The following is a 57,671-nucleotide window of genomic DNA, read 5'->3' on the forward strand; positions in this document are numbered from 1 at the left end:
GTTTCAATAACAAATAATGGTTCTGGTGTACCACCCACTGCCAAACCTTTACGTTGACCTTTTGTGAAATAATGAGCCCCTTGATGCTTACCGACAATCTTACCCTCAGCTACGCTATAGGTAAGTCTTTGCGCATTATAGGCGAGTTCGTCAATTTTATTATCGAATTCACGTGGCTCCTTTTTCTGTAGAACACTACTGGAGTCAATCTCTATAATTTGCCCTTCTTTAGGCTTTAGTTTTTGTTGTAAAAACTCAGGGAGTCTAACCTTACCAATAAAGCATAAACCTTGAGAATCTTTTTTATCGGCAGTAATTAATTCATTTTCTTGAGCGATTTTTCGAACCTCAGGTTTGATGAGTTCTCCAATAGGGAAAAGTGTTTTACTTAATTGCTCTTGGGATAGTTGACATAAGAAGTAAGATTGATCTTTGTTGGGATCTTTACCGGCCAATAGTCGGTGTACTTCTTTCCCTTCAACCGATATGGTTTCTTTTCTACAATAATGTCCTGTAGCCACATAATCAGCCCCCAAGCTCAATGCGATTTTAAGGAATACATCAAACTTGATCTCTCTGTTACAAAGAACATCTGGATTAGGCGTACGACCTCTTTCGTATTCGTTAAACATATAATCAACGATACGCTCTTTGTATTGTTCACTTAAATCCACTGTCTGAAAAGGAATTCCTAACTTTTCTGCTACCATCATGGCATCATTGCTGTCCTCCAGCCACGGACACTCATTTGAAATGGTCACAGAATCGTCATGCCAATTTTTCATAAATAGGCCTATAACTTCATACCCTTGTTGTTTTAAAAGGTATGCAGCAACACTAGAATCCACTCCTCCGGATAAACCGACGATCACTCTTTTCATCTTCCTTAGTTTATAAGATGCAAAATTACAAAATTCACCTGAAACTTATAGTCGAACTAGTGCATGATACCTTTCATTTGTTGGCGCTTCTAAATAGCAACTAGAGTTCTTTAAACCTGAAAAGACGGAAATTTTAGGATTCCCGTCTTTTCACTTCTATTTTAACTTTATGTTGATTGATCATGCCAAGAGGCATCATCAGTATGCTTATCGCTTTTTCTTCTGCTGTGTTTCGGCCTGCTCCATCATCTCACGCATTTTACGTTGGAAACGATTTTCTTTTTTAGGCTTCTTCTTATTGGCTTGAATCTTGTTGTGTATTTTATCCTCATCAATAATATAGTTCTTAATTACAAGCATAATAACAATTGTAATCAAGTTAGAAATGAAGTAATACAAACTCAGACCACTCGCATAATTATTAAAGAAGAATAACATCATTAGCGGAGAGATATAGATCATAATTTTCATGATGCTACCCATATCAGGCATTCCCTCTTGCGTTGGCTGTTGCATAGCCTGTTGCTGACCGGTGGTCATTTTCATGTAAAAGAAAATTGCAACTGATGCCAAAATTGGGAATAAACTCACATGGTCTCCATAGAATGGTATATAAAACCCATCAGGGAATTTGTAAACAATATCATAAGAAGAAAGGTCATCTGCCCATAGGAACGACTTATGCCTTAGCATAATCGCTGTAGGGAAGAACATGAATAATGCGTAGAAGACTGGTAGTTGTAGTAAGGCCGGCACACATCCACTCATTGGACTTACCCCCGCTTTACCATATAGCTTCATAGTTTCTTGCTGACGCTTCATTGCATTGTCCTTGTACTTATCATTGATTTCCTTAATCTCAGGACGTAGCACTTTCATTTTAGCTTGTGACACATATGATTTGTAAGTCACTGGTGAAAGTACAATTCTAACCAATATGGTCATTATAATAATGGCAATTCCATAAGGGAAAACATTACTTAGAAACCCGAATATTGGGGTAAAGATATACTTGTTAATGAAGCCAAATATTCCCCATCCGAAAGGAATGGAATCTGATAGCTGAAGATCTTTATAGTCGTTGAAAATTCTAGCATCTGTTGGACCGAAATACCACTTTAAATGTGAATTTAGCTCCCCTGCTTGTATTTCCAAAGGAAGGCTAGAGGTGTAAAGTTTCGTGAATTTCTCTTCCACAGATTCATCTTCGAATAATTGCTTAGAGGTCAAACTAACATCAGAGAATTCATTTGGATTAATCAATATCGAACTAAAAAAGTGTTGTCTATAGGAAATCCATTTTACTTTTGTGGCTGTATCATCATCATCCCCACCTTGAGATAGCTTGCTGCTACGACCATCTTCCAAAAAGGTCAAACGCGTGTAACGATTCTCGTACTGTATACTTTGACTATGGCGAATTGATTTTTGCTTCCAACTGAGCTGTACTGGCTGAGAACTGTTTAATACTCCAGATAAACCTTGAGAACGGATGCTGTAATCCATCAAATACTCTCCTGGCTTTAACTCGTATCTGTATTCCAAATATTGATTATTTGAAGCCTTAAGCTTCATAGAGAGCACTTGAGTGTCTCCATTTTTAGTCAAGCTTGGTTCGAAATATAAATCTTGAGTATTGAGTGTTCTATTCTCGGTGGTTGAAAACGTCAAATTAAAAGACGCATTTCCTTTTTCAACTAGATAAACCGGAACCGAATCGTAACGGTTAAAGTTTTTCAGAAGTACTTCAACAATTTGGCCTCCTTTATTGCTTACTTTAAAACGTACCTTATCATTTTCAAATGTGGTCACATTATCTGTAGCAGATGGTAAAGTTGCCGAGTAGGCAAAAGACCCCAAACTACCTTTATATGCAGCAAGAGCAGTAGAGTCTTGCAGATTCACTCCTTGGGTTTGCTCTATCAATACATTGTTTTTACTAGCCTCATCCTGCACCTGCACTTGTTCTTGCCTAGCTTTTTCTGCCTGAATCTCTTGATCTGTCGGAGTATTGTTATACAATATCCATATAAGTATTACACCTATAAGCACAAAACCAATAATAGAGTTTAGGTCAATCTTTTTTTCTTCCATGTAATCTAGTCATTAATTTTTTTCATTTGGTATACTCCGCCTCTAGTGTACGCAAAGATGTGTCCAAATGCTTGTTGTCTGTCAAAGTGACATTTATTTTTACTTACTATTTTTATAGTCCAAGGTCGCTTTTACAAAAGCTACGAATAATGGATGTGGGCTTGCAACCGTACTTTTATATTCCGGATGATATTGCACTCCAACAAACCAAGGATGTCCTGGGAGTTCAACTATCTCTACAAGACCCGTTTCTGGATTTACACCTGTAGCCTTTAAACCTGCAGCTTCAATTTGCTCTTTATAGGTGTCATTGAACTCATAGCGATGTCTATGCCTCTCTGAAATAAGTGTTGATCCATAAATTTGGTAAGCCAAAGATCCTTCTTCTATAGTACAATCCCAAGCACCAAGTCTCATTGTCCCTCCCATATGGGTAATGTCCTTTTGTTCTTCCATAAGGTCAATAACCGGATTAGAGGTATTCGGATTCATTTCCGTAGAATTAGCGTCTTTAAGCTGAAGTACATTTCTAGCAAATTCAATAACTGCCATTTGCATTCCCAAACAGATTCCTAGGAAAGGGATCTTATTGATTCGTGCATATTCTATAACTTCAATTTTACCTTCGATTCCTCTTTCGCCGAATCCTGGAGCCACAAGAACTCCATCTAGGTTGGCGATTTTGTTTTTAAGGATCTCTGGTGTTATGTGTTCTGAATGTATATATTCAACCTTAACTTTGACCTCGTTCTCTGCTCCTGCATGTATGAAAGACTCAAGAATAGATTTATAACTATCTTGTAGCTCTACATACTTTCCAACCAATCCAATATGTACTTCATGTTTAGGATTCTTATGACGGTCAAGGAACTGATTCCAACGTACTAAATCCGGGTGAGATTTTTCCTCAAGATTCAATTTTTTCAAAACTACAGTATCCAACCCTTCTTCCAACATAAAATTTGGAACATCATAAATCGTAGAGGCATCAATAGACTGAATAACAGCCTCTCGTTTTACATTACAAAACAAAGCTAATTTATCCCTCAAATCATTTGAAAGTTCGTGTTCCGTACGACAAACAAGAATATCTGCTTTAATTCCACTTTCCATAAGTGTCTTTACAGAATGCTGAGTAGGCTTAGTTTTTAATTCACCTGCAGCAGAAAGATAAGGAACTAGGGTAAGGTGGATGACTATACTGTTATTGTCTCCGAGCTCCCACATTAATTGTCTAACGGACTCTATGTAAGGTAAAGATTCAATATCACCTACCGTTCCTCCTATTTCAGTGATGACGATATCGTACTCACCACTATTTCCAAGAATCTGAATCCGTTCTTTAATTTCATTAGTAATATGAGGTACAACCTGAACTGTTTTTCCCAGAAACTCGCCTCTACGCTCCTTTTCTATAACACTTTGGTATACACGTCCGGTGGTAACATTATTGGCTTGAGAGGTGTTGACATTTAAAAAACGTTCGTAGTGTCCAAGATCCAAATCCGTTTCAGCTCCATCGTCAGTCACATAGCACTCCCCATGCTCATAGGGATTTAGGGTTCCTGGATCTACATTAATGTAAGGATCTAATTTTTGAATTGTCGCTTTATAGCCTCTTGCTTGTAATAATTTTGCCAAAGATGCTGCAATAATTCCTTTACCTAATGAAGAAGTAACTCCACCGGTCACAAAAATGTATTTGGTAGCTGCCATTATATCTACTTAATTGATTTTAAATGCTTTACTAAGGGTGACTGAAATAGTCGCGGCAAAAATACAAATAAGAATTAAATAAACTCTTTTAAAGGGATTTGATTTTGCCTAAAAGTCAGCGCATTTGATTTCTGATATTCCGAATCAGATTCTCAAGGCCATTGACTTTGATCTCGTACATAGCCTCTAACTGTTGTCCTAATTTCCCTTTTGGGAATCCTTTTTGCCTATACCACACATAATAAAATTCTGGAATATCCACCAAATAGTAATCCTTATACTTTCCATAAGGCATTTTAGCCTTGGCCAATTGTATCAGAAACGCTCTATTTTCAAAAGTACTCATCTTAGCTCATAGAGTTGAGAATGGCCAATATATCCTCCTTGGTGGTATCAGGATTTATAAAGCAGAATCTTGCTACAGTTTCAAAATCATCTCCTGTCCTCCACTTGGTGGGCGTAACAAGCGCAAATCCTTCCTTATGGTTTTTATAAGTCCAGTTACGATAATCATCAGGTGTCCATCCCTTTCTTCTAAAAAGCACACAAGATAAACTAGGTTCGCGAACCAATTCAACAGTTGGGTTTTCGGTGATCAACTTTCCTGCCAGCAGTGCCAGACTTATGCCCTGTTCCACTGAGGATTTATATTTATCGGTACCATGCATGGCCAAGGAGAACCAAAGCGGCAAACCTCGAACTCTACGCGTTAATTGTATTTGATAATCTGATGGATTAAAACCATGAGCTCCCGGATCTTTAAAGATTTCTAAATAAGAGCCTTCTTGAGAATGTGCTTCTTTGGCCAATTCAGGATTCTTATATAAAATGGCTCCACAATCGTAAGGTGAAAAGAGCCACTTGTGCGGATCTATCGTTATACTATCCGCTCTTTCAATTCCATGAAACAGATGTCGTACGGAATCTGCAGCTAAAGCACCTCCACCATATGCGGCATCCACATGAAACCATAAGTTCTCCTGCGCACAGATTGTAGCTATACCATCTAGGTCATCAATGATCCCAGCATTTGTTGTTCCACCCGTTGCCACAACAGCAAAAAGACGGTTTCTTTGCGCTTCCGTTAGGCTCTCTATAGTTTCTTTAAGCGCTCCACGGCTCATTCGATCTTCTGTTTCTACCAACAATACATCTGCATCGATAACTTTGGCCATTGATTTAATTGATGAATGGGCTCCAATGGAAGTAATCATCAAACCTTTTTGACCTATATGCTTAGGGTCTTTCCTCCAATTTTCACGAGCAGTTACCATTGCAGATAGATTGGCAGCGGTACCACCACTGGTAAACACACCAAAAGCGCCCTCTGGAAGACCCGCTATAGATACCAACCATTTCATGGCCTCCATCTCACAGAATATCCCCCCTGCTCCTTCCATCCAATAGGCTCCGTGGATACTAGAGGCAGAAGTTACCAAATCAAACATAATTGAAGCTCTCGTTGGTGATGCAGGAACGAATGCCAAATGCCTAGGATGATCTACAGGGACAGTCGCCTTAATCAATACATCTTTAAATAATTGAAAAGCCTTCTCCCCTCCTATTCCTTTTTCTGTAATAGTTTCACCAACTAAGGCCCTTAGCTCTTCTTCCGATTTAGGATGCCCCAACTCAGGAGATACTGAAGTAATTCTATTCAAAACGTATTTCATGACATCAAGTGTCATTTCTACGCTTTCCATGTCAATATCGTACATAAATCTTATTTTCCACAAAGGTATAATTTTGATCCGTTATTACGCCCAATAAATACAAAGCTTCCGTAAAATAGAGATTCTACTGATGGGATATCAAAGGTGAAATTTGGACCTCTAAAATGCGTACTCAAATGGAGTAACTATAGAACTATGAAATAAAATTAAGATGTATCAAATCCTTATCACTACAAACTCAGCATGTAAGGGATCCAGATCCTCTAATAAACGTTTGATAAATGAAGGCCCATAATGCAAATAAATGTTTGCAAAATTATCGCTTCGCTCTTGCAGAGATCCGTTTGGAAATAATTCATTTTGCAGTGCTACTAAGCGAGACACCTGATCTGAAAGTTTTTTCTTTTGCGCTTTTAATAGACGTTTTTCTAGATGGTCAAGTCCTTTTAGTTGCTTCACTTCCTGAGCTTTAACGGCTCCTAAAAAAGTTTTATCAGTCTGCTCAGCAATCTGATACATTGATTTGAATTGCTCTTCTAGATGCTTTTTTTGTGCACTAAAGTTGATATCGATATTACTGATCTCCCGAATCTTACTGTTTATAAAGGAATTCTTGTCTAAGAAAAGCTGCCTGTCACTAATGTTCAACTTCTCAAGTTTAGTGGATTGTTTTTCAGAAATAATTAAAGCAGAATTTCGGAGTAATAATATTGGAAATGGTACCTCTTGAAAGTTGAAAAACCGTTTAAGCTCCAACCAATACGCCAATTCTCCACCGCCACCAATATAACATAGGTTTGGTAAAATAACCTCTTGGTATAAAGGTCGCGTCATAACATTTGGAGAAAATCGATCAGGACAATTGTTAAGATGTTCCTCTAATTCTTGTTGACTCCAGCTGATTTCTGTATTGTTGACCTCATAACCCGAAGGAGTTTCTATGATGCGTTCGCGAATCCCTTTCTCCAGGTAAAATAAATTTATGGCTCTGGGATTCACCTGTATCTTATAGGAAGAATCGACCTGGTTTAATTCAGAAATGGTTTTTTCAACAGTGGTTTGAGAGGTGGGTTCAAAGAGCTCCCGTCTCATCTGTGGAATAAATAGCCGCTTTAATTCAATAGCAGCAGCATCTATAATAACCAATCCTTGGTCAGAGAATAATTCATTGGCCAAATAACGAGTAGCATCAGTTAAATTATCATGTTTGATATACGCCTTGCGGAATAATTCGGATAGTGCTTGCGCCTGAACCCCCTTTCCTAGTTCTGATTCAAAAAGTGCTAACACAGAATCCAAGCCTTGGGTTGGATATACACCTACAGCGCCCCCTTGTTCAGCAGTTCCAGGCCCCTGCCATTGAAATTTCTTACCGTTAAAGTTAAAGAAATTAATCTCTTCAAAATCATGATCCTCGGTAGCCATCCAATATACCGGAACAAAAGTATTGTCGGGGTATTCCTTGGCCAATTGTTTGCAAAGGTTTATGGTGGAAGTTATTTTGTATAAAAAATATAGTGGCCCAGTAAATAGGTTTAACTGATGACCGGTAACCACTGTAAATGTATTTGCGTCTTCCAGCGTTATAATATTATCAGCCGTTTTTTTTGATGTTTCAATGTCTTGGTACTGCGCTTGTAGTACATTCTTTAACACTGTTCTATTTTCTTGACTAAAAGAAGCTTTCTTCTCCTTGAGTTGTTCTCCAAAATTTTCAAGATGCGGAAACCGATTATAAAAGGGTCTTAACTCTTGTTTTTCATCAAGGTAGTCACATATTAGTTTTGAAAAATAATTGGTTTCTTTAAGAGATAAAAAGGATGTCGGCATAGTATGTTTTAAAATAGCTCCCTTTGCTGACGCGCAGAGTTTTTAATTTTATCGTTTTAAGTCGTTTACTCGGATGAGAACTTACCGTAAGTTTGGCATTATTTTACAGTCGCAACTTCTAAAGTTCAACAAACTTCTCAAAAGTAATCAAAATCCAATAGTAGCATATACTCGGAAAGCCTTAAAGATAAGTATCCGTAATTTCTTTTCCAGATATACTTCTCAAATTATAGGAAAAGTTTAACTTAGAATCCCTACAATAAATTAAACCAAAAACAAATGAAGGCCACAACCATAGGAATTTTCATTTCGCTACTTTCTTTTAACGGGATGGCACAAGAACTCCATTCCAAAAACACTCCACAAGGAGTCTTAATATCAGAAGGAGACCAAAAGGTGTTGTTTTATCAGAAAGAAACCAAAACCCTCGATGGTCACTACCCTCGTGCCAACTACATCCATCCACTATATGATCTAGAGGGAAATATCATTACGGAAGACTTCCCTGAGGACCACAAACACCATAGAGGCATATTTTGGGCCTGGCATCAAGTTCTCGTCTCAGGAAAGCCAATGGGTGATTCCTGGGAATGTAAAGATTTTACTTGGGATGTCCAAAAGCTTAGCTCCGTAAAACTCCAAGATAAATTACAACTTCATATCATGACACTTTGGAATTCCCCGGACTTTGTCATTGAAGGAAATCAAATCCCGTTTATTAAGGAAAACACGCAAATCACAGTGCATCCCGCTACAGACACCTATAGGATCATCGACTTTAAGATCGCTTTACAAGCCTTGGTTGATGGAGTGCAACTAGGAGGGTCAAATGACATCAAAGGCTACGGTGGGTTTTCTGCTCGATTTAAACTGCCTTCGGAGATCGAATTCATATCGGACAACAAAAACATAGAACCACAAAACCAAGCTATTCAAGCGGGTCGTGGAATGCAATTTAACAATCGCATAAGTCCTGCTCAAGAATTAGGAGTCCTCTTGGTAAGTAGTACATCAAATCCCAAACCAAACAACTCTTGGATATTGCGCTTAAAAAACAGTATGCAAAACGCAGTTTATCCCGGGGCGGAACCGGTTTCTATGTCCAAGGAATCACCAACAATACTACAGTACCGTTTAGTGATTTATAATACCAAACCTAGTGAAAAACAACTACTGTTATGGCAGGACTTCTAAATTATGGCCTCTGTATTATCTCCAATTGAATTGGATGTCCTTTTTTATTTCGGGATGTAAACTGTAATACACAGGACAGGTTAAGGCGGCGTTTTCTAGTATTTTTCTATGCTTTTTTTCTGCAACACTTGGGAAGTCGAAAATCACTTTAATTTCTGAGATTCTTCTTGGATTAGTATCCATAACTTTAGTTACTGTTGCTGTAGTATCTGTAAGTTCAACATCTAAATCTTTAGCTTTAATACCCATAATTGTCATCATACAACTAGCCAAAGCAGTGGCAACGGTATCTGTTGGAGAAAATGCTTCTCCTTTTCCGTTGTTATCAACTGGCGCATCTGTAATGAAGGAATTTCCGCTTTTAATGTGAACACATTTAGTTCTGAGTGCTCCCAAGTAAGTCACTATCGAGGTCGACATTTTTTTCTGCATCTTTAATTTCTAAATTCTCATATTTAACGATGTACACCGCTTGGTTATAATATCCGCCTTCTGGTGCATGAACATAGTCAAATTTATTTTCTAAGTATTCTGTTTCACTAACCTTTGAAGCTACAATACCGAGATCCTTATTATAGGAAAGTCTAAGGATGACATCCATGGTTAAATCAAAACCTCTTGTGGCATATCTATTAGGAGTGATCCCAAATTTCTTTTCATAAGCCAAACTAAACTCACCCTCAAAATTGGACATTTTATCCATAGATGGAAAATGAAAATGAAGGTTGGATAAGTGCATGTTTGATATATTACCACTGTCATAGGCACTACCTCTAAAAGTACTTAGCAACACGATATCGTGGTCCTGATTCTTTGCAGAATTCACAACGCCTGTAATATTAGTTAGTAATGGTATGCTATTGGTCTCAACAATCACCCAGTTTTGTTTATCTGAAGAAAGAAATGGGTTGATCTCATCCAAGCGAATAAATTTGTCTTTTATTGGATTTATAATTTTCGCACCCGGGAATATGGTTTTAAGCTTCGCTTTAATCCCAGCATTTTCGAGATCTGCGATAATAATTACATTTTTATTAATGCCATAATCTCTCAAATAGGCATACATACGCTCCCTTAACAAATGATCCGGAGGAAGTGTTTGGTATACATTTGGCCCCAAAGTAATGCCCTTGTTTGAAAAAGGGGAGAATATCGGAATTTGGGATGCTCCCAAATAGGTTGTCAACTTATTAAACCCTACAGGTAATATTGGACCTATAATAGCATCTGAACCCAATAAATCTCCGCTGGTTGCGATTTGATTAACGCGACTAACATCCGCCTTACTGTCAAATACATTCAAATTCACGCTAAGTCCTAATTGTTTCGCTGAGTCAATGGCCATCAAAGCTCCGGTATAGAAGTCAAGCGAAATACTCAATAATCGATCTCTGGTAATTTTATGTTTACTATTATTGAGATCTTCAAAATCAAGATCATCTAGCTTAAAGGGTAGAATCATAGATAGGTTTGTAGTTTGATTGTAATTCAAACTATCCAATAAAGAAAAACGTTCTACCAATTGACCATTATTAACAGCCATCTCACCCGTTTTCTCCTTAGGTAATTTTAATACCATTCCTACTTGAAGACCACCTTCTCTAACCTCAGGATTTAAACTTTCGATCTCCTCTTGTGTGACCCCAAGTTTGACCTTGAGTCTATAAAAGCCCTCTTTAGGTAATACTGTGTAATAGTTGTACTGCTCAATTTGAACCGGTGTTTTTTCGTTTCCAGCTACAAACGGCACCCAAAGTGTATCACCTGGGCTTAAGACCTCCTGCATTCCTGGATTCAATACCTTTAAAGAATCTACCGTAATCCCGTGTTCGTAGGCAATTCTCCAGGGGCCTTCTTTAGGAGAAACTATATAGGGAAGCAGGTCAGATCTATCCAATTCACCACTAACAACTCCTGTCGAGGCGTAAACTGGTATTCTAATCTTTTGATTGTTGTCTAATTGCTGACTGTATAATTCTTTATTGTAACGTTTAATATCCTCTACACTGACATTGTACTGTTTAGAGATTCCGTAAAGCGTTTCTTTACGTCTTACCTTATGGGTAATAAAGCGTGTCACCTCACCAGGTTGCACCTGTTCACCTGGTCCAGTAGTCGCTGCCTCTTGCTCTGCAAGTGGAACAATAAGAATAGTGTTCGCCTTTACCCCGTCTTTTACCTCTGGATTTAAACTTAAAATAGAATAGGGTGTTACTCTATAATGTTTGGCAATACTCTCCAGGGTTTCACCTTGTTTAACTGCATGTGTTTCATACTTTTGCGCATTTAGACTTACGCAACTAAAAAACAACAAGACAAAGACTATTTTATTGATATTCATAAAAATTGGTTTCAATTTTGTATTAACAACCGTGGTGTCACAGCATGGAAATCCAAAAGTACAAATGTTTTTGTTATTACTCCCACTCTATAGTTGCAGGTGGCTTGGAGCTAATATCGTATACTACTCTATTAACGCCTTTTACCTTATTTATTATATCATTTGATATCTTTTGTAAAAACTCATAAGGTAAATTCACCCAATCTGCAGTCATTCCATCAGTACTCTCTACCGCTCTTAAAGCTACACATTTTTCATAGGTGCGCTCATCTCCCATTACACCAACGGAATTCACAGGTAGTAATATGGCGCCTGCTTGCCAAACTTTATCATAAAGTCCAGCGTTTTTGAGTCCATTAATAAAAATGGCATCAACCTCTTGCAATATACGTACTTTTTCTGCGGTGATATCTCCTAGGATACGAATAGCGAGTCCTGGACCTGGGAATGGATGTCTACCTAATAATTCTGGATCAATCCCCATAGAGGCACCAACACGACGAACTTCATCTTTAAACAGCATTCTCAAAGGCTCGACGATCTGTAATTTCATGTAGTCCGGAAGACCTCCCACATTATGATGGCTTTTAATTGTTGCTGAAGGACCATTTACAGAAATAGACTCTATTACATCAGGATAAATAGTTCCTTGTCCTAGCCATTCAACATCGGTAATCTCATGGGCCTCATCATCAAAAACTTCAATAAACACCCTTCCGATGGCTTTACGCTTAAGTTCAGGATCTGATTCGCCTTCCAATGCTTTTAAAAATCGTTCAGAAGCATCAACACCTTTAACATTAAGCCCCATACCTTCGTACTGCTTCAAAACACTCTCGAATTCATTTTTGCGCAACAATCCATTATTCACAAAAATACAGTACAAGTTCTTGCCAATTGCTTTGTTTAGTAGCACGGCAGCAACAGTGGAATCTACGCCACCGGATAGTCCTAGAACTACCTTATCGTCTCCCACTTTTTCTTTCAACTCTGCCACAGTCATGTCAACAAAGTTATCAGGAGTCCAATTCTGAGCAACACCAGCGATCTTAACTAAGAAATTTTCTAAGAGTTGCTTACCATCTATAGTATGGTATACTTCAGGGTGGAATTGAATGGCATAGGTAGGCTCTCCTTCTATTTTATAGGCAGCAAACTGAACATCTTCAGTACTTGCCAATTTCACACCATTCTCAGGCAATTTTTTAATTGAATCACTATGACTCATCCAAACTTGGCTACCCGTATTTATATTTTTAAAGAAAACTTCATTTTCTGCAATAAAGGAAAGTTTTGCACGTCCGTACTCTCGAGTATCGGAAGGTGCTACTTCTCCCCCGCTAAAATGAGCGATATATTGTGCTCCATAACAAACGGCCAAGGTTGGTAATACTCCTCTAATTTGTGACAAATCAGGATGTGGCGCATCTTCTGAACGCACTGAAAATGGGCTGCCAGATAGAATCACTGCTTTGTATTGTGATATGTCTTTTGGAGGATTGTTGAATGGATAAATTTCGCAGAAGATATTAAGTTCTCTAACGCGTCTTGCGATGAGTTGCGTAAACTGCGAACCGAAGTCTAAAATGAGTACGTTGTTTTGCATGCGCAAAAATACTATTTAATAAGAAATTCGAAAGCCTTATCGCGAGTATTTTTTCAACATTAATACACTCGAAATGTTCACAAGTATAAAGGCTCGCTTATGCATTGAAATATATAGTGTGGATTCTCCAAAATACTCAGCTTAGTTCTACATACCGCAAATTAATTGTCCCACCATTACTTTTGTATCCGTCAATTTCCCTATTTTTGGAAATACTAACTATTATCCAATTTTCAACATGAAAAAAATAATTCTTAAAAATTTTGCGGCCATCACCATGGTGTTGGCCATTGCAACAGTTGCTTCCTGTAAGGAAAAAACAGAAAAAAAAACAGAAGAGGTTACCCCTGTTGCTGAGAAAGTAACAGAAACAACCCAAGAACAATTCGGAGGACTTGCACTCTACACCTTACGAGATGATATGGGCAAAGATGTAGCAGGCACCTTAGAGGAAGTAGCTAATGCTGGATATAAATATGTCGAAGCTGCAGGATATAATGACGGGAAGTTCTACAACATGTCTCCAGAAGATTTCAGAAAACTTGCTGAATCTAAAGGTTTGACACTGATAAGTTCTCACCAGGGAAGTGCAACCTTAGACAACGCTGACAAAGAAATTGCAGATGTTAAAGCGGCAGGCTTTAAGTATTTTGTAATTCCAGTCCCTCCAATGGGGCATTTCAAATACAATAACGAAACCCAAACTATGGGCATGGATCCAGATATGGACTTCATGGTTAATTTTTTAAACACAGTAGGTAAGAAATGTGCTGATGCCGGATTACAATTGCTATATCACAATCACGACTTCGAATTCAAAGAAAACGAAAATGGTGTTGTACCAATTAAATATTTCCTTGAAAACACAGATGCAAAATATGTCAATTTCCAAATGGATCTTTTTTGGGTAACCAAAGCAGGTGCTGATCCGGTAGCTTATTTTGAAGAGTACCCCGGTCGTTTTAAACTATGGCACGTGAAAGACATGGACAAAGAAGGAAAATTTGCTCCTGTCGGTGAAGGTACTATTGATTTTGGTAGAATTCTTGCCAAAAAAGAGCAGTCTGGCATGGAATACTATATGGTTGAACAAGACATGACCTTTAACCACACGCCTATTGAAGCTATTAACATCAGCCACAAAGGTCTAGATGAAATTGGTTTCAAATAAAAATTTTGATTTTCATTAATAACATTAAGGATGGCAGGAATTCGTTTCTACCATCCTTTTTTGTGGCCTTATGCGCTAGTTCGCTAATAAATCAAAGTAAAACTTGAATCTCATTCAATGCTATAGCTGTATTAATGTCTCAGCATCGATACGCTTCATATTGCTCCATAGAAGTGATACAAAAGAGATCAACATCAATTTCTAAATGCCTTTTAATTTTTGTTTAAATTTGCCCCCTATTGCAAAAACAATGAAGAATATATTTGTACTCAGCCTCTTTATACTCTTTGGCGCACAACTGTACGGTCAACAGATCGCTCTCTTAAAATACCAAGGAGGGGGTGATTGGTACGCAAACCCCACAGCTCTTCCAAATCTTATTGCCTTTTGTAATAAAGAGATAGGCAGTACTATAGACGCTAAACCCGCAACAGTAGAGCCTGGCAGCAGCGACATTTTCCAATACCCGTTTATCCATATGACGGGACACGGAAACGTATTCTTTAATCTACAACAGGCTAAGAATTTACAGCAATACTTATTATCTGGTGGCTTTTTACATGTAGATGATAACTATGGAATGTTTGACTATTTTAAAAAGGAACTTCCTAAAATATTTCCTGACAAAGAACTGGTAGAATTACCATCCTCACACCCTATATTTCATGGACCATTCGACTTTCCAGCTGGACTTCCAAAAATACATGAACACGATGGTAAAAGACCTCAAGCCTTTGGTGTTTTTGACAACAACCGTCTTATGCTGTTATTTACCTTTGAAGCTGATTTAGGTGACGGTTGGGAAAATGAAGAAGTGCATAACGACCCTGAAGAAGTTCGTCTTAAAGCTCTAAAAATGGGAGCTAACATCATTTCATACGTGTTCAAAAACTAAGCAATGGAACATCAACAGTTAGAACACCACAATACAGCATTTACACCGAAACAACACCCCATTGTCTTAGTTTGCGATCAACTCACCGGTGCCGCTAATATTGGCTCAGTTTTTCGATTAGCAGATGCCTTCGGCGTACAGAAAATCTATTTTTTGGGATCAGCATTTGAATTTAATCGAAGAATCGAAAAGACTTCAAGATCTACCCATAAGCGAGTGCAGTTTGAATTTATTGATAACAATGACGAGTTGCCATTTCTGAACACTCCATTGAAGTGTAACTGTATCGCTTTAGAAATCACAAATACGAGTATTCCCATCCAAGAGTTAGGTATACAAACTGATCTTCCAACCTATCTTATTTTAGGTAACGAAAATTTCGGTGTTAGTGAAGCGCTTTTAAATCTGGTAGACCAAAGCTATCACATCACAATGTTTGGAAAAAACAGCAGTATGAATATCGCCCAAGCTACCGCAATAGCACTCTATGAAATCACCAACCTATACCAAAAGATTTAGCTTGGTAATTTTCCATACTTTTACGGCTAGGTTCTGTTTTTACCTTAGTATAAGAACAGCGCTTTTGACAGCCTGACATATCCCAAATATTAAGAGCAATATTTGATCTTTTAAGGTCAAATTAGATTGATTTTTATCTAAATTAAGCGAAATAAATAATTTAAAAATATCTAGAGTATTACTTTGAATAAACACATATTAAACACTGGAATACAAGACTTTATAAATAAAAATTTGAGTACTGACATTTCGTCACTTTTGTTAAAACACCCTAAAATTGAGGGCGTGGAGACCAAAATTGTTGTGGAACAAATTCAGGCTAAATTAAAGTCCAAAAAAAAGCTCCCCACTTGGTTCAATACCCCAAACATTTACTACCCTAGTAAATTAAATATTGAGCAAACATCATCTGAAAAAACAGCCATTTACAAAAGCAATTTAGTTCAAGGAAACACTCTTTTAGATCTCACCGGAGGCTTTGGTGTGGACTCTTATTACTTTGCAAAAGTATTTAACAAGGTAATACATTGTGAAATCAATCCTGAACTATCACAAATTGCAGCTCACAATTTCCAAACCCTTAAACAGGACAACATCATATGTAAAGCTGTAGATGGAATGGAGTTTTTAGCCACCTCGGATAAGGTGGATTGCATCTATCTCGATCCCTCTAGACGGGATCAAACCAAAAAAAAGGTGTTCCTGCTACGAGACTGTACTCCGGATATCACTGAAATACACACTGATCTCCTAAGCAAAGCCTCCAAAGTGCTTGTTAAAGTATCTCCACTGGTAGACATTAGCAAGGCCATACAAGATGTAAATCAAATCAATGAAATTCACATTGTAGCTGTTAATAATCAGGTTAAAGAGATGCTACTGCTACTTACTAAGGATACGTCAAACACGCTGATTAAGGCCGTAAACATTAAAGAGGACACCACTGAGGAATTCTCGTTTGATTATTTCATGGAATCTGAATCGATATCAAACTACACACCACCACTAACCTATTTATACGAACCCAATGCCGCGATTTTAAAAAGTGGCGGGTTTGATACGGTATCACAATACTACAATATCAACAAACTACACTCAAGCACGCACTTGTACACTAGCGACCAGCTTATTGACTTCCCTGGAAGGCGTTTCTTGATTAAACAAATCATTCCTTACAACAAGCAAGGCATCAAAATACTAAAAGGCTATACAAAGGCCAATATCAGTATTAGAAACTTTCCACAAAGCGTTGATAAACTCCGATTACAGCTTAAAATCAAAGATGGAGGATCGGATTATATATTTTTCTGCACGGAGTCAAATAACGCTAAAATCGCCATTATCACTGTGAAAGTGTCGTAATGTTAAATTAGCGTGCACGCACCTTATTTTTAAAATTTAATTGTATATTTGGTTGACAATCAAAACCAAAACCTTGACAATTAAAGAAATAGCCAAACTAGCCAATGTATCCTTAGGTACTGTAGATCGGGTGATTCACAAAAGGGGAAAAGTTTCCAAAGAAACGGAAAAAAAGATCCTTGACATTATTAAAAAAGTGAATTACACACCTAATATCTATGCCCGTGGATTGGCTTTAAATAAGCAGTATCGTATCTACGCCTTAGTCCCGCAATTCAGCGAAGGACAGTATTGGGAAATGCCGGTTAAGGGCATGCAGAGTGCTGCGATAAATCTCAGTCAGTTCGGGATTCAGTTGGAGGTTTTATATTTTGACCAAAATTCTGCAACTTCATTTAATACCATAGCTGAACAACTCTTGAGCCAAGAACCGGATGGGGTGATATTAGCGCCTGTGATTAACTTCGAGGCTGTAAAACTGAGCAAGAAACTAAAGGAAGCTAAGGTGCCCTATGTACTTATAGATTCAAAGATTCAAAACAGTCAACCCCTAAGCTTTATTGGCCAGGATGCATTTCAAAGTGGTAGGTTAGCCGCCAGGTTATTGTGCGCTGAGATCAATTCAAAAGGCTCTATTTCAATCATTTCTATTAAAAATAATGAAAATTATAACAATACCCTTCAACAACGGATAGAAGGGTTTAAGGATTATATTGCCAATAGCGATTTTATAGATCAAATATCCTTGAATGAATCTCACATTCACGTTAGCACAGCTAATATTGAACAAGCTATTCTAAATGCTATCAATCCGGAAAACAATACCGCAGGAGTCTTTGTACCTAGTTCAATGATACACCGTGTAGCGGCTTGTGTTGATCAGAATAGTTCTGAATTTTCGCAGTTAAAAATGATTGGTAATGACCTTATCCATAACAATATAAAGTATTTAGAAAAAGGGACTATTAGCTACCTCATTGGACAAAGACCAGAGAATCAAGGCTACTATGCTTTATCAAGCTTTTATAAGCACTTGGTTTTAGGCCAAGAGGTGGCCGAGGATATGTACCTCCCTCTAGACATTATCACACAAGAGAATTTAAAATATTACAACAATAATTTTCAGTATAACTTTTAACCAAAAAATCAATCAAATGAACCTTAATAGACTAACCTAAACACCTTTGTTTTAATATTTTAACATCAATTACAATGTATTTAAAAAAGCAAAAGCTAGTTTTGGAAAACAGTTGAAGTATACATCGTTTAAAAGTGTAAATCTAAAATATTACAATACAATGTGTGCGCACACACTTTAACAACAATATTATCCTACTAATAATTTATAAAACGAAAACTACATGAAAAACTTAAAACTATTATCGCTCAGCATCTGCGCTATGAGCTTGTTTTGGTCCTGTGAAACCGCTACAGATACTACTCCATGGGTACCTTTATTCAACGGAAATGACCTCAATGGGTGGACGCAAATAGGTGGACAGGCTAAGTACAGAGTAGAAGACCAAACAGTCATTGGTTCAACAGTCCACAATACACCCAATTCTTTTATGACTACCGAAAAAATGTATGATGATTTTATTTTAGAATTGGAATACAAAGTGGATTCCACCATGAATTCCGGTATACAAATTCGAAGCAATAGCTCCCCTACCTATCAAAATGGTCGTGTTCATGGGTATCAAATAGAAATTGATCCTTCAGACAGAGCATGGAGCGCAGGGATTTACGATGAAGGGCGTCGTGGATGGCTTGTCCCACTAACGGATAACAAAGAAGCGCAACAGGCATTCAAACAAGGAGAATGGAATCATTATAGGATTGAAGCTGTTGGTGACACTATTAAAACATGGATCAATAACGTTCCTGCGTCCTTTCTTATCGATGACAAGACCCATTCTGGTTTTATTGCCTTACAGGTACACAGTATTGGTAAAGATGCCAAAGAGGGTACTGAAATTCACTGGAAGAACATCAATATTCTCACCGATAGTCTTCAAAAATATTCTAGAAAAAGCCCCTTATCACCAGTAACCACCAAAAATAAGCTAACTATTAGTGAGCAAAAAGATGGTTGGGAATTACTTTGGGATGGTACTTCATCAAATGGATGGAGAGGTGCGAAATTGGAAGGTTTCCCGGAAAAAGGATGGGTCATTGAAAACGGTATTCTCACTGTAATGGAAAGTAATGGTAAAGAATCCGCAGCCGGAGGTGATATTGTAACCGCTCAGGCTTATGGAAATTTTGAACTTAAAGTAGATTTTAAAATCACTGAAGGTGCAAATAGTGGTATTAAGTACTATGTGGATACCAACCTTAACAAAGGTTCTGGTTCAGCGATTGGATTAGAGTATCAGATTTTAGATGATGCTAGACATCCAGATGCCAAGTTGGGTAATCACGAAGGAAGCAGAACACTATCCTCATTATACGACCTCATCAAAGCAGATCCTAAAAAGCCGGCTAATCCTATCGGAAGTTGGAATACCGCATATATTGTTTCTAAAGACGGTAAGGTACAGCACTGGCTCAATGGCATGAAAGTACTAGAATTTGATCGCTTTAGTGATGACTTTAAAAAATTAGTTGAAGAAAGCAAGTATAAAGACTGGCCAAGTTTTGGTGTCTTAGAAACGGGGAACATCCTTCTTCAGGATCACGGCAATAGAGTGTCTTTCAGAAATATTAAAATCAAAACTTCAAAATAATAGCGTACCATGACAAACAGGAGAAAATTTATAAAAAACACCATTCTTGGCAGTACCGCAGTAGCACTTGGTGGATCAGCCATGGCAATGCCCGCAAGTAGCTACAGGAATATCATAGGAGCTAATGATCGCTTGAACGTGGCCATCGCAGGTCTAGGAAGACGTGTTGGGGCTTATTACGAGCCTATCGCTCGTAAACAAAGCAACGTTCGCCTCAGTTATTTATGTGATGTTATGGAGCATCAAAGAACTAGAGCTATGGCAAATGTCTCTAAACTTATCGACTACCAACCAGCCTTAGAAAACGATATCAGAAGAGTCATTGACGATAAGAAAGTTGATATCCTGATTAATGCTACACCTGACCACTGGCACACCCCTGGTTCAATTATGGCACTTAAGGGAGGAAAACATGTCTATGTTGAAAAACCTTCAAGCCACAACATGAATGAAAATGAGCTCTTGGTGGAAGCCGCAAAAAAATACGACAAGGTGGTTCAGATGGGAAATCAGCAGCGCTCTGCGCCACACACCATAGAAATTATCAACGAAATTCACAACGGTCTTATCGGCAAGACTTATAAGGCACTTGCGTTTTACTCGAATTCAAGAGGTGAAGTGCAAAAGCAACAAAAAGCAGCGATCCCTACTGGATTAGATTGGGAATTATGGCAAGGACCAGCGGTTCATCGCGAATACACCTCTGAAACCTGGGATTATAACTGGCATTGGTATGGGTGGAATTACGGGACTGCAGAGGCTGGAAATAATGCCACTCATGAATTAGACATCGCTCGCTGGGCATTGGATGTTCATTATCCGATACACGCCTCTGTAGAGGCTGAAAAACGCCACTTTACTGAAGATGGTTGGGAGATGTATGATTCCATGTTAGCAACTTTTAAATTCCCTGATAAGAAAGTTATTCAGTGGGACGGAAAAAGTAGAAACGGCTACCAAACCTACGGCGCTGGTCGAGGAACAATCATTTACGGTACCGAGGGAAGCGTATTTGTCGACCGTGGTAGGTATGTGGTTTATGACCGCAATGGGAAAAAAATTAAGGAATATAATTCTGCAACTTCAGAGGCTGGTACAGCACTAGGTGGCGGTGGTGATATTTCTACAGATCACATGGTTAACTTCTTTGAAACCATTCGAGGAAAAGAAAAATTAAAGGCACCCATCGATGATGCAAACATAAGTATGGCTTTGGTGCATTACACCAACATCGCCTACAGAATTGGTAAAGGATTTAATATTGACCAAAATACGGGTCGATTCCAAGATCCAGCAGCCATGAAACTTTGGGGAAGAACTTATGAAGAAGGCTGGGAACCAACCCTATAAAATCCATTAAAATGATTAACACAAGCGAAAGCTTTTTTATAGCAAAGAAAAATATATGGGAGCCGGTATCCCACGGTATAAGCAGGCAAATCACCGGATATAACGACAATATCATGATGGTCAAAGTTAAATTTGACAAAGGTGCTATTGGAGAACTACATCAGCATCCACATACACAAAGTTCTTATGTGATCTCTGGGGTTTTTGAAATTACAATAGACGGTCAAAAACAACGACTAGAGTCGGGTGATACCTTTTTGGTAAATCCCGACCTGATCCATGGAGCGCTTTGTTTGGAGGCTGGGATACTACTGGATGTTTTTAACCCTATAAGAGAAGATTTCTTAGAATAAACGAAATAGAAATGACAACATTAAAAGATAAGGTTGCAATTATAACTGGTGGAAATGGAGTTTTAGGAGGTGCTATTGCTATGGGTTTAGCCGCCCAAGGCGTAAAAATAGGGATTCTAGGTCGGACGGAAAAAACAGTAACAGCAGCGGTTGATAAAATTATACAAAACGGTGGCAAAGCCATAGGCTTGGTAGCTGATGTATTAGATCAGAACAGTTTAGAAGATGCCAGGGCTAGCATTTTAGAGAAGTGGGGTACAATAGATATTCTAGTTAATGGTGCCGGCGGTAATCTAAAAGGTGCTACGATTTCTCCTGAGGATACCTTTTTTGATTTATCCTTTGAAGATTTTGATAAAGTCACTCAGTTAAATTTAAAAGGCACCCTTCTACCCACCTTCATATTTGGACAATCCATGGCGAAACAAGGAAAAGGTAGTGTCTTAAATATATCCTCCATGTCCGCCCAACAGGCCATCACCCGAATCGTAGGATATTCTGCTAGCAAGGCTGGAGTAGATAACTTCACCAAATGGCTAGCCGTTGAAATGGCACTGAAGTATGGAGAAGGAATACGAGTGAATGCCATTGCCCCTGGTTTTTTTATTGGGGAGCAAAACAGAGCACTCCTACTCAACCCAGATGGCAGTCTAACCAAAAGAGGAAGTACCATTGTTGAACAAACACCTATGAAACGATTTGGAAAGCCTGAAGAGCTTCAAGGCGTGGTGAATTGGTTGGTAAGTGACCAAGCAAGCTTTGTCACAGGTGTCATTATTCCAATTGATGGTGGATTTAGTGCCTTTAGTGGTGTTTAAAAAAATAAAGATGAGTACACAAAAGATAGAATTTGAAAAAACCTGGCGCTGGTACGGCCCAAATGACCCAGTCTCCCTTGATGATATCAAACAGGCCGGTGCGACAGGTATAGTCACTGCCCTGCATCACATTCCTAATGGTGAAGTTTGGGAAATTGAGGAAATTGAAAAGAGAAAGCAACTCATTGAGCAAAAAGGCTTAAGTTGGTCAGTTGTAGAAAGCGTACCAGTTCATGAAGCTATAAAAACCCAAAGTGGAAATTATCTGGATTACATAGAGAATTATAAGCAAACAATACTAAACTTGGGGCATTGTGGGATCCCAATCCTATGTTATAATTTCATGCCTGTTTTGGATTGGACAAGAACTGATTTGGATTACAAGCTTGAAGATGGTTCTACTGCACTACGTTTTGACAAAACTGCCTTTGCAGCCTTTGAACTCTACCTTTTAAAAAGACCCGGAGCAGAAGAGTTGTATAGCGAGACAGAAAAAAAACAAGCTAGAGCATATCTGGACAGCCTTAGTGAACAAGAAATTCAGCAGCTCATAAATAATATTATAGCCGGACTACCTGGTGCTGAAGAAGGCTACACTCTTGATGCTTTTAATGGAATACTAGAAACTTATAAGGATGTAGATGCAAAAATATTAAAATCAAATTTATTCTTCTTCCTCCAACAATGTGTCCCTGCGGCCGAAAAGGCAGGTGTTCTAATGTGTATTCACCCAGATGATCCACCCTACCCTATTTTGGGATTGCCCAGGGTAGTGAGTACTTTGGAAGATGTCCTAGAAATCTTTCAAGCCGTAGAGAGTCCAAATAATGGACTAACTTTTTGTACAGGCTCCTTTGGGGTACGAGCCGATAATGATCTTGTCGAAATAGTCAAGAAACTTGGAAGTCGTATTCATTTCGCTCACTTAAGAAGTACCCAAAGGGATGCTTCAGGTAATTTCTATGAGGCCAACCACCTTGAGGGCAATGTGGATATGTACGGCGTAGTTTCTGCACTTATTGAAGAACAATTCAAAAGAAAGCAAAACGGTCGCAAAGATGTTAATATTCCTATCCGACCTGACCACGGCCATAAAATGCTAGATGACTTAAACAAGCAAACAAATCCGGGTTATTCGGCCATTGGAAGACTTAGGGGTTTGGCTGAACTAAGAGGCTTAGAATTTGGAATACTCCAAACCGTGAAAAGGGAAATAAATAACTAAAGTAGCTCTTTTTTATTAAAAAAAGTATGAATTACAAATTATATAAGAAGTTTTTTTTGATTATTACCAATATTTGAAAAATTAATTTATATTTGTGTAATCGATTACATAAAACAAATTATTATGATGAACATAGACTTTAGATACGCAAGTCATCCCGTGGATGCGAGAAGTTACGGAACAGATGAATTAAGATCACACTTTCTGCTTGACCCAATTTTCAGTGCTGATCAAATTAACCTCACCTACTCCATGTACGATCGCTACATTGTCGGAGGAATAATGCCCGTAAATAAAGCTCTTAAATTAGAAACCTTTGACCACTTAAAATCTCCCTATTTTTTAGCGAGACGAGAATTAGGCGTTATTAATGTCGGTGGACTTGGTCAGGTAACTGTGGATGGAGAAGTTTTTGAACTCAACAAAAAAGAAGCGCTCTATATTGCAAAAGAATCCAAGGAGGTTGTGTTTGAATCCAAGGGCAAGGAGCAAGCTTTATTTTATGTCAACTCTGCTCCGGCACATCATAGATTCACAACGAAAAAAATAGGCCGAGAAGATGCTGAAATTATAAATCTCGGCGAAGACAAATACGCCAATAAGAGAATTCTTAATAAATTGATTGTAAATAGTATCGTAGAGACCTGTCAGTTACAAATGGGACTTACCGAGCTGCAACCAGGTAATGTATGGAATACGATGCCTGCTCATACGCATAACAGAAGAATGGAGGCTTATTTCTATTTTGATCTTGAAGAAGGTCAAACTGTTTGCCATTTTATGGGTGAGCCACAACATACCAGACACATTTTTATGCAAAACCATCAAGCGGTTCTTTCTCCGGAGTGGTCAATTCACTCAGGTTCAGGAACTGCAAGTTATTCCTTTATATGGGGTATGGCTGGAGAAAATTTAGATTATGGAGATATGGATGGCGTTGCTCCAAATGAATTAAAATAAAAATTGAAAATGAAACTATTTGATTTAAAAGGCAAACGCGCACTGGTCACCGGTGGCACCCATGGGTTAGGAATGGCTATGGCTGAAGGACTGGCTGAAGCAGGAGCTGAACTGATAATCAGCAGTACAACACCCGAGAAGCTTGAAAAGGCTATTGCACATTACCACAGTAAAGGATATACCGCCTCGGGCTATATCTTTGATATTACAGATGAGGAAGAAGCTGCTAGAAAAGTAAAAGAAATTAACACAGACCACGGTTCTATTGACATTCTGGTAAATAATGCCGGTATCATAAAACGTGAACTTGCCATCGACATGAAAGTTGCTGACTTTAGAAGAGTTATCGATGTGGATTTGGTGGGTGCCTTTATCATGTCTCAACTCGTTGTGAAAGATATGATTGAAAGAGGTGGAGGAAAGATCATCAACATATGTTCGATGATGAGTGAACTCGGAAGAAACAGTGTGTCAGCTTATGCTGCCGCAAAAGGAGGTTTAAAAATGCTTACACAAAACCTCGCCACAGAATGGGCTAAATACAATATTCAAGTCAATGGTATTGGCCCCGGTTATTTTGCCACCGCCCAAACCGCACCAATACGGGTCGATGGAAATCCATTTAATGAATTTATCATTAACCGTACACCAGCGGCACGTTGGGGAGATCCAGAGGATCTTGCAGGTACAGCTGTGTTTTTAGCCTCACAGGCAAGTCAATTTGTCAATGGCCAAGTCATTTATGTTGATGGTGGTATCCTTGCTACTATTGGGAAACCTTTAAACGAAAATTAATGAAAAACAATGCCTTTATACATGAGAATTTCTTATTGAGCAACAAATTTGCACAGGAGTTGTATCACAACTATGCGAGCAAAATGCCAATCATTGATTATCATTGCCATCTATCACCCAAAGAAATTGCAGAGAATAAGGTTTTTGAAAACCTCACTCAGGCTTGGATTTATGGAGATCACTATAAATGGAGAGCCATGCGAACTCTTGGAATCCAAGAAAAATACATTACCGGTGGAGCAAGTGATCAAGAGAAGTTTGAGAAATGGGCACAAACCGTACCTTATACACTAAGAAACCCATTGTATCATTGGACACAACTGGAACTTGCGAGATATTTTAATATTGACCAATTACTAAGTCCTAAAACGGCTGCGGAAATTTACCATCAGGCCTCCGAAAGGATCAATACTAAGGAATACAGTACTCAGGGAATCCTGAAAAAGATGAATGTCAAAGTGGTTTGTACCACTGAAGATCCTACGGATACTTTAGAACACCACCAAGCATCGGCAAAATCTGATTTTGACACCCATATTAGTACTTCTTTCCGACCTGACAAAGCTATTATGATTGGTCAAGCAGGATTTGTGAACTACGTCCGAGCAGTAGAAGCGTCTTCCGGAATTGCAATAAATAGCTATCGCGATTTCAAATATGCCCTACTCCAACGCATTAAATATTTTCACGAAAACGGATGCAGGGTTTCTGACCATGGATTAAATTCCATTCCCTTTACCACATATAACGAAGCGGAAGTCACCAAAATATTCAATAAACGTCTTGAGAATCAAAACATAAGTACAGAAGAAATCTTGAAATATGAAACTGCTATACTGAGGTACCTATCTCAAGAATATCATGCCCTGGGTTGGGTGCAGCAGTTTCACCTCGGCGCCTTGCGTAACAACAATAGCAGAATGCTAGCGGAGTTAGGACCTGATACAGGCTGGGATTCAATTTCGGATTATCCACAAGCAGAAAACCTTTCTAAGTTTTTAAATAGCCTAGATCTAGAAGATCAATTGACAAAAACGATCATCTACAACCTCAACCCTTCGGACAACGAAGTCATGGCTTCCATGATCGGTAATTTTAATGATGGTTCAGTCAAAGGAAAAGTACAGTTTGGATCAGGGTGGTGGTTTTTAGACCAAAAAGACGGAATGACTAAACAAATGAACGCCCTTTCAAACATGGGTCTTATCAGTTGTTTTGTGGGTATGCTAACGGATTCAAGAAGCTTTTTGTCCTTTCCAAGGCATGAGTATTTTAGAAGAATCCTGTGCAACTTGTTCGGCCAAGAAATCGAGCAAGGAGAACTGCCTAACGATATGCCGTGGATCGGTCAAATCATTCAAGATATCTCATACAATAACGCCAAGGAATACTTTAATTTTAAATAACATTATACGCTAAAAATCCTATGAAAAAAGTCATTGCTTTAGGTGAAATATTACTTCGGTTTTCCACAACAGATCACCTTCGAATCTCGCAATCCAATGCATTTAATGCTGATTATGGAGGTAGTGAACTCAATGTGCTTACCTCGGCGGCAAATTTTGGAATGGATTGTGAAATGGTCACCGTATTGCCAGATAATGACTTAGGAATGGCGGCGATAATGCAAATGCGTAAGTTTAATATCGGCACACAATTCATCCCTAAGGCTGGAGAACGTCTTGGTCTTTACTTTTTAGAAAAAGGAGCCTCTGTTCGAGGTAGTAAAATCATATACGATCGGGCTCATTCAAGTTTTTCCCAGATAAAGCCAGGCATGATCAATTGGGAGGACGTATTTAAGGAAGCCTCTTGGTTTCATTGGTCCGGAATAACGGCTGGTGTGTCTCAGGGAGCGGCCGATGTGTGTCTTGAAGCCATAGAGGTCGCTTATAAAATGGGCTTAACCATATCTACGGATTTCAACTATAGAGCAAACCTTTGGAATTATGGAAAGTCTGCGGGTGAGGTTATGGAAGCTATGGTATCCAAATGTCATATCATACTTGCCGGGGACTACGCTTCACGGAAATACTTTGATATTCACGCCGACGGAGACACTGCAGATGAATTAAACAAATCGCTTTGTGATAAATTAAAAGCCCGTTTTCCAATCGCTGAAAAAATAATTATTACCCATCGTGATAACATCAGTGCATTACACAACAAATGGAGTGCTGTGCTATACAACGATGGTGAACTCTTAAAATCTAAATCTTACGACATCACTGATATTGTGGATCGTATAGGTGCGGGTGATAGCTTTATGGGGGCTTTAATCTACGGTCTCAATCACTTTGAGAATCAGAAGGCCTTGGAGTTTGCCGTAGCAGCTTCTTGTTTGAAACACACCATTTACGGGGATGCTAACTTAGTAACAGCCTCTGAGGTAATTGACCTTATGCAAGGAGATTCAACAGGGAGGGTAAAACGATAGATTTAATCAAAAAATATTGAAAATGAAAACATATACCAGAATAGAAGTTGTCAACGTCATGGAAGCTACTGGCCTAGTGCCGTTGTACTACAACCCAGATGCAGAACTGATGTGTGAGGTTGTGAAGGCTTGCTACAAAGGAGGTGCACGGCTATTTGAATTTACCTCTCGTGGGCCACTTGCTCATGAGGTATTTACCACACTGGTTAAATACTGTCAAAAACACTGTCCAGATCTCATTTTAGGAGCGGGCTCAGTAACCGATGCCGCCTCTGCTTCACTGTACATGCAACTTGGGGCACAGTTTATCGTAACCCCCGTCTTTAGAGAAGATATTGCTAGAGTATGTAATCGTAGAAAAGTATTATGGTCCCCAGGTTGTGGTTCATTAACGGAAATTGCTGCCGCGGAAGAACTTGGTTGCGAGATCGTAAAGTTATTCCCAGGTGCTATTTACGGTGCTGAGTTCGTAAAAGCAATCAAAGGGCCTTGTCCATGGACACGTGTTATGCCCACTGGTGGCGTGGACACCTCAGAAGAAAATTTAAGATCGTGGTTCAGCGCAGGCGTAAGTTGTGTTGGATTGGGTTCACAGCTCATTACCGGTGATCTTGTTAAAAACAAAGATTTTAATTCATTGACAAAGCAGGTTAAAGACACCTTGAAATTTATCAACTCTATAAAGCCATAAGAACTCCGTTCACCAAAACCATTATAAAACTAAACTCAAAGTCCTTCAAGAATTGTTCTCTTGAAATAAATAAACTACCCAGATGAAATTTTTAAAAAAGATCTCAATCGTTGTAATTGCGCTAACAACTATGCTTTCTTGCAATCAAAGCAGCGAACATAAAGTAATTAAATTGGCTCACGGACTCGATGTAAATCACTCCGTTCACAAAGCCATGGAAAAAATGGCTGAGGATTTGGAGGAAATCTCCAATGGACAACTCAGTATAAAGATTTATCCCAACCAACAATTGGGCTCTGAACGAGAATGCCTAGAACTTCTTCAGATTGGAAGTTTAGACATGACTAAGGTTTCTGCAGGGGTAATGGAAAATTTCGCGCCTAAGATGAAGGTTCTTGGCCTCCCTTTTCTCTTTAGAGATCGAGAGCAAGCGTTTAAAGTACTCGACGGGCCTATTGGCCAAGAGCTACTTAATGAGGCTACTAAATTCTGGCTGAAAGGCCTATGTTATTACGATGCCGGAAGTAGAAGCTTCTACACAGCAGATCATCCCATCGAAACTCCAAAAGACTTAAAGAGCCTAAAAATAAGGGTTATGGAAAGCGCTACAGCTATGGCTATGGTTCAGAGCCTTGGCGGCTCCCCTACTCCAATCGCTTGGGGAGAACTCTATACATCGCTTCAACAAGGTGTCGTTGATGGAGCAGAAAACAATCCACCAAGTTTTTACCTATCCCGGCATTATGAGGTTTGTAAGTATTATTCTATAGACGAACATACGATGTTGCCAGATATATTGGTTGTAGGAACCCATCTTTGGGACAGACTTAACCCTCAAGAGCAAGAGTGGTTACAAGAGGCTGCAACACGCTCTGTTAAACATCAAAGAGAACTATGGTCAATCTCTGAAAAGGAAGCCTTAGACGCTATTAAAGAGGCTGGCGTCAAAGTAAATTACCCGGACAAAGCACCCTTTATAGCGGATGTTCAGAACATCTATGATCAATATAAGAACGACCCAGAAATAAATACCCTCATTCAACAAATCAAAAACACTAAATAATTATGAACGCATTACGTCAAAAAATTGACCTTATTCTAAGCAGAATACTCATAATCATTATGGGGCTTATGGTAATAAACGTTCTATGGCAGGTGTTTACGCGTTACCTATCAGATACTCCTAGCTCCTTTACCGATGAATTATCGAGATATTTAATGATCTGGTTGGGTATCCTAGGGGCTGCCTATGTCTCAGGAAAGAACATGCATGTAGCCATTGATTACCTCCCCTCTAAACTAGATAAAAAATCAAGAAAGAGGTTAGCCATATTTGTGCATCTAGTGGTGCTTTTATTTGCACTCTTTGCACTTGTAATCGGTGGGAGTCGTCTGGTCTATATAAGTTACATCCTAGGACAAACAACAGCTGCACTGGGAATGCCACTTGCTGTAGTTTATCTTGTTATCCCACTTAGTGGACTACTTATTGTTTATTACAAATTAGCTGACTTACTTCAAAAATAAAATTATGGACTATACACCTGTTCTTGTACTTATACTAAGTTTTTTATTCCTTTTGGCCATAGGAACCCCTGTAGCCTGGAGTATTACCGTATCATCACTACTAACAATGATGGTATCTATTGATTCAATTGCATCTTTTACCACAGTATCACAACGAATGGCCACCGGCTTGGATAGTTTTGCCCTTTTAGCCATCCCCTTCTTTATACTCTCCGGAGAACTGATGAACAAGGGAGGAATTGCGCATCGACTGATAGCCTTTGCCAAAACAATAGTAGGGGCGCTTCCGGGCGGGCTTGCGCTGATTAATGTTATAGCTGCTATGCTCATGGGGGCTATTGCCGGTTCGGCTATGGCTTCTGCTTCTGCCATGGGTAGTATTTTAGGACCTGAGATGGAAAAGGAAGGTTATTCCAAAGAATTTGGGGTGGCCGTTAATATTACCTCAGCCACCACGGGACTAATCATACCGCCAAGTAACGTGCTGATTGTATATTCACTGGCCAGTGGAGGCGTTTCGATTGCTGCACTTTTCTTAGCTGGATATATTCCAGGGATACTCACTGGTTTATTTTTAATGATCATGGCTGCAATCTGGGCTAAAAAGAAAAAATATAAGATCGGAAAACGCAGCTCTCTAAAACAAGTCTTCAAAACATTTATAGACGCCCTGCCAAGCTTATTGCTATTGGTGGTGGTCATTGGAGGAATCGTTGTCGGAGTATTTACTGCAACAGAAGCCTCTGCTATAGCAGTGCTATACACCTTGGTCTTAGGTTTTATTTATAAAGAGATTTCGGTTAGAAAACTACCACAGATCCTCCTTGATTCATCTGCAACCACAGCAGTAGTGATGCTATTGATTGGTGCCTCTATGAGTATGTCTTGGGTGATGTCATATGAAAATATCCCACAGGAGATCAGTGCCGGGCTTTTACAGATTAGTGATAATCCGATAATTATTCTTTTAATCATTAACCTCATTCTATTGGTGGTTGGAACCTTTATGGATATGACACCTGCAGTTTTGATATTCACTCCTATCTTTTTACCAATAGTAACGGCATTAGGAATGGATCCTGTCCATTTTGGAATTGTCATGGTGCTGAACCTTTGTATAGGACTCTGTACGCCCCCGGTGGGATCGGTACTCTTTGTCGGGGTGGGAATTGCCAAGACCTCGATTCAAAAAGTTATCAAACCATTAATTCCGATGTTTTTAGCTATGATAGTGGCCCTGTTTTTAATAACCTATTTTCCACAATTAACCTTGTGGTTACCAAGTGTATTTGGATTTTAAAATATAAAATAAAATTTTGCTAAATAAATGAAACAATTAAACAGAACTACGGTTGACCAGCTTCCACAGTACCCAATAAAGGTATTACAATTCGGAGAGGGTAATTTCCTAAGAGCTTTCGTGGATTACGCTATTCAGACCCTGAATAATGAGTGTGACTTCAAGGCAGGAGTTGCCGTAATCCAGCCTTTGACTGGAGGTATGGTAGGTTCGTTAAACCAACAGGATGGCTTGTACACCCTTTTTATGAAAGGCGTACTTCAAGGAAAGGAAATTCAAGAAAAAGAATTAATATCCAGCATTGTTAGGGGCATTGATCCTTATAAAGATTTTAACGCCTATCTAGAGCTTGCTGCCTTAGAGGAACTAGAATTTGTAATTTCCAATACAACTGAAGCCGGTATTGCTTATAATCCAGAGGATCGTTTTGATATGGAACCACAGCGTTCATTTCCCGGAAAGCTGACCCGCTTTTTATACGAGCGTTTTAAACATTTTAATGGGGAGAAAAGTAAAGGACTCACTATTATTCCATGTGAGCTGATCAATCATAATGCACAAACATTAAAAAAGATTATTTTACAATACATCGAACTTTGGGAGTTAGAGGACGGCTTTAAAACATGGATACTGGAGAGTACGGATTTCCACAATACCCTAGTGGATCGTATTGTTCCAGGATATCCAAAGGATGATATTGAATCCTATAACCAGCAATTAGACTATGAAGATCGACTCATTGTTAGTGCGGAAAAGTTCTTTTTATGGGTTATTGAAGGGGGTGAAAAACTCAAAGCAAAACTACCTTTTCACAAAACAGAATTGGATGTGAAAATTGTGGATGATATGCAGCCATATCGCACTAGAAAAGTACGAATTTTAAATGGTGCCCATACGACCATGGTTCCGTTTTCAATTCTTTACGGAAATCAAACCGTTAAAGAAACTGTGGACAATCCGTTTACAGGAGCCTTTGTTCAGGCTGCTCTGTTCCAGGAAATCATTCCTACATTGGATATGGATCCTCAAGAATTGGAAGATTTTGCCGACGCCGTTCTAGATCGTTTCAGAAATCCGTTTATAAAGCATATGCTTTCTAGTATTGCACTAAACTCGATTTCTAAATTTAAGGTTCGTGTATTGCCTAGTTTATTGGCTTATGTAGATCTTAAAGGTGAATTACCGGTTCATTTGACCTTTGCACTGTCGTGCCTGATTCGCTTCTATAATTCACAATGGCAAGGCCAGGTATTACCAGTGAAAGACGAGGCTCAAATTATGGCCGAATTTAAAGCGTTATGGGAGAGTGAGTCTTACGACCAAATCAGTGAGCAAGCACTCTCAAATACAGAGTTTTGGGGACGGGATTTAACAAAGGTTAGCGGGCTAAGCGCCGCAGTTTCCAGAGGACTCAAGCTTATAGAAACTCAAGGTGTTGAAAAAGGATTTCAGCAGTTTGCAGAGCATGTGAATATTCAGAGCTAAATAAAATAATTGAAGAAATTAAGGAGTTATGGAAAAGCAATTAATTAAGGTTCATCCGAATGACAATGTTGCGGTGGCTTTGAAAAATTTATCAAAGGGGGCGCAAGTTAATTTTGAAAATCAAACTATAGCGGTAGCAACAGATGTTAAGGCCAAACATAAGATTGCCTTAACTCCATTTGAGACCAATGACAAAATTATAATGTATGGTGTGCTTGTAGGTAGCGCGAGTAAACCTATTGGAAAAGGAGAAGTGATTACTACAGAAAATGTAAAACACCAAAGTGAAAAAGTGTTCGGAAAAACCGAAAACTTCACCTGGACTCCACCAGAGGTAAGCCAATGGAAGGATCAAACATTTATGGGGTATCACAGAGCCGATGGTCAAGTAGGAACTAGAAATGTATGGTTGTTCTTCCCTCTAGTCTTTTGTGAAAACAGAAATATTGAAGTCCTCAGAGAAGTCTTTGAGAAGGAGTTACTGAATCAAAATGTGAGTAAGCAACAATTATTATTGCGATCCCTGCTTAACAAATCCGATCAAGAAGCTTCTCCAGAACCAGAATCTGTTCCCGTATTCGATAATGTTGAGGTACAATTTATCACTCACCAAGGAGGATGCGGCGGTATCCGTCAAGACTCAGAATCACTTGCCAGATTACTTGCAGGTTATGTAAATAACCCCAATGTAGCTGGAGCAACAGTGCTAAGTCTGGGATGTCAGAACCTACAGATACGAATATTTAAAGATGCCTTAACCCAGGTGGCACCGGAAAATACCAAGCCCATACATATTTACGAACAACAACAGATGGGAACGGTGGATAATATGCTCAATACGATTATCACAGAATCTTTCGAGGCCATTAAAAAAGCAAATGACATTAAACGAAGTCCTGCTTCTATTTCTAAACTTAAGATTGGACTTGAGTGCGGAGGTTCTGATGGATTCTCGGGTATTTCGGCGAACCCTACTCTGGGTCATGTTTCAGACATCATGGCAGCAATAGGCGGATCGGCAATTCTATCAGAATTCCCGGAGCTTTGCGGTGTAGAACAAGAACTTGTCAACCGCTGTGTAGATGAGACCGATGGCAAACGATTTTTGGAGCTAATGAAAGCCTATGAGAAGTCAGTTGTCGATGCCGGATCAGGATTTGACATGAACCCTTCACCGGGTAACATCAAAGATGGATTGATTACCGACGCCATGAAATCTGCAGGAGCGGCTAAAAAAGGAGGAACTTCGCCGGTTGCACAGGTGTTGGATTATACAGAATATGTGACCAAGCCAGGTTTGACCTTACTGTGTACTCCTGGGAATGATGTGGAAAGTACAACCGCTATGGCGGGATCAGGAGCGAACATTATACTCTTTACTACAGGTTTGGGTACTCCAACTGGAAACCCTATTACTCCAGTAATCAAAGTAGCTTCCAATACCGAACTTTCCGATAAAATGCCAGATATCATTGATTTTGAAACTGGTGCAATTATACGAGGAGAAAAAACAATTGAACAAACAGCTGATCAACTTATGGCATATATCATTGAAGTAGCCAGTGGTCGCCCCACTAAGGCTATGGATTTAGGTCAGAATGATTTTATTCCATGGAAACGAGGAGTTTCCCTTTAGGAAAGCAATAAAAAATAGGATTTAAAATTGTAAACCCACCCGCTATTGATTATAAAGTGGGGTGGGTTTATTCTTTTACTACGGTGATTTTAAACTAAAACAATTTTTCGTTTGGTGGCTTCACACCGGCAAGTCGTAAATAAATGGTTGTTTGTCCACGATGGTGGGTTTGATGTTCAAATGCTTTGTCGAGTGCTTTTCCCTTTGTCATTTCAAATTGACCAAACACTTTAACCGATTCATTCAATTGCTCCTCCGGCATTGATTTTAGATTGTCGATCACAAAATCATAACCGGCATTGACCAATGCAATAACGTTATCACGAGAAGTATCCTCAGATTTTTCAGACTCACCCATCCCTACCGGGCTTTCTACGCCTGTAGCAGTGGCTCCAAATCCATAATTGGCATCTGTGATATGCAACATTTGCTGGGCAAATGAGCGAACTTCTTCTGTAGGTTTGAAATCGTATTTATCAGCCGGCATAGCTTCCATGTACTCCAAGGTATAGGCCTTAGCGCGTTCCCAATCTTTTACTTTTTCGGCAACAGTTCCCTGTGCCTGCATAAAATATGATCCACTGAGAATCATAAATGTAATAACGAATCGAATAGTTTTCATCGCGGTGGTGGTTTTGGTTAGTACTTCAGTTTGGTGATTTTCCGAGAAATGAATTCTGAACATACTATATAACGCAGAAAATCAACTTAAAATTAATGATTTTATTGATTTACAGCGCCTTAAACTACCAATTATTTTAAATAAATATATGTAATTATGACCTGCTAGACGATTTTCGTATCTTAAGTGTGGGTGAAAGTACTACCTTCTTTTCAATCTTGACGTTCGCATCCTTCACTTGTTCTAAAAAGACCTTAGCCGTAGTATTCCCCATCTGAACGGGAGATTGATCGACACTGCTAATAGAAAGTTCCATGAATTTTGTAAAGGGTTCATTACTAAAACCTACCACACAAAAATCCTCCGGGATTTTAACACCATATTTCTTGAGTTGCTGAATAGCACCCAAAGCCAAAAAGTCACTGGAAGAAAAAATAGCATCAGGCGGGCTGTCCAATTTCATGAATTTATCGACAGCCTTATGCCCTGCTCCAATATCACTTTTACTTTGAATGACGTAATCCTTATTAAATTTCAATCCAAAGTCTTCTAAAGCCTTCCTATATCCGTCATAACGATGTCTGTATATTTCTAAGGAACGATCTCCAGAAAGATGAGCAATCCGTTTACAACCTTGCTCAATAAGATGTTTTGTAGCCTCATATCCGCCTTCAAAATCATCAATGGTTACCGTACTCACACCTTTAATATCCTTTCTCCTATCGAAAAACACCAATGGAACTCCCTTTTTAAGAACATGATCGAAATGGTCAAGTTGCGTGGTGTACTTGGATACTGACATCAATATACCATCGACCTGAGCATTTAACAAAGCATTGATATTATCGATCTCCGTACCTTCCTCTTCATGTGTTTGGCATATAATGACATGATAGCCTAAGGGATATAGCTCCTCTTCTATACCACGAATAATTGCCGAGAAAAAATTTCTATCTATATATGGAACAATAACACCAACCGTATTACTTTTGCCACTCTTGAGTGCTAGAGCCAATTTATTCTGCTTGTAATTCATCTTCGCAGCGGTCTCTAAAACCAACTTTTTCGTGGCTTGACTAATTTTAGGGTTATTGTTCAGGGCTCTTGATACAGTAGCGGCCGTTATATTTAAAGCCTTTGCTATATCGTAAATTGTTGTCTTTTCACTCATTAATCAGGTATTTTGTACTAACAGCTCACAAATGTAACCATTTTCATTTTTAATTGAATTATTGATGTTATCGATTACCTAATCATCTATAATTTGCAGCGAACACAACCCTTACGAGGGTTATATTGTATATATGTATCATTAAGCTGGCTAAAGTAGTACTATTTTGTTAAAATTAATAGTAATAAATTTATAATCACATATTTTTTTAAGGATTTATTTGTTTTTTGATATCTAATTAGTAGATTCGTGCAATCGATTACAAATACAAATAGCATTATGAATTAAAATCTATTAAACAACTTTAAAAACCAAGCTAACTAAATTATGAAATCAAAAACACCACTAAAAACAAGACTTCGGTCTCTATCAACTGCTATTGCAGTATGCTGTTTTATGATGGCAAGCGCTGTTTACGGCCAGCAAGGCTCCAATATATCAGGAACCATTGTTGACGAGCAAACAAACACTCCTCTTCCTGGAGTAAACGTTCTTGAAAATGGCACCAACAACGGTACTACCACCGACTTTGACGGAAATTTTAATTTACAAGTATCTTCGTCTGATGCCATCCTGGAGATTACCTATATTGGATTTAAATCACAAGAAATAAACCTCAATGGACGCTCTACACTACAAATTGTATTAGAGATAGACACGCAATCGTTAGAGGAGGTTGTGGTAATTGGTTATGGTACTCAGAAGAAATCTGATTTAACCGGTGCTGTAGGAAGCATGAATGCCGGTACCCTAACTGAGCGTAGTATGAATAATCCTTTAGAAGCCATGCAGGGTAATGTTCCAGGGGTTCAAATCTCTAGAGCTACCGGACGTATCGGAGACGGATATGACATTGTTATAAGAGGAAAGAATTCCTTAGGTGGCAACAGCGACCCATTGTTCATTGTAGATGGCGCTCAGACCGATAACATTGACTTTTTAAACCCGGAAGACATCGAGCGTATGGATATTCTAAAAGACGCATCTTCAACAGCGATATACGGATCAAGAGGTTCCAATGGGGTAGTCATTGTCACTACAAAAAGTGGTGTTTCTGCCCCTGCAGACTTTACGGTCTCAGTAGATAGTTATATGGGTGTTCGGGATGTTGCCCGATTACCTAAGATGATGAGTGGCGAAAAATGGTGGTATTATCACAGATCAGCTTATTTGGCTACAGCCAAAACTGATCCTGATGGGAATGTAACTCCGGAAGCCTTAGTTGCTGCCTATAGTGGAACTAAAAATTCTGAATTGCTGCGAAGAGCGGAAAACAATGAATATTTTGATTGGTACGATGCCGTACTAAAATCAGGTATGCAACAGAACACCTATGTGAACGCGGCAGGTAGAACCGAGGATGGATTAGGCTACAACATTGGATTAGGTGCTCAAAAAGAAACTGGTAATATCGATAAGGAGACCTTAAAGAAATATAACTTTAAAACTGGTTTGAATAAAAAGTTTAACGATAAGTTTGAGATTGGTGCCAACCTAACGGTATCCTTTATTGAGCAACAAGATGGTAGTAGCGTTGCAATGCGTGAGGCGTTCCGTTTTAGTCCGCTTATGACCCCTTACGGGTTTGATGGTGAGCTATTTCCGCTTCCAGGTAAATTAACAAATGCGCAAGGAGTAATGGTAGTCGATAAAACCTCTACCTATAACCCCCTTTTAGAAATACGGAACACCTCGGATGAGACAAGAAAATGGACTGGGGTTGGAAATATTTATTTTCAATACAACATTCTTGATTGGCTGTCCTTTAAAACGGCCTACTCGGCAAGTTATAGAAACCACCGTAGAGGTCAATCCTGGGGAGCTATGACCAATACAGGGGTCTCCAATGGTGATATGCCGTCAGCTTCGATGAATAAAGGAGAAACTGTAATTGGAACATGGGACAATCAAATCAATATCGATTATACTTTTAATGAAAAACATCAATTTAATTTTCTAGCACTTCAGAGTTTGTATTACAATAGAACAGAAACTTCATTTTTAAGTTCTCGTAATATGCCTTTTGATACTGGATTTTACAATATTGGATCTGGGGAGCAAGGTACTTTTAATTTAGGTTCTAACTTTTATAAGCAGACCATGAATTCTTTTGCACTTCGTTTGAATTATTCCTTTAACGATCGCTATCTCATAACGCTTACTAATCGTTGGGACGGCTCCTCATTACTCTCTCAGGGCAAGAAATGGGACACCTTTCCTTCTGCTGCTGTAGCTTGGCGTATTTCTGAAGAAGATTTTATGGCGGACTCCAATACTATTAGCAATTTAAAACTACGTGCGAGCTATGGGTATACCGGAAACAACAATGTTTCCCCATATGCGACCATGAATTCACTAGATAGACAGTTGTTCTATGATTTTAACGGGACCACAGCCAATGGATGGTTACCTTCTATCCTTGCCAATTCTAACCTAGGCTGGGAAAAAACGCGAGAGATGAACTTCGGCTTGGATTTTGGACTTGCAAACAACAGAATTACCGGTACGGTGGATGTCTATGATAGACTTTCTGACGATCTAATTTTGGATCAAAAACTACCTATTGAATCGGGTTGGCCAGAAATTAAAGCCAATGTTGCCTCTGTTCGAAATACTGGAGTTGAAGCTAGTTTAACGGGACGCATTATCGAAACTGATAAAGTTTCATGGACCACTAGTGTAACCTTTACCAAAAACACCAATAAAATCGAAGAACTATACAATCAAGATCAGGTTGATGATGTTGGAAATGGATGGTTTATAGGAGAAGATATTGATTCCCATTACAATTATCAATTCGATGGGATTTGGCAAGGTGATCAAGTAGCCGAAGCTGAGTCCTATAATCAATCTGAGGGAGAGGCACGTGTTAAGGATATCAATGGTGACGGTGCGATTACCCCAATAGAGGACCGCATTATTTTAGGTAACCCGAATCCAGACTGGTCAGGAAGTATTTTCACTACCTTAAAAGTTGGAAATATTGATCTTTCCGCTTCTCTAATTACCAATCAAGGGGTACTTGCTTATAGTAATTTTCACTCTAATTTTACAGACACCAGGGATCGTGGGAGGCAAAAATTAGATATCGATTGGTACATCCCAGAAAACCAAGCAGGCTTACCTGCACAATATTCAAATAGTTACCCACAAGCTAGGAATATGGGAACGTATTGGAGAGATGAAGGGGTTGGTTATTACAAAGATGCCTCCTTTGTCAAGGTTAAAAACATAGCCCTAGGCTATACCTTTAGTGATAAACTTATTGATCGATTGAACCTTAAACATTTGAGGATTTATGCCAATGTCATCAATCCATTTGTATTTACGAATTATGACGGTTATGACCCAGAATGGGCGGGAGCTCCATTAGGCATCGGGCGTGTAAGTTCAATTACGTATCAATTAGGGATCAACTTAAAATTCTAAGAAATCATGAAATTTAAACACATCATATACACTGTAGCTATCTTTGGATTTACTATGTTTTCTTGCGACGATTACATCGAAGAAGAAAACCTATCCAATGTCGAGGGCGGAAGTTTTTACACCACAGAGGCAGGATTTGAGACCCTTGTCAACGCAAATTATGCGCAACTTAAAGAAATATACGGTAACGAACCCTGGCTCTTTAGTGCCGGTACTGATCTCTATGCTGAGGGAAGGGATCAGGAGCCACCTGGACTGAGTCAGTACATTCAATTGACTTCTTCCTCTGAGGGGGTCGGACAATTATACACCAGTTGTTATCGCGCTATTCAGAGTGCGAATATGGCCATTCATTATGGCGCATTAAACACTCAAAATTCAAATATTAACCAGCGTATTGGAGAAGTTAGGTATTTACGTGCTAATGCTTATTTTTTACTAGTTCAGACCTACGGTGGAGTTGGACTTGTTACCGAAAATATTGATAGTCCAATACTCACCTTTGATCGCAATTCTGCTGAAGAAGTATATAGCTTTATCATTAGTGAATTGGAAACCACTCTTTCTGGAATTGGCGGTGGTGCATTTGACGGTCGTGTAAACAAACGAGCAGTACAACATTTACTCGCCAAGGTTTATCTTACTAGAGCCTATGAGAGCTTTGCCGGTGCGGATGACTTTTCAAAAGCGGCAAGTTACGCTGATGATGCCATTGCCGGCCAATCCTTGACTATTCCTTTTGAGGAATTATGGACACCCGGAAATGAAATGAATTCGGAGACCTTGTTCTCCGTTCAATTTAGTCCGGAATCTAATAGTACAGATCCAACAAATCTCGGTCATATGCAAAATTTGTTTTTTAGCTCCTATCTCGGTGGTGCAGAAATTTCAGGAGATGCGCCATACAGATCCTATAACCTATGCCCTACTGAGTTTGCGATTAGTCTTTATGATCAAGGTGATCAAAGATGGGAAGCCACTTTTATGACAGAAGCATTTGAACGTTATTATGATTATTATGATGAAGAGGATCATAGTGAGCTTTTGGTTGCACATTACTATGCACCAAAATGGGCTAGTTCGGCCAGTGACTTGGCAGACTATCAAAGTCTTCATCCGGAGGCCACCATACACCCTTATGGCGAGTATGTTCCTTCGGTGAGTAGAAACCTAGATTATCAAACCATTCCTGTGAAGAAATTTGATGACCCGCAAGCTCCATTTGATGGAGGAAGAACTAGTACCAGAGACCTTATTTTATCTCGTTTAGGTGAAACATATCTCATTGCTGCCGAGGCTTATTTAAAGTCCGGTGATCCTGCAACAGCTCTATTGCGATTAAACGAAGTTAGAAATAGAGCCAATGCAAATCCTGCAACATTAGCAGAGCTTAACATTGATTACATATTGGATGAAAGAGCAAGAGAGCTACTGGGTGAATACCACCGTTGGTTTGACCTCAAACGAACAGGTAAATTAGTGGAACGCGCCTCCCAACACCACTATTTAATTGAAGAAAGCAATTTCCAAGGAGCCAATGGAGAATTGAAAATTCTAAGACCTATCCCTCAAGAGGCAATAGATTTAAATCAAAACAAGGATTTTCCACAAAATCCTGCCTATGAATAAGACCTTTAATCATATACAAGTAAATTGATGTAGTTAGGAATTATGAACTTATCGTAACTTACGATAAGTTCATAATGTTTAAAATAAATTGTAACCATAATCCTTTATAATGAAAACAATTCAGTTCTTAATTCCAGTATGTTGTCTTACACTTTGTCTTTCCTGTAAGCAGCAAGAAAAAAAACAAACAACTTCAAAAGACACTATCGAAAAGGTTGCCGAGACTCCTAAATCCAGTGGTTTGTCCTATGCTGAAATCTCTGTCAAAGAAGGTGGAAAATGGGTCAACCGCAAGTACGAAGGTGGAGGTGCATTTAAAAATGTTACTCATTTGGATGTTCCAAAAGAACATACAGATCACTCCTATTATATACGTTACGAAGGCCCGGGTTGGGAAACCGATAAAGTTGGTTATCGTCTGTATTTAGATTGGAGAAACGCCATCGATATTTTCGGGAAGAAGACCCATGAAAAGGTCCTGCCCCAAGTAGGTCAAGATAATTTTGATTCTTATCATGAAATGAGTAATTGGGGTATGGATATTCTTAAAGCAGGAAAGTCCTTAGGTATTGGTTCCATCGGAAGATATAGTGATGGTAAAGTATTGCATTTTGAAAATGTAGAGGCTACTATGGCAAGTGTTGATAACTCGGATCAGAAGTCAACTGTAGAGGTAAATTATACCGGATGGGAAACTGCGGGGGATAAAATTGATTTAAAATCTGAACTGACTATAAAGCCAGGAGATCGTTACACCAAACACACCGTCACTGCAAGTAAAGCCATCAGCGGATTGAGTACTGGAATCGTAAAATTCGATGCCATTAAATTAATCCAAAAGACCAGTGCTAATGGTAAATGGGCCTATATAGCATCCTATGGAGAGCAAACTCTAGTACCTGATAAACTAGGTATGGCCTTGTTCTATAACACCGCCTCAGTCAACGAAGTTGTCAATGGGTCGGATGATCATCTTGTGGTATTTAATCCATCCACAGAAGCCATCTCTTTTTACTTTCTCGGAGCTTGGGAAAAAGAAAAAGATGGTATCAAAAATCAGCAAGAATTCCTAAGCTATATCAACGGGCTATTGAAGGAGTTAAATTCAAACAATCAGTTACCTTAATAAAAAAAGAAATGAAAATAACATATAGTGTTATAACCACTGCCTTTGTTGTAATGAGTCTACTTAGCAGTTGTAAGCAAAAAGAAAACAAAACAGAAGTCACAGAAAATACCGAAAGCACTACCATTATTGACAGCACAGATAAGTGGTCTGTAAGGATGGCTAATTCGATTATGCATCGCAATGAGGATGCTTATCAGATTGACCATAGGACCAAACCAAAATGGGATTATGTTCACGGTGTGGTACTACTTAGTTTTGAGAAGTTGTACGACAAAACCAAAGATCAAAAGTATTACGATTACATCAAGGGCTATGCCGATACCTTGATCAATGATCAAGGGAAAATTGCTACCTATGATATCGAAAAATATAATATCGATATGATTAACGCTGGTAAGCTTCTTTTTAGACTTTTTGATAACACTACGGATCCAAGGTATAAAGTTGCCATGGATAGCCTTCGCCTACAGCTTTTTGATCAACCTAGAACAAAATCTGGCGGTTTTTGGCATAAAGAACGCTATCCAAACCAAATGTGGCTTGATGGGCTTTATATGGGTGCCCCTTTTTATACACAATATACCGTTACCTATGAGCAAGGCAAAGCCTTGGATGATATCGCCCATCAATTTGACCTGATTCAAAAGCACGCTAAGGATGAAAAAACAGGTCTACTCTATCATGGTTGGGATGAGAGTAAGGCCATGGATTGGGCTAATGATAAAACAGGAACTTCACCAAACTTTTGGTCAAGATCCTTAGGTTGGTACGCCATGGCAATAGTAGATGTTCTTGATTATTTTCCGGAAGATCATCCTGCCAGACCCCGACTTATCACCTATTTAAATGAGCTTGCTACCGCTGTGATAAAAGTACAGGATGAAACTGGACTGTGGTATCAGGTAACAGATATGGGAAATCGTGAAGGGAACTACCTAGAAGCCTCTGGCTCCAGCATGTTGACCTATACCTTGGCAAAAGGGGTCAACAAGGGTTATTTACCAGCACATTTTATGAAAAATGCCGAACTAGGCTTTAAAGGACTCACTGAAAAATTGATCAAAGTTGATAAAGAAGGTCTTTTAACCATCACCCAGGCATGTGCCGTGGCTGGTTTAGGGGGTAAACCCTACAGAGATGGATCTTACGAATATTACATTAACGAACGTAAAAAGGACAATGACCCTAAAGCAACCGGACCTTTTATTTTGGCTGCATTAGCATTAAATAAATAATCATGAACCATACTTTGAAAAGTTTATACAAACTCCTTTTGGTATGTACTCTTTTTCTGTATGCCAAAGAGCAGATGTATGGTTTCCACCCGAATGATGGAGATATGGTAGTCGCTACCGATGGAAGTGGCGACTATCGTTCCATTCAAGAGGCCATAAACAATGCCAAGTCCTTTCCGTATCAGAGAATTACAATTTGGATCAAAAATGGCATCTATAAGGAAAAGATAAGAGTCTATGAGTGGAACACCAACCTAAGTCTTATTGGTGAGGATCCTGATAGTACCATCATCCTTTATGACGATTATTTTGGTAAAATAAACAAAGGACGAAACAGTACCTTTCACACGCCCACCTTTTCCGTAGAGGCTACAGGAACTATTTTAAAAAATTTAAAAATCATGAACACTGCCGGAAGTGTTGGACAGGCGGTTGCTCTGGCCATTACAGCTGATAAAGTAATGGTTGAAAATTGTTCCATAATAGGCAATCAAGACACCGTTTACCTTAGCGGTGCCTATAGTAAAGTATACTTCAAAGCGTGTAAGATCGAAGGTAGTACGGACTTTATATTCGGGCAGGCTACTGCAGTATTTGATCACTGTACTATTCACAGTACATCTGATTCGTATATAACAGCAGCATCAACCCCAGAGAATGTCCCTTTCGGGTTTGTATTTATTGAATGTAAGCTGACGGCTGCTCCAAATGTGAAAAGTGTATATCTGGGCAGGCCTTGGCGCTATAATGCCAAGACAGCTTTTATTCGATGTGATATGGGTGGTCATATCAATCCCAAAGGATGGCATGACTGGAACAAACCAGAGAGTCATCAACGAAGTTTTTACGCCGAATACAAGTCCAGTGGGCCCGGTTCTAACACTGAACAGCGCGTGGAGTGGTCACATCAGCTAACTAAAAAACAGCAAGCTAGCTACACCTTAGAAAAACTCTTAAAATCAAAAAATGACAATAACTGGTATCTCGATTAAACAGCGAATTGCTGTTGTACTTTTATTTTGTTTAACCACAGTAGTCTATGGACAATCCATTAGCATTTACACCATAGGAGATTCCACTATGGCCAATAAACCAAATCCAGATCAGAATCCTGAGCGTGGTTGGGTGCAAATGTTAGCTGGTTTTTTCAACGATCAAGTCACCATAGTCAACAAGGCTGTCAATGGAAGAAGTACACGGAGCTTTATAGACGAAGGTCGATGGAAAGAGGTATACGAGGCTTTAAAACCCGGTGATTACGTTTTTATACAATTCGGTCATAATGATCAAAAGTTTAAATCCCCTGACCGGTATACCAATCCTCATACAGCCTATAGATATAACTTGATAAAATTTGTAGAACAGAGCAGGTCCAAAGGTGCAATTCCTGTACTTTTTTCATCCATTGTCAGAAGAAATTTTAATCAACATAATACCTTAATCGATACTCATGGGGCCTATCCCTTAGAAACCCGTCTGGTGGCACAGCAGTACAATGTAGATTTTATAGATCTGCAATACCTTACTGAGCTATTAGAAATGTCCTATGGTCTAGAGGAGTCCAAAGTGCTGCATCTTCACTACGATGCAGGAGAAATTCCATATTATCCAAAAGGTAAACACGACAACACACATTTATCTGAAATAGGTGCTACAGAGGTATGTAAATTAGTGGTTAAAGAACTCATCGAGATTCAGCACCCACTAAGCGTCTATTTGGCTCAATAGAACCTCACAAAATACTTTAAAATTAAAAAGGCACCCAATTGGGTGCCTTAATACATTTAATATGGTGAGTGGATACCACTACTGCTCTAAGGCAGCTAATTTATCTTTCATCGCTGAATATTTCTCTTGATCACCTATAGTACCATATATGTTCATTAGGGTTCTAACAGCATCAATATTAGATGGATTAACTTCTAGCAATTTTTCCAGATAAGGAATTGCTGAGGTATAAATACCCTCACGCTCGGCTTTTAATTCATCATAACGCTTGTTGTCTGCAGTACTATTCCCAAGATTATTCATTTCTGAAACTAAGTCTTGTTCTTTAGAAAGAAGCAATGAAGCCATATTCAAATAAGCATTTTCACTTTGAGGATTTAACTCAATTGCTTTTTTATAATACTCAGCTGCTTGCTCATTATTGCCTTGTTCTGCAGTAATAACACCAAGGTTATAATACAGGGTTCCATTAGTTGGGTCTTTCTGAATAGCTTCCTCCATCAAAGACTGGAATTTAGCTTTATCCCCAGCTTGGATATACATATTAGCTTCTGTTAAAAGCAAGTTCATGTCCTCAGGGTTTGCCTCACGTGCGTCCTTAATTGCTGCAGCAGCTTTTTCGGTTTCCCCTTTTTCGTTATAGATCAACGCTATATTTTTAATGATCTCTGGATATCTAGATTCCGTTTCTTCTTGAGAAGGATCTATATACTGTCCAGTTTTTACCATTAAATCACGATTTTGCTCTGTTCCAAGATTCTCGGTTTCGCCAGTCTCTTTATTTACGGCCAAGTAAGCAGTGCTTTCTCCAGTGTACCCTAATTCATTCAATTTTAGGTAATACTCCAATGCAGTGTCGAAATCACCACCTTGAACAGCACTAGAAGCTGCATAATACAAATAATCTTGGCTATCAGTCAATTGATAAGCCATGAATAATTTGTTCGCTGCTTTTGCAAATTCTTTGTTATTATTATCTTCAATTGCGGCATTAACGATATCTCCAGACAAGCCTTCAAGTATTTGTTGGGCCTCGTCCGTATATTTCGTTTTATATGATTTTTCAAACTCGACAAGCTTGTTCAGGTTCTCAACGGCCTTTTGATAATCAGCATCATCTCCACCCTTCTTTGCTAAGTCAGCATGTGTTTTGCCTAAAAGAAAATAATATTGTGCTTTGTATTTATCATCGGCTGTCTCTATGGTTGAAGCCAGGCTCTGTAAAGTGCTTTTGGCCTGAGCCGCACTTCCATTATCCAATGCTTTATCTGCGTCTCTTAATTCGCTTTTCTGAGCGATTGCAAAAGAAGAAACTAATAAAGCTGACGCTATTAAAACTCTCTTTTTCATTGTTCTTAATTTGAAATTTGTTGTTTAAAGGGTTAATTATCGTTGTTTTCAGGTTGTATACTAGTCTCATTATCTAAATCCGTGCCATTTTCTTGAACCTCTATATCATTTACATCTTCCTCGAGTTCATCCTCCTTCATTACTTTGGCAACAGCGGCAATAGAATCATTTTTAAGATTGATCAATTTTACACCCTGAGTAGCACGCCCCATTACACGTAGATCTTCAATAGCTAATCTAATGGCTACACCACTTTTGGTAATAATCATTAAGTCATCTTCGTCAGAGACATTCTTAATGGCGACCAAAGCCCCGGTTTTTTCAGTAATGGACATGGTCTTAACTCCTTTACCACCACGGTTGGTGATACGGTAAACTGCCTCACCATCTTCAGGATCATCCAAATAGGTACGTTTTCCATAACCATTTTCAGAAACCACTAAAATATGATCATCGAGATTGTTGACAGAAACCATTCCTATTACCTCATCATTTTCATCAGCAAGAGTAATTCCACGTACCCCTGAGGCATTTCTACCCATAGGTCGCGTTTTACCTTCTTCGAAACGAATTGCTTTTCCAGATTTAACCGCTAATAAAATTTGACTGTTACCCGTGGTTAATTTTGCCTCTAGTAGCTCGTCGTCTTCACGAATAGTTATGGCATTAATACCATTTTGTCTTGGACGAGAATACTGTTCCAAGGAAGTTTTCTTAACCACTCCTTGTTTGGTTGCCATAATGACAAAATGACTGTTTATGTAGTCGCTGTCTTTTAAATCTTTAGTACAAATAAAGGCTTTTACCTTATCGTCCTGTTCGATATTAATAAGGTTTTGAATGGCGCGTCCTTTAGAAGTTTTGCTTCCTTCAGGGATTTCGTAAACACGCATCCAGAAACATTTTCCTTTTTGCGTAAAGAACAACATATACTGGTGGTTTGTTCCTACAAATAGGTGCTCTAAAAAGTCCTCATTTCGAGTAGAAGATCCTTTTTGACCTACACCCCCTCTATTTTGCGTTTTGTACTCACTTAAAGGTGTTCTCTTGATATAACCGGCATGAGAAATAGTAATAACCACTTGCTCATCAGGAATCATATCCTCAATACTTAGGTCTCCTCCAGCGTATTCAATTTGAGAACGTCTTTCGTCTCCGTATTTCGCCTTTACCTCTATAAGTTCTTCCTTGATAATTTCCATTCTACGCTCTTTACGTGCTAGAATATCTTTACAATCTTCGATGAACTTAATAATGTCTTCGTACTCAACACGTAATTTGTCTTGTTCTAGTCCGGTAAGTTGACGCAAGCGCATTTCAACGATCGCCTTAGCTTGAATTTCGGATAATTTAAAGCGCTCAATTAATTTCTCACGTGCTTCTTCTGCATTTTTAGATGCTCTGATAATAGCGATAACTTCATCAATATTATCCGAGGCAATTATGAGACCTTCTAAGATATGAGCCCTCTCTTCTGCTTTACGCAATTCATACTCTGTTCTTCTGACCACCACCTCATGGCGATGTTCTACAAAATAATGAATCATCTCTTTTAGGTTCAACATTTGTGGTCTACCTTCGACCAAAGCAATGTTGTTCACGCTAAATGATGATTGTAATGCAGTATATTTGAATAAGTTGTTTAATACAATATTTGGAATAGCGTCTCTTTTAAGGATATAGACAACACGCATTCCTTTTCTATCCGATTCATCACGGATATTAGATATCCCTTCTATTTTTTTATCATTAACAAGGTCAGCGGTTTTTTTAATCATATCCGCTTTGTTGACTTGATAAGGGATCTCAGTAACAATGATACATTCTCTTCCCTTAACCTCTTCAATACGAGCCTTAGCTCGCATCACGATACGTCCTCTACCTGTTTTAAATGCTTCACGTACGCCATCATAACCATAGATCACTCCACCTGTTGGAAAATCCGGTGCTTTGATGTGCTCCATGAGTTCATCGATCTCTATATCGCTATTGTCAATATAAGCAATGGTACCATCCACAACCTCAGAAAGGTTATGGGGAGGCATATTAGTTGCCATACCAACTGCAATCCCTGAGGTTCCATTAACCAATAGGTTTGGAACTCTTGTTGGGAGCACTCTTGGTTCTTTTAAGGTATCGTCAAAATTTAACTGATGGTCTACAGTATCTTTATCGATATCTGCCAACATGTCTTCGGATATCTTACGCATACGCGCCTCAGTATAACGCATCGCAGCTGGACTATCGCCATCAATAGATCCAAAGTTTCCTTGACCATCAACAAGCATATACCTCAAACTCCAGGATTGCGCCATACGGACCATAGTATCATAAACCGAGCTATCACCGTGTGGGTGGTACTTACCGAGCACCTCACCTACAATCCTTGCAGATTTCTTGTAAGAACTATTTGACCTCACTCCAAGTTCATGCATTCCAAACAACACGCGTCGATGAACTGGCTTTAATCCGTCCCTAACATCCGGCAAAGCACGTGACACAATGACTGACATCGAGTAATCGATATACGCCGATTTCATCTCATCCTCTATATTGATAGGGATCAGCTTTTCTCCTTCCGCCATATTAATTATATTATTTTCTGTTTAATTTTAAATCGTGCCAATATACGTATTTTATTGATGCTTTCGAGAGGGTTGCCGATGTTTTTTAATCATTTTATCAACAGATTATCAAGACTAAAAGGTTGATAAATTGCGTATGTATTGTTTTGATTTAAACGGTTTTTTTTGTCTATTAGCTAAAACTACGTGAAATAACAACTTTTTAAGGTATGGTTTTTGCCTACTATGAGTTGATTTAGTATTTTTAACAGTAGAAAGAAAGAAATATGGATGACAATTTTTCACCAAGAGTAAAAGATGTAATCGCCTATAGTAAAGAGGAAGCCCTTAGATTAGGACATGACTTTATAGGTACAGAGCATCTTATGCTCGGACTTTTACGTGATGGAAACGGAAAAGCAATCGACATATTAAGCGCTTTGAGTGTAGACCTTGATCATTTGAGAAGAAAGGTAGAAATTCTTAGCCCCTCCAACCTCAACGTTGGGGTAAGTGCAAATGATAAACGTAATTTGCATTTGACAAGACAGGCAGAACGTGCCTTAAAGACAACATTCCTAGAGGCTAAACTTTTTCAAAGCCCTTCGATAAATACTGCTCATTTACTGCTTTGTATTTTGCGTAATGAAAATGACCCAACGACAAAGTTGCTAAACAAGCTTAAAATTGATTACGATAATGTTAAAGAACAATTTAAGCTCATGATAACAAGTGAAGATGATTTTCTAGATCCCCCTACAGCAGACTCTTTTTCTGACGAAACTGGTTCTGCAGAGGAAGGTAATAATCCTTTTGGCTCAAGTCCATCGAACAATCCAAAATCCAATAAAAAGTCTAAAACCCCTGTTTTAGATAATTTTGGTCGTGATCTGACACAACTTGCAGAGGAAGATAAACTTGACCCCGTTGTGGGTCGAGAAAAAGAAATAGAACGGGTCTCCCAAATTCTTAGTAGACGTAAGAAAAACAACCCATTGTTAATTGGAGAACCTGGTGTTGGAAAAAGTGCCATTGCTGAAGGTTTAGCCCTTCGTATTGTCAAAAAGAAGGTTTCCAGAATCTTATACAACAAAAGGGTCGTAACCTTGGATTTAGCATCCTTGGTTGCGGGCACAAAATATAGAGGTCAATTTGAAGAGCGCATGAAGGCGGTGATGAATGAACTCGAGAAAAATGATGACATCATCTTGTTTATCGATGAGATACACACCATCGTAGGTGCTGGAGGTGCCACCGGTAGTTTAGATGCATCAAATATGTTTAAGCCTGCACTAGCTCGAGGAGAAATCCAATGTGTTGGTGCCACAACCCTTGATGAATATCGACAGTATATTGAAAAGGATGGAGCTTTGGAACGTCGTTTCCAAAAGGTTATTGTCGAACCGACCTCGGTGGAAGAAACTATTGAAATTCTTCACAACATCAAGGATAAGTACGAAGAACATCACAATGTTACCTACACAGATGAGGCTATTAAAGCATGTGTTAAATTGACCAATCGATATATCACGGACCGTTTCTTACCGGACAAGGCTATTGATGCCTTGGATGAGGCTGGATCTCGCGTACACATCACAAATATGGAAGTTCCAAAACAAATATTGGATCTTGAAAAAGAATTGGATCGCGTCAAGGAACTCAAAAATTCTGTAGTTAAAAAACAGAAGTACGAAGAGGCTGCCAAATTAAGAGATGATGAAAAGAGAATCGAAAGAGAACTAACCCAAGCACAAGACAAATGGGAAGAGGACAGTAAACTACACCGAGAAATCGTTTCTGACGAAAGTGTGGCAGACGTGGTATCCATGATGAGTGGGGTTCCAGTAACTCGAATTGCTCAGGCCGAGAGTTCTAAACTCGCTCAAATGCCTGATTTGATCAAAGGAAAAGTTATCGGACAAGACAATGCTGTGGCTAAGGTGGTAAAAGCTATCCAAAGAAACAGAGCTGGTCTTAAAGACCCGGATAAACCAATTGGATCATTTATATTCCTAGGTCAAACTGGTGTAGGTAAAACGCAATTGGCCAAGGTACTTGCCAAGCAGTTATTCGATTCAGAAGATGCACTCGTTCGAATCGATATGAGTGAATATATGGAGAAATTTGCAGTATCTAGACTTATTGGAGCACCTCCAGGATATGTTGGTTATGAGGAAGGTGGTCAGCTTACCGAAAAAGTAAGAAGAAAGCCTTATGCAGTAATTCTATTAGACGAGGTTGAAAAAGCACATCCCGATGTTTTCAATATGTTATTGCAGGTATTGGATGACGGCTATATCACCGATAGCTTGGGAAGAAAAATTGATTTTAGAAATACCATCATTATAATGACCTCCAACATTGGAGCTCGACAGTTAAAAGATTTTGGACAAGGAGTCGGATTCGGAACCTCAGCCAAGCAAGCTCAGGCAGACGAACATTCAAAAAGTGTTATTGAAAATGCATTAAAAAAAGCCTTCGCACCAGAATTTTTAAACAGAATTGACGATGTGGTTGTCTTTAATCCATTAGAAAAAGAAGATATTCATAAGATTATTGACATCGAATTGGAAAAACTTTATCAGCGTATTGAAGGCTTAGGGTATCATTTAACCCTTTCTGAAAAAGCCAAAGATTATATTGCTAATAAAGGATTCGACAGACAATATGGAGCTCGACCTTTAAAACGTGCCATTCAAAAATATATCGAAGATGCTTTAGCTGAAGAAATTATCACTTCAAAGCTCACCGAAGGCGATCGTATAGAAATGAATTTAGATAAAGAAAAAGATACGCTTACCATTAAGATAACTAAGGCTGAAAAGTCAACAGAATCTTAAACAGTACGTTTGCATATCAAGTAAAAAAACGTGTGATGTAACTATCACACGTTTTTTTTTATAATTTTACTGGTTTTAAAATTCTTCTTATCTTAGAAGATACGCTAGTGAAATAAATTACATGGAGAACAAAACAATAATAGGTAGCCAGGAATGGGTTTCTTTACCAGAACTCGACATTCCAACAATAAAAGTACGTGTAGACAGTGGGGCAAAGACCTCAGCACTGCACGCGGTGAATATTCAACCTTTCCAAAGGAATAATGATACCTGGGTAACTTTTGACGTATACCCTATTCAACATAATGGTAAAAAAGTCATACACTGCGAAGCTCTAGTACTGGATAAAAGGGTTATAAAAAGCTCTACTGGGAATCGTGAAAATCGATACATCATTCGCACTAGTCTGCATATTAATGGGGACTCTTGGGATGTGGAATTATCACTGACCAACCGAGACAGTATGGGCTACCGAATGTTATTGGGACGTGAGGCTATGGTCGGAAGACTAATAGTTGACCCCGAGACTAATTTTATGTTAGGTGACCTGAGTGAAGAAGAACTCGGCAAACGCTACAAAAATACCATTAGTAATCAAGGTGGTTTGAAGATTGGCTTATTGGCTAGTAATCCAAATTTATATAGCAACAGAAGAATTATAGAGGCGGCTGAACGCATGGGCCATGAAATAGAATTTCTAAACATTCGTCAGTGTTATATGAAACTTGATGCTGACACTCCTGAGATTCATTATCGCGGTGGTAAAATCTTAAACGATCTCGACGCAATTATCCCTAGAATCCGTCCAAGCATGACTTATTACGGTTGTTCACTGACCAGGCATTTTGAATCCATTGGTGTAATGGTTTTAAACAAAGCCGAGGCCATTCGTCAATCTAGAGATAAACTTTTCTCCCTTCAATTACTCTTAAAAAATGGCGTAAGCATCCCTACCACTGGCTTTGCAAACTCTCCACTTGACACTAATGATCTGATAAAAATGGTAGGAGGCTCTCCACTTATAATTAAACTTTTAGAAGGAACCCAGGGTAAAGGTGTGGTTTTAGCAGAAACTAAGAAAGCTGCTGAAAGCGTGATCAATGCTTTTAAAAGCTTGAACGCTTATATTCTGGTGCAAGAATTTATTAAAGAAGCCAACGGGAAGGATATCCGTTGCTTTGTAATTGATGGTAAAGTGGTTGCTGCAATGCAACGTGAGGCACCTCCAGGAGAATTTAGAGCCAATATACACCTCGGTGGAACTGCCTCTTTGGTACGTGTAACCACTGCGGAAAAGAAAATTGCCATTAAGGCCACAAAAGCGATGGGGTTAGATGTTGCAGGGGTAGATATTATTCGTTCATCCAAGGGGCCTTTATTGCTTGAAGTAAACTCTTCGCCTGGATTGGAAGGTATTGAAACTGCTACGGATATGGATATTGCTTCCTTTATGATTAAGTCCATTGAGAAAAAACTAAATTGGAAAGCAAATAAATAGCTTAAATTCAAGGAATATTTCACACCTTAACTGCTTAAAAATGTAATTCATCTAATTTCAACATACACTTTATTACCCTGATCAAAATAGGAGTAATTTTGCGGAGATGAATGCAATATCTTCAAAGTATAATTTAATCAAGATCTATGAACTTGATTTCGGGAATATCGAAGTATATTCAAATCTTGCCGTGGGTATAGTAAACGATGGTGTTGACTTTAACCTCGAGCATATATCTGCTTTGATAAACATCGCGGAAATCCACTTTAGCAATATGGATTTTGGTTATATTTCACTACGAAGAAATTCCTATGCTTTGGATCCTTCCGTGTATAAATATCTCAAGGAACTGCCACACCTGAAAGGCATTGCAATTGTTTCAAACAACGAACTATTTAAGCACAATTTTAAAATTGAAAAGTACTTCTACGGAAACAGTATGAAACTATTCAAAAACGTAGACACCGCAAGCGAATGGATTCAAAGTTTGGTCCTTCCCAAAAACATCAAATAAAGGCCTTTTTAATCCAAGAAGAACTCTGGTGAAACAGGGATCTGTTCTAGAAATTCGATTGACTTTTTAATATCATCATGGAATACGCGATCACTAGCCACGAAGGGCACTTGCTCGCGATACTTCTGATAAAAATCTTCAATGATTTTTGACGATTGAAGTGGTCTTCTATAAGTTAAGGCCTGAGCAGCATTAAAGAGCTCAATGGCCAAAATGGACTTTAAGTTTGTTACCAATTTCAAGCACTTAGTAGCTGCATTTGCACCCATACTTACATGATCCTCTTGTCCATTGGAAGAAACTATTGAATCTACACTTGCTGGTGTGGCCAACTGTTTGTTTTGGCTTGCTATACTCGCTGCCGTATATTGAGGGATCATCAATCCGGAATTCAAACCTGGATCATTAATTAAAAATGGCGATAAACCACGTTGACCTGAAATTAACTGATAGGTTCTTCGCTCAGAAATACTCCCCCACTCGGACAATGCTATTCCCAGATAATCCAAAGCCATCGCTAGAGGTTGTCCATGAAAATTACCTCCCGAAAGAATCAAATCCTCTTCAATAAAAATATTGGGATTATCGGTTACCGAATTGATTTCAGTCTTAAATACTTTTCTGACATGTGCCAAAACATCCTTAGATGCCCCGTGAACCTGAGGCATACATCTAAAGGAATAAGGATCCTGCACCTGTGTTTTAGGTGCCTCAGCGATTTGACTCCCCTCTAAGAATTGACGTATCCGATCAGCAGTTTTTATCTGTCCTCGATGTGGCCTGACCAGATGTATAAGTCTATGGAAGGGTTGCGTCAAGCCGTCAAAAGCCTCTAATGACATGGTACCAATAAGATCAGCAGAATACGAGAGTCGATAGGCATTCAATATACACCAGACACCATAGGCACTCATGAATTGGGTTCCGTTGAGCAGCGCCAAGCCTTCCTTAGCTTTTAACTCCACAGGCTTCCAGCCCATCGGACTCATAAGTTTATCAACACGAGTCACCTCACCCTTATAGTACACCTGCCCTTCTCCGATCAAGGGTAATGACATATGTGCAAGCGGAGCCAAGTCTCCAGAAGCCCCGAGTGAACCCTGGGTATATACTACCGGGATAATATCTAAGTTATAAAAATCTATAAGTCTTAGGACAGTCTCCAATTGTACTCCACTATGCCCGTAACTCAAGGATTGAATCTTGAGCAACAGCATGAGCTTTACAATTTCAGGATCCACCAACTCCCCAGTTCCACAGGCATGTGAACGAACCAAATTTCGTTGTAATTCATTGAGGTGGTTGTCTGCTATTCTAACATTACACAAGGAACCAAAACCAGTATTGATGCCATATACAGGAGTTTTATCTGAGGAGATTTTCTGGTCCAGGTACTTTCTACACTTTACCAGATTGACTTTGGCTTCATCAGAGAGTCTGAGTTTGGTTTTATACTGTATCAGGTTCCAAATGGTTTGAATATCTAAAACGGTGGAACTTATATAGTGAAATTCTTCCATAAATTGCTAGTTGTTAAAGCAAAAATCTGCATTTACATCTTAGTATCCAAAAAATGATTTTTGAATACTTATGTTTTTTTTTAAAATTCGTTTGATTATTGTTTTGGATTTTGATCTGTAGAATTAGCCTCCGGTTGTTTAATTTGAATTAAATCTAAAAATGCGTCTCCTGTAAAATCAATGATATCTGTTGCAGTTAAAGCCTCAACACCTGACCGTAAAACTGCCAAATCTCCTGCCCTACCATGGATGTATACTCCTAAAACTGTAGCGTCTAAAAGCGAATACCCTTGGGCAATTAAACCGCTAATGAGCCCTGTAAGCACATCACCACTTCCGGCGGTGGCCATACCTGGATTTCCAGTGGAGTTCACATACATTTGATCCTCATAAATTGTAATGGTATGCGCACCTTTGACCAAAATTATCAGCTGATGTTGTTTTGAAAACTCCTTCATCTTATCCAACATATCGAAATCGTCCTTCCAAGGTCCTATCAGGCGTTCCAGCTCTTTTGGATGCGGCGTTAAAACAGCCTTTCCCTTTATATATACTAACAATTCCTGATGCTCCGCTAGAATATTAAGCCCATCGGCATCGATTACTAAGGGGCTATCATTTTTCTTTATAAAATTTGAAAAGGCCTTCACAGTTGTATCATGCATTCCCATTCCTGGACCTATGCCAATAACTGTTGGATTAATCTCATAGTGAATGTGCTGTATATGGGCGTGGTGACTATCCGTAACAACCATTGCTTCAGGTAGTGAACTCTGAATAATCTGATACCCACACTGTGGTGTAAATACACTTACTAGTCCTGCTCCAGCGTGTAAAGCTGCTTCACTACACATCAGGATCGCTCCAATTTTACCATAACTTCCTCCAATAATCAGCGCATGCCCAAAAGTCCCTTTGTGACTAAACTTATCCCTAGGCTGATAGCGTTGTAAGGCCTGAAATTTATCGACAAATACAGCCAATGGTTTTTCCTTTGATATATACTCAGGGTCGAGACCTATGTTTAATACCTGCCAATATCTGGAATACGTTCCTGTGCTCGGAAGTGTAAATACTAATTTTGGAAATTGAAAACTAAGGGTGTAATCCGCCTTAATTACTTCCAATCCAATGGTTGTCTTATCCATATACATTCCTGAAGGAATATCTATGGATAAGACAAAGGTCATACTCTCATTAATATGCTTGATTAACTTAGCAACCCAAGCCAAAGCAGGACGATTAAAACCAATGCCGAATATAGCATCAATTACAATCTCATTTGGCAATATCTCAGGCAGGTCACTGGTCTGGGTTAATAACTCTGGCCATATATTGATCTCTTTAATTCTGTCAAAATTGGTTAAAAAGTCTTCGGATCGATGATCACTAAAATTCACCACATGAATGGTGACTGAATATCCAAAATTGATCAAATATCTTGCGACGACAAGTCCGTCACCTCCATTGTTGCCAATCCCACAAAACACATGAATTCTGACTTTTGAATCGCCTAGTTGCCTTTGAATCCATTCAAACGCCACTTTACCAGCCCTCTCCATAAGCTCATCGCTGGAAATATTTTGGCGTTCTATTGTATATTTGTCAGCCTGCCGGATCTGATCTACGGAAAATATCTTCATTTGTTAAAAAAACTTCGATTAAATTATCAAATCTTTAATTATAAGATTTAGGTTTTATTACTTGCATAAATGTACTACATTTGAAAATCAATACGAATAAACACTTTGAAAAGTTTAAACAACATACATGAAACCTCTTCCATATTCCCAATAGGGAATACATGTTATGCTACCATTATTCGTACAATTACCATTATTACCCCTTTTGGGG

The 57,671-nt window shown here is 38.9% G+C and carries 45 protein-coding genes (1 of these 45 only partly in view); 30 read left to right on the forward strand and 15 right to left on the reverse strand.

Features of this window, described 5'->3' with window-relative positions; all coding sequences use genetic code 11:
- The 6 genes from mnmA to bshC form a co-directional block, all read right to left on the reverse strand.
- A protein-coding gene (gene mnmA / locus ACN0TV_RS10695; RefSeq protein ID WP_417362881.1) for a tRNA 2-thiouridine(34) synthase MnmA crosses the window boundary here: on the reverse strand, positions 1-881 show its 5' portion. The gene continues 307 nt to the left of window position 1, outside the view; the window shows 881 of its 1,188 coding nt (coding positions 1-881); it begins with the start codon at positions 879-881; its stop codon lies off the left edge, out of view.
- 207 nt (positions 882-1,088) lie between these two features.
- Entirely contained in the window at positions 1,089-2,975 is a 1,887-nt protein-coding gene (yidC, locus tag ACN0TV_RS10700; RefSeq protein ID WP_417362883.1) for a membrane protein insertase YidC, read from the reverse strand.
- A gap of 99 nt (positions 2,976-3,074) precedes the next feature.
- Positions 3,075-4,691: a CTP synthase gene (locus tag ACN0TV_RS10705; protein WP_417362885.1), complete on the reverse strand. Its 1,617-nt coding sequence runs from the start codon at positions 4,689-4,691 to the stop codon at positions 3,075-3,077.
- Between the two features lie 115 nt (positions 4,692-4,806).
- Entirely contained in the window at positions 4,807-5,037 is a 231-nt protein-coding gene (locus ACN0TV_RS10710) for a DUF3820 family protein (RefSeq protein WP_417362887.1), read from the reverse strand.
- A 1-nt stretch (position 5,038) separates the two neighbouring features.
- On the reverse strand, positions 5,039-6,409 hold the full coding sequence (locus tag ACN0TV_RS10715; protein WP_417362889.1) for a pyridoxal phosphate-dependent decarboxylase family protein: 1,371 nt from the start codon (positions 6,407-6,409) through the stop codon (positions 5,039-5,041).
- A 171-nt stretch (positions 6,410-6,580) separates the two neighbouring features.
- Positions 6,581-8,194 (reverse strand): bacillithiol biosynthesis cysteine-adding enzyme BshC, encoded by a 1,614-nt coding sequence (gene bshC / locus ACN0TV_RS10720; protein WP_417362891.1) that lies wholly within the window; start codon positions 8,192-8,194, stop codon positions 6,581-6,583.
- Positions 8,195-8,473: 279 nt separating this feature from the next.
- Here bshC and ACN0TV_RS10725 point away from each other — a divergent pair, with 279 nt between their 5' ends.
- Positions 8,474-9,388: a DUF6807 family protein gene (locus ACN0TV_RS10725; RefSeq protein ID WP_417362893.1), complete on the forward strand. Its 915-nt coding sequence runs from the start codon at positions 8,474-8,476 to the stop codon at positions 9,386-9,388.
- Between the two features lie 15 nt (positions 9,389-9,403).
- Here ACN0TV_RS10725 and ACN0TV_RS10730 read toward each other — a convergent pair whose 3' ends face one another.
- The 3 genes from ACN0TV_RS10730 to guaA form a co-directional block, all read right to left on the reverse strand.
- Positions 9,404-9,808 (reverse strand): OsmC family protein, encoded by a 405-nt coding sequence (locus tag ACN0TV_RS10730; protein ID WP_417362895.1) that lies wholly within the window; start codon positions 9,806-9,808, stop codon positions 9,404-9,406.
- Entirely contained in the window at positions 9,765-11,729 is a 1,965-nt protein-coding gene (locus ACN0TV_RS10735; RefSeq protein WP_417362897.1) for a LysM peptidoglycan-binding domain-containing protein, read from the reverse strand. Before ACN0TV_RS10735 ends, ACN0TV_RS10730 begins: the two co-directional genes overlap by 44 nt.
- 76 nt (positions 11,730-11,805) lie before the next feature.
- Positions 11,806-13,335, reverse strand: coding sequence for a glutamine-hydrolyzing GMP synthase (guaA, locus tag ACN0TV_RS10740; protein WP_417362899.1), 1,530 nt, complete (start codon positions 13,333-13,335; stop codon positions 11,806-11,808).
- Between the two features lie 238 nt (positions 13,336-13,573).
- Here guaA and ACN0TV_RS10745 point away from each other — a divergent pair, with 238 nt between their 5' ends.
- The 20 genes from ACN0TV_RS10745 (at position 13,574) to ACN0TV_RS10840 (ending at position 34,588) form a co-directional block, all read left to right on the forward strand.
- The gene (locus tag ACN0TV_RS10745) at positions 13,574-14,506 is read left to right on the forward strand and encodes a sugar phosphate isomerase/epimerase family protein (RefSeq protein ID WP_417362901.1); all 933 of its coding nucleotides are present in this window, start codon (positions 13,574-13,576) and stop codon (positions 14,504-14,506) included.
- A 250-nt stretch (positions 14,507-14,756) separates the two neighbouring features.
- Positions 14,757-15,401, forward strand: a complete 645-nt coding sequence (locus tag ACN0TV_RS10750) for a DUF4159 domain-containing protein (protein ID WP_417362903.1) — start codon at positions 14,757-14,759, stop codon at positions 15,399-15,401.
- A 3-nt stretch (positions 15,402-15,404) separates the two neighbouring features.
- On the forward strand, positions 15,405-15,920 hold the full coding sequence (locus ACN0TV_RS10755; RefSeq protein ID WP_417362904.1) for a TrmH family RNA methyltransferase: 516 nt from the start codon (positions 15,405-15,407) through the stop codon (positions 15,918-15,920).
- A 285-nt stretch (positions 15,921-16,205) separates the two neighbouring features.
- Positions 16,206-17,282, forward strand: a complete 1,077-nt coding sequence (locus tag ACN0TV_RS10760) for a class I SAM-dependent methyltransferase (protein WP_417362906.1) — start codon at positions 16,206-16,208, stop codon at positions 17,280-17,282.
- Between the two features lie 73 nt (positions 17,283-17,355).
- Positions 17,356-18,420: a substrate-binding domain-containing protein gene (locus ACN0TV_RS10765; RefSeq protein WP_417362908.1), complete on the forward strand. Its 1,065-nt coding sequence runs from the start codon at positions 17,356-17,358 to the stop codon at positions 18,418-18,420.
- A 223-nt stretch (positions 18,421-18,643) separates the two neighbouring features.
- Complete coding sequence (locus tag ACN0TV_RS10770) at positions 18,644-20,011, forward strand: 3-keto-disaccharide hydrolase (RefSeq protein ID WP_417362910.1); 1,368 nt, start codon at positions 18,644-18,646, stop codon at positions 20,009-20,011.
- A gap of 9 nt (positions 20,012-20,020) precedes the next feature.
- Positions 20,021-21,361, forward strand: coding sequence for a Gfo/Idh/MocA family protein (locus ACN0TV_RS10775; RefSeq protein WP_417362912.1), 1,341 nt, complete (start codon positions 20,021-20,023; stop codon positions 21,359-21,361).
- Positions 21,362-21,372: 11 nt separating this feature from the next.
- Positions 21,373-21,714, forward strand: coding sequence for a cupin domain-containing protein (locus tag ACN0TV_RS10780; RefSeq protein WP_417362914.1), 342 nt, complete (start codon positions 21,373-21,375; stop codon positions 21,712-21,714).
- An 11-nt stretch (positions 21,715-21,725) separates the two neighbouring features.
- Positions 21,726-22,532, forward strand: a complete 807-nt coding sequence (locus ACN0TV_RS10785; protein WP_417362916.1) for an SDR family oxidoreductase — start codon at positions 21,726-21,728, stop codon at positions 22,530-22,532.
- A gap of 10 nt (positions 22,533-22,542) precedes the next feature.
- Complete coding sequence (uxuA, locus tag ACN0TV_RS10790) at positions 22,543-23,757, forward strand: mannonate dehydratase (RefSeq protein WP_417362918.1); 1,215 nt, start codon at positions 22,543-22,545, stop codon at positions 23,755-23,757.
- A 123-nt stretch (positions 23,758-23,880) separates the two neighbouring features.
- Positions 23,881-24,717, forward strand: a complete 837-nt coding sequence (gene kduI / locus ACN0TV_RS10795) for a 5-dehydro-4-deoxy-D-glucuronate isomerase (RefSeq protein ID WP_417362920.1) — start codon at positions 23,881-23,883, stop codon at positions 24,715-24,717.
- 9 nt (positions 24,718-24,726) lie between these two features.
- Complete coding sequence (locus ACN0TV_RS10800) at positions 24,727-25,512, forward strand: gluconate 5-dehydrogenase (protein WP_417362921.1); 786 nt, start codon at positions 24,727-24,729, stop codon at positions 25,510-25,512.
- Complete coding sequence (gene uxaC, locus ACN0TV_RS10805; protein WP_417362922.1) at positions 25,512-26,918, forward strand: glucuronate isomerase; 1,407 nt, start codon at positions 25,512-25,514, stop codon at positions 26,916-26,918. The genes ACN0TV_RS10800 and uxaC overlap by 1 nt, the downstream gene beginning before the upstream one ends.
- A gap of 20 nt (positions 26,919-26,938) precedes the next feature.
- Positions 26,939-27,949 carry a PfkB family carbohydrate kinase gene (locus ACN0TV_RS10810; RefSeq protein ID WP_417362923.1) on the forward strand — a complete coding sequence of 337 codons (1,011 nt, stop codon included), beginning with the start codon at positions 26,939-26,941 and terminating at the stop codon, positions 27,947-27,949.
- 22 nt (positions 27,950-27,971) lie between these two features.
- Entirely contained in the window at positions 27,972-28,640 is a 669-nt protein-coding gene (locus ACN0TV_RS10815) for a bifunctional 4-hydroxy-2-oxoglutarate aldolase/2-dehydro-3-deoxy-phosphogluconate aldolase (RefSeq protein ID WP_417362924.1), read from the forward strand.
- A gap of 82 nt (positions 28,641-28,722) precedes the next feature.
- The gene (locus tag ACN0TV_RS10820; RefSeq protein ID WP_417362925.1) at positions 28,723-29,703 is read left to right on the forward strand and encodes a TRAP transporter substrate-binding protein; all 981 of its coding nucleotides are present in this window, start codon (positions 28,723-28,725) and stop codon (positions 29,701-29,703) included.
- 2 nt (positions 29,704-29,705) lie between these two features.
- Positions 29,706-30,167: a TRAP transporter small permease gene (locus ACN0TV_RS10825; RefSeq protein WP_417362926.1), complete on the forward strand. Its 462-nt coding sequence runs from the start codon at positions 29,706-29,708 to the stop codon at positions 30,165-30,167.
- A 4-nt stretch (positions 30,168-30,171) separates the two neighbouring features.
- Positions 30,172-31,467 (forward strand): TRAP transporter large permease, encoded by a 1,296-nt coding sequence (locus ACN0TV_RS10830; RefSeq protein ID WP_417362927.1) that lies wholly within the window; start codon positions 30,172-30,174, stop codon positions 31,465-31,467.
- 27 nt (positions 31,468-31,494) lie between these two features.
- A complete protein-coding gene (locus ACN0TV_RS10835) occupies positions 31,495-32,952 on the forward strand; it encodes a tagaturonate reductase (RefSeq protein ID WP_417362928.1) in 1,458 nt (485 codons plus the stop codon).
- A gap of 28 nt (positions 32,953-32,980) precedes the next feature.
- Complete coding sequence (locus ACN0TV_RS10840; protein ID WP_417362929.1) at positions 32,981-34,588, forward strand: UxaA family hydrolase; 1,608 nt, start codon at positions 32,981-32,983, stop codon at positions 34,586-34,588.
- 94 nt (positions 34,589-34,682) lie between these two features.
- Here the strand turns inward: ACN0TV_RS10840 and ACN0TV_RS10845 are convergent, their stop codons facing one another.
- Together ACN0TV_RS10845 and ACN0TV_RS10850 are read right to left on the reverse strand one after the other, a co-directional pair.
- Entirely contained in the window at positions 34,683-35,210 is a 528-nt protein-coding gene (locus ACN0TV_RS10845) for a DinB family protein (RefSeq protein ID WP_417362930.1), read from the reverse strand.
- A 154-nt stretch (positions 35,211-35,364) separates the two neighbouring features.
- Positions 35,365-36,381 carry a LacI family DNA-binding transcriptional regulator gene (locus ACN0TV_RS10850; RefSeq protein WP_417362931.1) on the reverse strand — a complete coding sequence of 339 codons (1,017 nt, stop codon included), beginning with the start codon at positions 36,379-36,381 and terminating at the stop codon, positions 35,365-35,367.
- 327 nt (positions 36,382-36,708) lie between these two features.
- Between ACN0TV_RS10850 and ACN0TV_RS10855 the strand changes: the two genes are divergently transcribed.
- The 6 genes from ACN0TV_RS10855 (at position 36,709) to ACN0TV_RS10880 (ending at position 45,531) form a co-directional block, all read left to right on the forward strand.
- Positions 36,709-39,810: a SusC/RagA family TonB-linked outer membrane protein gene (locus ACN0TV_RS10855; protein WP_417362932.1), complete on the forward strand. Its 3,102-nt coding sequence runs from the start codon at positions 36,709-36,711 to the stop codon at positions 39,808-39,810.
- Positions 39,811-39,816: 6 nt separating this feature from the next.
- A complete protein-coding gene (locus ACN0TV_RS10860) occupies positions 39,817-41,439 on the forward strand; it encodes a RagB/SusD family nutrient uptake outer membrane protein (protein ID WP_417362933.1) in 1,623 nt (540 codons plus the stop codon).
- Between the two features lie 109 nt (positions 41,440-41,548).
- Positions 41,549-42,565, forward strand: coding sequence for a DUF4861 family protein (locus ACN0TV_RS10865; protein ID WP_417362934.1), 1,017 nt, complete (start codon positions 41,549-41,551; stop codon positions 42,563-42,565).
- 11 nt (positions 42,566-42,576) lie between these two features.
- Complete coding sequence (locus ACN0TV_RS10870) at positions 42,577-43,803, forward strand: glycoside hydrolase family 88/105 protein (protein WP_417362935.1); 1,227 nt, start codon at positions 42,577-42,579, stop codon at positions 43,801-43,803.
- A 2-nt stretch (positions 43,804-43,805) separates the two neighbouring features.
- Positions 43,806-44,795 (forward strand): pectinesterase family protein, encoded by a 990-nt coding sequence (locus tag ACN0TV_RS10875; protein WP_417362936.1) that lies wholly within the window; start codon positions 43,806-43,808, stop codon positions 44,793-44,795.
- Positions 44,770-45,531: a rhamnogalacturonan acetylesterase gene (locus ACN0TV_RS10880; protein WP_417362937.1), complete on the forward strand. Its 762-nt coding sequence runs from the start codon at positions 44,770-44,772 to the stop codon at positions 45,529-45,531. The genes ACN0TV_RS10875 and ACN0TV_RS10880 overlap by 26 nt, the downstream gene beginning before the upstream one ends.
- Positions 45,532-45,609: 78 nt before the next feature.
- Here the strand turns inward: ACN0TV_RS10880 and ACN0TV_RS10885 are convergent, their stop codons facing one another.
- Together ACN0TV_RS10885 and gyrA are read right to left on the reverse strand one after the other, a co-directional pair.
- The gene (locus tag ACN0TV_RS10885) at positions 45,610-46,881 is read right to left on the reverse strand and encodes a tetratricopeptide repeat protein (protein ID WP_417362938.1); all 1,272 of its coding nucleotides are present in this window, start codon (positions 46,879-46,881) and stop codon (positions 45,610-45,612) included.
- A 32-nt stretch (positions 46,882-46,913) separates the two neighbouring features.
- Entirely contained in the window at positions 46,914-49,466 is a 2,553-nt protein-coding gene (gene gyrA / locus ACN0TV_RS10890; RefSeq protein ID WP_417362939.1) for a DNA gyrase subunit A, read from the reverse strand.
- A gap of 266 nt (positions 49,467-49,732) precedes the next feature.
- Between gyrA and ACN0TV_RS10895 the strand changes: the two genes are divergently transcribed.
- From ACN0TV_RS10895 to ACN0TV_RS10905, 3 genes are all read left to right on the forward strand, one after another.
- Positions 49,733-52,285 (forward strand): ATP-dependent Clp protease ATP-binding subunit, encoded by a 2,553-nt coding sequence (locus tag ACN0TV_RS10895; RefSeq protein WP_417362940.1) that lies wholly within the window; start codon positions 49,733-49,735, stop codon positions 52,283-52,285.
- Between the two features lie 121 nt (positions 52,286-52,406).
- Positions 52,407-53,783, forward strand: a complete 1,377-nt coding sequence (gene rimK, locus ACN0TV_RS10900) for a 30S ribosomal protein S6--L-glutamate ligase (protein ID WP_417362941.1) — start codon at positions 52,407-52,409, stop codon at positions 53,781-53,783.
- Positions 53,784-53,889: 106 nt separating this feature from the next.
- A complete protein-coding gene (locus ACN0TV_RS10905; protein WP_417362942.1) occupies positions 53,890-54,297 on the forward strand; it encodes an STAS/SEC14 domain-containing protein in 408 nt (135 codons plus the stop codon).
- An 8-nt stretch (positions 54,298-54,305) separates the two neighbouring features.
- Here ACN0TV_RS10905 and hutH read toward each other — a convergent pair whose 3' ends face one another.
- A complete protein-coding gene (hutH, locus tag ACN0TV_RS10910) occupies positions 54,306-55,817 on the reverse strand; it encodes a histidine ammonia-lyase (protein ID WP_417362943.1) in 1,512 nt (503 codons plus the stop codon).
- Between the two features lie 95 nt (positions 55,818-55,912).
- Entirely contained in the window at positions 55,913-57,460 is a 1,548-nt protein-coding gene (locus tag ACN0TV_RS10915; RefSeq protein ID WP_417362944.1) for an NAD(P)H-hydrate dehydratase, read from the reverse strand.
- Positions 57,461-57,671: the final 211 nt, after the last annotated feature.

The sequence above is a fragment of the Galbibacter sp. genome (assembly GCF_048266365.1).
Classification (GTDB): Bacteria; Bacteroidota; Bacteroidia; order Flavobacteriales; family Flavobacteriaceae; genus Galbibacter.

Excerpts from the sequence above, each read along its gene's own strand:
- ACN0TV_RS10815 (WP_417362924.1), top strand. The coding sequence starts at position 27,972 with ATGAAAACATATACCAGAATAGAAGTTGTCAACGTCATGGAAGCTACT.
- ACN0TV_RS10895 (WP_417362940.1), top strand. The coding sequence starts at position 49,733 with ATGGATGACAATTTTTCACCAAGAGTAAAAGATGTAATCGCCTATAGT.
- ACN0TV_RS10705 (WP_417362885.1), bottom strand. The coding sequence starts at position 4,691 with ATGGCAGCTACCAAATACATTTTTGTGACCGGTGGAGTTACTTCTTCA.
- ACN0TV_RS10750 (WP_417362903.1), top strand. The coding sequence starts at position 14,757 with ATGAAGAATATATTTGTACTCAGCCTCTTTATACTCTTTGGCGCACAA.
- ACN0TV_RS10915 (WP_417362944.1), bottom strand. The coding sequence starts at position 57,460 with ATGAAGATATTTTCCGTAGATCAGATCCGGCAGGCTGACAAATATACA.
- ACN0TV_RS10880 (WP_417362937.1), top strand. The coding sequence starts at position 44,770 with ATGACAATAACTGGTATCTCGATTAAACAGCGAATTGCTGTTGTACTT.
- uxaC (WP_417362922.1), top strand. The coding sequence starts at position 25,512 with ATGAAAAACAATGCCTTTATACATGAGAATTTCTTATTGAGCAACAAA.
- ACN0TV_RS10850 (WP_417362931.1), bottom strand. The coding sequence starts at position 36,381 with ATGAGTGAAAAGACAACAATTTACGATATAGCAAAGGCTTTAAATATA.
- ACN0TV_RS10780 (WP_417362914.1), top strand. The coding sequence starts at position 21,373 with ATGATTAACACAAGCGAAAGCTTTTTTATAGCAAAGAAAAATATATGG.
- ACN0TV_RS10775 (WP_417362912.1), top strand. The coding sequence starts at position 20,021 with ATGACAAACAGGAGAAAATTTATAAAAAACACCATTCTTGGCAGTACC.
- guaA (WP_417362899.1), bottom strand. The coding sequence starts at position 13,335 with ATGCAAAACAACGTACTCATTTTAGACTTCGGTTCGCAGTTTACGCAA.
- gyrA (WP_417362939.1), bottom strand. The coding sequence starts at position 49,466 with ATGGCGGAAGGAGAAAAGCTGATCCCTATCAATATAGAGGATGAGATG.
- ACN0TV_RS10730 (WP_417362895.1), bottom strand. The coding sequence starts at position 9,808 with ATGTCGACCTCGATAGTGACTTACTTGGGAGCACTCAGAACTAAATGT.
- ACN0TV_RS10845 (WP_417362930.1), bottom strand. The coding sequence starts at position 35,210 with ATGAAAACTATTCGATTCGTTATTACATTTATGATTCTCAGTGGATCA.
- ACN0TV_RS10770 (WP_417362910.1), top strand. The coding sequence starts at position 18,644 with ATGAAAAACTTAAAACTATTATCGCTCAGCATCTGCGCTATGAGCTTG.
- ACN0TV_RS10905 (WP_417362942.1), top strand. The coding sequence starts at position 53,890 with ATGAATGCAATATCTTCAAAGTATAATTTAATCAAGATCTATGAACTT.
- ACN0TV_RS10810 (WP_417362923.1), top strand. The coding sequence starts at position 26,939 with ATGAAAAAAGTCATTGCTTTAGGTGAAATATTACTTCGGTTTTCCACA.
- ACN0TV_RS10840 (WP_417362929.1), top strand. The coding sequence starts at position 32,981 with ATGGAAAAGCAATTAATTAAGGTTCATCCGAATGACAATGTTGCGGTG.
- ACN0TV_RS10725 (WP_417362893.1), top strand. The coding sequence starts at position 8,474 with ATGAAGGCCACAACCATAGGAATTTTCATTTCGCTACTTTCTTTTAAC.
- rimK (WP_417362941.1), top strand. The coding sequence starts at position 52,407 with ATGGAGAACAAAACAATAATAGGTAGCCAGGAATGGGTTTCTTTACCA.
- ACN0TV_RS10735 (WP_417362897.1), bottom strand. The coding sequence starts at position 11,729 with ATGAATATCAATAAAATAGTCTTTGTCTTGTTGTTTTTTAGTTGCGTA.
- ACN0TV_RS10745 (WP_417362901.1), top strand. The coding sequence starts at position 13,574 with ATGAAAAAAATAATTCTTAAAAATTTTGCGGCCATCACCATGGTGTTG.
- hutH (WP_417362943.1), bottom strand. The coding sequence starts at position 55,817 with ATGGAAGAATTTCACTATATAAGTTCCACCGTTTTAGATATTCAAACC.
- ACN0TV_RS10825 (WP_417362926.1), top strand. The coding sequence starts at position 29,706 with ATGAACGCATTACGTCAAAAAATTGACCTTATTCTAAGCAGAATACTC.
- ACN0TV_RS10860 (WP_417362933.1), top strand. The coding sequence starts at position 39,817 with ATGAAATTTAAACACATCATATACACTGTAGCTATCTTTGGATTTACT.
- bshC (WP_417362891.1), bottom strand. The coding sequence starts at position 8,194 with ATGCCGACATCCTTTTTATCTCTTAAAGAAACCAATTATTTTTCAAAA.
- ACN0TV_RS10830 (WP_417362927.1), top strand. The coding sequence starts at position 30,172 with ATGGACTATACACCTGTTCTTGTACTTATACTAAGTTTTTTATTCCTT.
- ACN0TV_RS10885 (WP_417362938.1), bottom strand. The coding sequence starts at position 46,881 with ATGAAAAAGAGAGTTTTAATAGCGTCAGCTTTATTAGTTTCTTCTTTT.
- uxuA (WP_417362918.1), top strand. The coding sequence starts at position 22,543 with ATGAGTACACAAAAGATAGAATTTGAAAAAACCTGGCGCTGGTACGGC.
- kduI (WP_417362920.1), top strand. The coding sequence starts at position 23,881 with ATGATGAACATAGACTTTAGATACGCAAGTCATCCCGTGGATGCGAGA.
- ACN0TV_RS10855 (WP_417362932.1), top strand. The coding sequence starts at position 36,709 with ATGAAATCAAAAACACCACTAAAAACAAGACTTCGGTCTCTATCAACT.
- ACN0TV_RS10875 (WP_417362936.1), top strand. The coding sequence starts at position 43,806 with ATGAACCATACTTTGAAAAGTTTATACAAACTCCTTTTGGTATGTACT.
- ACN0TV_RS10835 (WP_417362928.1), top strand. The coding sequence starts at position 31,495 with ATGAAACAATTAAACAGAACTACGGTTGACCAGCTTCCACAGTACCCA.
- ACN0TV_RS10710 (WP_417362887.1), bottom strand. The coding sequence starts at position 5,037 with ATGAGTACTTTTGAAAATAGAGCGTTTCTGATACAATTGGCCAAGGCT.
- yidC (WP_417362883.1), bottom strand. The coding sequence starts at position 2,975 with ATGGAAGAAAAAAAGATTGACCTAAACTCTATTATTGGTTTTGTGCTT.
- ACN0TV_RS10800 (WP_417362921.1), top strand. The coding sequence starts at position 24,727 with ATGAAACTATTTGATTTAAAAGGCAAACGCGCACTGGTCACCGGTGGC.
- ACN0TV_RS10870 (WP_417362935.1), top strand. The coding sequence starts at position 42,577 with ATGAAAATAACATATAGTGTTATAACCACTGCCTTTGTTGTAATGAGT.
- ACN0TV_RS10865 (WP_417362934.1), top strand. The coding sequence starts at position 41,549 with ATGAAAACAATTCAGTTCTTAATTCCAGTATGTTGTCTTACACTTTGT.
- ACN0TV_RS10820 (WP_417362925.1), top strand. The coding sequence starts at position 28,723 with ATGAAATTTTTAAAAAAGATCTCAATCGTTGTAATTGCGCTAACAACT.
- ACN0TV_RS10785 (WP_417362916.1), top strand. The coding sequence starts at position 21,726 with ATGACAACATTAAAAGATAAGGTTGCAATTATAACTGGTGGAAATGGA.
- ACN0TV_RS10715 (WP_417362889.1), bottom strand. The coding sequence starts at position 6,409 with ATGTACGATATTGACATGGAAAGCGTAGAAATGACACTTGATGTCATG.
- ACN0TV_RS10755 (WP_417362904.1), top strand. The coding sequence starts at position 15,405 with ATGGAACATCAACAGTTAGAACACCACAATACAGCATTTACACCGAAA.